36 protein-coding genes and 2 rRNA genes are annotated in these 44,012 nt (G+C 35.7%); 21 read left to right on the top strand and 17 right to left on the bottom strand.

Annotation, left to right across the window (positions count from 1 at the left end):
• The 4 genes from EO244_RS16180 to EO244_RS16165 all read left to right on the top strand — a co-directional run.
• A 23S ribosomal RNA gene (locus tag EO244_RS16180) occupies positions 1-110 on the top strand; the annotation flags it as partial.
• Positions 111-216: 106 nt separating this feature from the next.
• Positions 217-327 (top strand): 5S ribosomal RNA (gene rrf / locus EO244_RS16175).
• A 330-nt stretch (positions 328-657) separates the two neighbouring features.
• Positions 658-2,646, top strand: coding sequence for a putative porin (locus EO244_RS16170; RefSeq protein WP_129255729.1), 1,989 nt, complete (start codon positions 658-660; stop codon positions 2,644-2,646).
• Between the two features lie 89 nt (positions 2,647-2,735).
• Positions 2,736-4,172, top strand: a complete 1,437-nt coding sequence (locus tag EO244_RS16165; RefSeq protein WP_129255728.1) for an MltF family protein — start codon at positions 2,736-2,738, stop codon at positions 4,170-4,172.
• Here the strand turns inward: EO244_RS16165 and EO244_RS16160 are convergent.
• Together EO244_RS16160 and EO244_RS16155 are read right to left on the bottom strand one after the other, a co-directional pair.
• The gene (locus tag EO244_RS16160; RefSeq protein WP_129255727.1) at positions 4,143-4,802 is read right to left on the bottom strand and encodes an NUDIX hydrolase; all 660 of its coding nucleotides are present in this window, start codon (positions 4,800-4,802) and stop codon (positions 4,143-4,145) included. The two genes, EO244_RS16165 and EO244_RS16160, sit on opposite strands and share 30 nt — an antisense overlap.
• Positions 4,803-4,928: 126 nt before the next feature.
• Entirely contained in the window at positions 4,929-6,173 is a 1,245-nt protein-coding gene (locus EO244_RS16155) for an ABC transporter permease (protein ID WP_129255726.1), read from the bottom strand.
• Positions 6,174-6,300: 127 nt separating this feature from the next.
• On the opposite strand from EO244_RS16155, the gene EO244_RS16150 reads away from it, so the two are divergent.
• On the top strand, positions 6,301-7,494 hold the full coding sequence (locus EO244_RS16150; protein WP_129255725.1) for an exo-beta-N-acetylmuramidase NamZ family protein: 1,194 nt from the start codon (positions 6,301-6,303) through the stop codon (positions 7,492-7,494).
• Positions 7,495-7,589: 95 nt separating this feature from the next.
• On the top strand, positions 7,590-8,171 hold the full coding sequence (locus EO244_RS16145) for a thioredoxin family protein (protein ID WP_129255724.1): 582 nt from the start codon (positions 7,590-7,592) through the stop codon (positions 8,169-8,171).
• A 53-nt stretch (positions 8,172-8,224) separates the two neighbouring features.
• Here the strand turns inward: EO244_RS16145 and EO244_RS16140 are convergent, their stop codons facing one another.
• Positions 8,225-9,424: a pyridoxal phosphate-dependent aminotransferase gene (locus EO244_RS16140; RefSeq protein WP_129255723.1), complete on the bottom strand. Its 1,200-nt coding sequence runs from the start codon at positions 9,422-9,424 to the stop codon at positions 8,225-8,227.
• Positions 9,425-9,991: 567 nt separating this feature from the next.
• Between EO244_RS16140 and EO244_RS16135 the strand changes: the two genes are divergently transcribed.
• The gene (locus EO244_RS16135; protein ID WP_129255722.1) at positions 9,992-10,783 is read left to right on the top strand and encodes an SMP-30/gluconolactonase/LRE family protein; all 792 of its coding nucleotides are present in this window, start codon (positions 9,992-9,994) and stop codon (positions 10,781-10,783) included.
• 145 nt (positions 10,784-10,928) lie between these two features.
• Here EO244_RS16135 and glmM read toward each other — a convergent pair whose 3' ends face one another.
• Complete coding sequence (gene glmM / locus EO244_RS16130) at positions 10,929-12,317, bottom strand: phosphoglucosamine mutase (RefSeq protein ID WP_129255721.1); 1,389 nt, start codon at positions 12,315-12,317, stop codon at positions 10,929-10,931.
• Between the two features lie 332 nt (positions 12,318-12,649).
• Here glmM and EO244_RS17130 point away from each other — a divergent pair, with 332 nt between their 5' ends.
• A complete protein-coding gene (locus tag EO244_RS17130; RefSeq protein ID WP_129255720.1) occupies positions 12,650-13,903 on the top strand; it encodes a pseudouridine synthase in 1,254 nt (417 codons plus the stop codon).
• 76 nt (positions 13,904-13,979) lie between these two features.
• On the opposite strand, the gene EO244_RS16120 is transcribed toward EO244_RS17130, so the two are convergent.
• From EO244_RS16120 to EO244_RS16110, 3 genes are all read right to left on the bottom strand, one after another.
• The gene (locus EO244_RS16120; RefSeq protein ID WP_129255719.1) at positions 13,980-14,324 is read right to left on the bottom strand and encodes a DsrE family protein; all 345 of its coding nucleotides are present in this window, start codon (positions 14,322-14,324) and stop codon (positions 13,980-13,982) included.
• 11 nt (positions 14,325-14,335) lie between these two features.
• Positions 14,336-15,376 carry a selenide, water dikinase SelD gene (gene selD / locus EO244_RS16115; protein WP_129255718.1) on the bottom strand — a complete coding sequence of 347 codons (1,041 nt, stop codon included), beginning with the start codon at positions 15,374-15,376 and terminating at the stop codon, positions 14,336-14,338.
• A gap of 149 nt (positions 15,377-15,525) precedes the next feature.
• Positions 15,526-16,809 (bottom strand): S41 family peptidase, encoded by a 1,284-nt coding sequence (locus EO244_RS16110; protein ID WP_129255717.1) that lies wholly within the window; start codon positions 16,807-16,809, stop codon positions 15,526-15,528.
• Positions 16,810-17,126: 317 nt separating this feature from the next.
• Between EO244_RS16110 and gpmI the strand changes: the two genes are divergently transcribed.
• On the top strand, positions 17,127-18,653 hold the full coding sequence (gpmI, locus tag EO244_RS16105) for a 2,3-bisphosphoglycerate-independent phosphoglycerate mutase (protein ID WP_129255716.1): 1,527 nt from the start codon (positions 17,127-17,129) through the stop codon (positions 18,651-18,653).
• A 207-nt stretch (positions 18,654-18,860) separates the two neighbouring features.
• Positions 18,861-19,445 (top strand): DUF3109 family protein, encoded by a 585-nt coding sequence (locus EO244_RS16100; protein WP_129255715.1) that lies wholly within the window; start codon positions 18,861-18,863, stop codon positions 19,443-19,445.
• 389 nt (positions 19,446-19,834) lie between these two features.
• Here EO244_RS16100 and EO244_RS16095 read toward each other — a convergent pair whose 3' ends face one another.
• Positions 19,835-20,779 carry a hypothetical protein gene (locus tag EO244_RS16095; RefSeq protein WP_129255714.1) on the bottom strand — a complete coding sequence of 315 codons (945 nt, stop codon included), beginning with the start codon at positions 20,777-20,779 and terminating at the stop codon, positions 19,835-19,837.
• A 484-nt stretch (positions 20,780-21,263) separates the two neighbouring features.
• On the opposite strand from EO244_RS16095, the gene EO244_RS16090 reads away from it, so the two are divergent.
• From EO244_RS16090 to EO244_RS16065, 6 genes are all read left to right on the top strand, one after another.
• Positions 21,264-22,637 carry a dipeptidase gene (locus EO244_RS16090; RefSeq protein WP_129255713.1) on the top strand — a complete coding sequence of 458 codons (1,374 nt, stop codon included), beginning with the start codon at positions 21,264-21,266 and terminating at the stop codon, positions 22,635-22,637.
• Between the two features lie 442 nt (positions 22,638-23,079).
• Positions 23,080-23,871, top strand: a complete 792-nt coding sequence (locus EO244_RS16085) for a DUF4382 domain-containing protein (protein ID WP_164977524.1) — start codon at positions 23,080-23,082, stop codon at positions 23,869-23,871.
• Between the two features lie 299 nt (positions 23,872-24,170).
• The gene (era, locus tag EO244_RS16080) at positions 24,171-25,064 is read left to right on the top strand and encodes a GTPase Era (RefSeq protein ID WP_129255711.1); all 894 of its coding nucleotides are present in this window, start codon (positions 24,171-24,173) and stop codon (positions 25,062-25,064) included.
• A 133-nt stretch (positions 25,065-25,197) separates the two neighbouring features.
• Positions 25,198-26,505, top strand: coding sequence for a ribosome biogenesis GTPase Der (gene der / locus EO244_RS16075; protein ID WP_129255710.1), 1,308 nt, complete (start codon positions 25,198-25,200; stop codon positions 26,503-26,505).
• A gap of 367 nt (positions 26,506-26,872) precedes the next feature.
• On the top strand, positions 26,873-27,601 hold the full coding sequence (locus tag EO244_RS16070; RefSeq protein ID WP_129255709.1) for a hypothetical protein: 729 nt from the start codon (positions 26,873-26,875) through the stop codon (positions 27,599-27,601).
• A 9-nt stretch (positions 27,602-27,610) separates the two neighbouring features.
• On the top strand, positions 27,611-28,204 hold the full coding sequence (locus EO244_RS16065) for a response regulator transcription factor (protein ID WP_129255708.1): 594 nt from the start codon (positions 27,611-27,613) through the stop codon (positions 28,202-28,204).
• A 4-nt stretch (positions 28,205-28,208) separates the two neighbouring features.
• Here EO244_RS16065 and EO244_RS16060 read toward each other — a convergent pair whose 3' ends face one another.
• Together EO244_RS16060 and rlmH are read right to left on the bottom strand one after the other, a co-directional pair.
• The gene (locus EO244_RS16060) at positions 28,209-31,871 is read right to left on the bottom strand and encodes an ATP-binding protein (protein ID WP_129255707.1); all 3,663 of its coding nucleotides are present in this window, start codon (positions 31,869-31,871) and stop codon (positions 28,209-28,211) included.
• Between the two features lie 139 nt (positions 31,872-32,010).
• The gene (gene rlmH / locus EO244_RS16055; RefSeq protein ID WP_129255706.1) at positions 32,011-32,484 is read right to left on the bottom strand and encodes a 23S rRNA (pseudouridine(1915)-N(3))-methyltransferase RlmH; all 474 of its coding nucleotides are present in this window, start codon (positions 32,482-32,484) and stop codon (positions 32,011-32,013) included.
• 244 nt (positions 32,485-32,728) lie between these two features.
• Between rlmH and EO244_RS16050 the strand changes: the two genes are divergently transcribed.
• On the top strand, positions 32,729-33,127 hold the full coding sequence (locus EO244_RS16050; protein WP_129255705.1) for a DUF4783 domain-containing protein: 399 nt from the start codon (positions 32,729-32,731) through the stop codon (positions 33,125-33,127).
• 55 nt (positions 33,128-33,182) lie between these two features.
• Here EO244_RS16050 and EO244_RS16045 read toward each other — a convergent pair whose 3' ends face one another.
• From EO244_RS16045 to EO244_RS16035, 3 genes are all read right to left on the bottom strand, one after another.
• Complete coding sequence (locus EO244_RS16045; RefSeq protein ID WP_129255704.1) at positions 33,183-33,884, bottom strand: uracil-DNA glycosylase; 702 nt, start codon at positions 33,882-33,884, stop codon at positions 33,183-33,185.
• Between the two features lie 240 nt (positions 33,885-34,124).
• Positions 34,125-35,630, bottom strand: a complete 1,506-nt coding sequence (locus EO244_RS16040; RefSeq protein WP_129255703.1) for a glutamine synthetase family protein — start codon at positions 35,628-35,630, stop codon at positions 34,125-34,127.
• 577 nt (positions 35,631-36,207) lie between these two features.
• The gene (locus tag EO244_RS16035) at positions 36,208-37,173 is read right to left on the bottom strand and encodes a nucleoside recognition protein (protein WP_129255702.1); all 966 of its coding nucleotides are present in this window, start codon (positions 37,171-37,173) and stop codon (positions 36,208-36,210) included.
• Positions 37,174-37,328: 155 nt separating this feature from the next.
• Here EO244_RS16035 and EO244_RS16030 point away from each other — a divergent pair, with 155 nt between their 5' ends.
• Positions 37,329-37,643 carry a panthothenate synthetase gene (locus EO244_RS16030; RefSeq protein WP_129255701.1) on the top strand — a complete coding sequence of 105 codons (315 nt, stop codon included), beginning with the start codon at positions 37,329-37,331 and terminating at the stop codon, positions 37,641-37,643.
• 64 nt (positions 37,644-37,707) lie between these two features.
• On the opposite strand, the gene EO244_RS16025 is transcribed toward EO244_RS16030, so the two are convergent.
• The 3 genes from EO244_RS16025 to EO244_RS16015 all read right to left on the bottom strand — a co-directional run bounded on the left by EO244_RS16025 (position 37,708) and on the right by EO244_RS16015 (position 39,194).
• Complete coding sequence (locus EO244_RS16025) at positions 37,708-38,166, bottom strand: aminoacyl-tRNA deacylase (RefSeq protein ID WP_129255700.1); 459 nt, start codon at positions 38,164-38,166, stop codon at positions 37,708-37,710.
• A 105-nt stretch (positions 38,167-38,271) separates the two neighbouring features.
• Positions 38,272-38,652 (bottom strand): putative signal transducing protein, encoded by a 381-nt coding sequence (locus EO244_RS16020; RefSeq protein WP_129255699.1) that lies wholly within the window; start codon positions 38,650-38,652, stop codon positions 38,272-38,274.
• Positions 38,653-38,747: 95 nt separating this feature from the next.
• Positions 38,748-39,194 carry a DUF2059 domain-containing protein gene (locus EO244_RS16015; protein WP_129255698.1) on the bottom strand — a complete coding sequence of 149 codons (447 nt, stop codon included), beginning with the start codon at positions 39,192-39,194 and terminating at the stop codon, positions 38,748-38,750.
• A 184-nt stretch (positions 39,195-39,378) separates the two neighbouring features.
• Here EO244_RS16015 and EO244_RS16010 point away from each other — a divergent pair, with 184 nt between their 5' ends.
• On the top strand, positions 39,379-39,960 hold the full coding sequence (locus EO244_RS16010) for a DUF2284 domain-containing protein (protein ID WP_129255697.1): 582 nt from the start codon (positions 39,379-39,381) through the stop codon (positions 39,958-39,960).
• Between the two features lie 641 nt (positions 39,961-40,601).
• On the opposite strand, the gene EO244_RS17155 is transcribed toward EO244_RS16010, so the two are convergent.
• The gene (locus tag EO244_RS17155; protein WP_262707924.1) at positions 40,602-41,288 is read right to left on the bottom strand and encodes a response regulator transcription factor; all 687 of its coding nucleotides are present in this window, start codon (positions 41,286-41,288) and stop codon (positions 40,602-40,604) included.
• Positions 41,289-41,514: 226 nt separating this feature from the next.
• On the opposite strand from EO244_RS17155, the gene EO244_RS15995 reads away from it, so the two are divergent.
• Both EO244_RS15995 and EO244_RS15990 read left to right on the top strand, forming a co-directional pair.
• On the top strand, positions 41,515-43,143 hold the full coding sequence (locus EO244_RS15995; RefSeq protein WP_129255695.1) for a hypothetical protein: 1,629 nt from the start codon (positions 41,515-41,517) through the stop codon (positions 43,141-43,143).
• 295 nt (positions 43,144-43,438) lie between these two features.
• A partial coding sequence (locus tag EO244_RS15990) for a helix-turn-helix domain-containing protein (protein WP_164977523.1) occupies positions 43,439-44,012 on the top strand: 574 nt, incomplete at its 3' end.

Raw genomic sequence — 44,012 nt, 5'->3', positions numbered from 1 at the left:
AGATGAGATTTCTTTAAAGGGTCGTTGGAGACGACAACGTTGATAGGCCACAGATGTAAAGGCAGTGATGTCAAAGTCGAGTGGTACTAATTACCCATAAGCTTATGAATGCTGAGGTCCATGGTTGGATTCTTCGCTGAAATTACAACTACTTTTTTTTCAATATGTCTATGATATTTGTTTCAGCTAGTGAACACTGCTGATAACTGAAGATTTTCAGGTATCTATAGCAATGGGGTTCCACCTCTTCCCATCCCGAACAGAGAAGTTAAGCCCATTAGCGCCGATGGTACTGCCAAGTGGTGGGAGAGTAGGTCGATGCCAACTTTTAAGCGTCTTATTCCAAACGGAGTAAGACGCTTTTTTTATGCCCTTAATTTTGGATTACAATGTGATACCTTAATCTAAGAATCAAATAATTCAATCTCCGGAGTTAGTATTTTACATTAATATTAGTAATTTGATTTTGAATTTTTATTAAAGTATCCTGTTTTTAATGTTAAATTAATTTTACGGATAATTATTTGATTTGCAACACAATCTATCCTGTTTACTTCGTCTGTTTATTACGTCTTTTCGTCAAGTATTAATGTTTTTTAACCGATAAATTGTTAAAAAGTAATTTTCTTACTGACACTTTCCTTATATTTGCAGGCTATGAAACAAATTTTCATATTAATCATATTTACCCTGTGCTTGAGCTCGTCTTTGACAGCACAAACTGAAATCAATTCTCTTAAGTTAGGAAACAAAGGAGAACGTGGTTTGAGACCTGATGGAGTAAAGCGTGATGGAGAGAAAAGTGAGATGGATAGTCTAGGCTATAATAGCGTTGAATCCCACATCAATACTTGGCGACTATCAGATTACGGAACTCGTAAATCCATCCTTCATGTGGATACTTTATTGGGGAATATCCATAATTTCAATCCAATTTATCAGAGAAGTATTGCAAATTCCTATCTAGGAAATTTAGGTTCACCTTATCAGAGTAATATTTTTATCGATCGTGTTCGTAATGAATCATTCATGTTCTTCAATACTTTTGAAGCTTACATGAATATGCCCAATGAAATTCTATTTTTTAATACGACGACACCTTTTACTAGTTTCTTTTATGAAACTGCTGGATCGAAGGATAAGGCAGAGAATAAACTTCGAGTTTTACATACCCAAAATATTAATCCGTTTTGGAATGTGGGTATTAGTTTTAATTTGATTTCGAGTGAAGGTCAATATCAAAATCAAAAAACAAAACTTTACGATTTCAATTTGTTTTCGAGTTACGAAAAGGGCCGATATGGTGCTCATTTTGTATTGAATCAGAATAAGATTGATGTTAACGAAAATGGTGGCGTTAGCGACGACAAACAAATTAGCGACACCGTTATCGATCCTGAGAATGTTAGAGTGCAGTTGTCTGAAACGAAGAATAAGTTAGCTAACTTTAATTTTGTTGCCAATCAATATTACAATTTGGGAGTGGCTAAGGAGCTTATCACAGGCGCTGATACCACTCAAATTTATCCTGTTAGAGTGGTTCATGAATTGAATTTCGAATCAGATAATCGAAAGTTTAAGGAATCAGCTGTTAATCCTGATTTCTTTACAAATACCTATTTGAATAATAGTACAAGCGCCGACGAAACATCACTTAAGATGCTGACCAATGGTTTTCATTTAATTTTTAATGAGAATCAGAATAAGAAATTGAGTTTTGGGGCACGTTTAGGTTTATTAAATGAATTATCTACTTATAACCTTCGCTTGCCTGTTGGCGAGAACCAATATTCTCAGAAAGACAAGAATATCCATAATACCCAATTAATGACAAGTATTTTTCGCCAGACGGGTGAAAATTGGAATTGGAAATTTTCGGGAAACTACGTTGCCGAAGGGTATAATCAAAACGACTACCAACTTGATGGTGATATGACTTATCAATTTGGCGATACGGTTAACAGACATCAATTAAAAATTACGTCTCAGATTAAATCTAAGAGACCTGATTTTTTGATGGAACAATATTATGGCAATCATCAGCAATGGTCTTTAAATTTGGGTAAAAGCAATGAATTAGCTCTTGGATTAGAATATCAAATAAAGAAATACGGATTTAAGATAGGTGGCCAGATCAATAATATTGAGAATTACACTTATTTTGGTTACGATACATTAGTTTCTCGGGAAAGCAAGTCTATTCAGGTTGCAACGGCTTATCTTGAGAAAGATTTTAGATTAGGAAAGTTTACACTAAGTCAGAAAATCGTAGGGCAGAAGAGCTCTAACGAAGATATCCTGCCTTTACCGGATCTTTCAGTCTACAGTAATAATTATTATTCAAACACATTTTTTAATGGTGCCTTAGACATACAAGCAGGTTTCTCTGTTTATTACAATACTTCATTTAACGTTCCGAATTACATGCCATCAACTGGACAATTCTTCTTGCAAAAAGAGCGAGAATTAGGTGATTATCCAAAAGTTGATCTGTATTTCAATTTTAGAATTAAGCGTACACGTATATTTATCATGTACGAACACTTAAATGCTAAGATGGGTAGTCAAAACTACTTCAGCTCTCTTCATTATCCAATCAATCCAGGTATGCTTAAATATGGATTGCGATGGACTTTCTACGATTAGGAATAGCATAATATTTTGACCAACGGACATGTCGTTTTTTGGTTAGGTACCCGTTTTTTTTTAATTTAAATAACGGTAAGAAAATTCATATGTTTAAATTTAAATATATAAAGTTAATCATTCCTCTGATACTCATGATCTTCTTGCAGACGTGTAATCACAATCGACAAACGATACGACTACGTCAGCCAGATAAGACTGTGCTTGGACTTAAGCATATTAAACTTCGTGGGAAATTAAGAGTGAGCACTGATTACAATTCGACCAACTATTTCATTTATAAGGGTCGGGCAATGGGATTTCAGTATGAATTATTGAAAGCACTTGCTGAACACTTGGATGTGAAACTGGAATTAAATGTTGAAAATGACCTTTCATCGGCATTTGCAAACTTGGAAAATGGTGATATTGATCTTATTGGTATGAATCTGTCCATTACTCAAGACAGAAAAGAACGCTTTAATTTCACTTTGCCTCATAGTCAATCAAAACAAGTTTTAATTCAGCGTAAAGCCAGTGTGAACGATTCTGTATCCGTTGTAAGAAATCAACTCGAACTTGGTGATAAATTGATTCATGTTCAACAAGCTTCTGCTTATGTGGAAAGGCTGAATAACTTATCTAAGGAGATTGGTCGTTCAATTCATATTGAGAAAGAGGAAAATATTGAAGTAGAAGAATTGATTGAAAAGGTTGCTAATGACGAGATTGATTATACGATTGCCGATCAGAATGTGGCTGTTGTTAATACAAACTATTATCCCAATATCGATATCGAAACGGAGATTAGTTTTCCTCAGGATATGGCCTGGGCTCTGAGAAAAGGGAGTGATGAATTGACGGAAGCGATTAATCAATGGCTAAAGGGTTTTAAAGGGAGTGCAAGGTATAATCAGATTTATCGTAAATATTTCTTAAGTCCACGAATTGAAAAGCGTCATAAAAGTGAATATTTTACCCTAAAATCGGGTAAGATCTCTAAATATGATGAACTCATTAAAAAGGACTCCAAATTGATTGATTGGGACTGGAGATTGTTATCAGCTTTGATTTCTCAGGAGTCTCATTTTAATCCCGATGCCAAGTCGTGGGTTGGAGCCTTTGGTTTAATGCAGCTGATGCCTGAAACGGCTTTCCGTTACAATGTAGATGAAGATTCAAAACCAGAGGAAAACATAAATGCAGGTGTGAAGCATCTTAAATATTTAAGTCGTCGACTGGATAAAATTTTAATTGACAAAAAGGACAAATTAAAATTTATGCTGGCAGCTTATAATGTTGGATTAGGCCACATTCTTGATGCCAGAAGACTAGCTAAAAAAAATGGTCAGGATCCGGATTTATGGAAAGGTAGCGTAGAGTATTATCTTTTAAATAAATCAAAACCGGAATTCTATAAAGATCCGGTTGTGAGATATGGGTATTGTCGTGGTGAAGAGCCGTACAAGTATGTGAATAATGTTTTATCTATTTATGAGCATTATAAAAATACGGTCTCACTCGATGAGATTAGCTCGCTTGAGTAATTCTTCGAGTTCTGAAATAATCATAGCGGTTGCTCCCCAAAGTTTATGACCTTTGACTTCGTAGTAAGGGGCTTTAATTTCAAAGCCATTTTTATGAATTATTTCTTCATGTTTGTTATCATTTCTGAATAATTCCTGAATATCGGTTTCAATTATTTGATGGACTTCAAAATTATCAGCTTTGAATTGGGGTAATCCTTCGTAATACCCGACTATGGGTTGAACTTGAAAATTACTGATTGGTATATACAAGCCGGTAATAGGCCCAATAATATGTATTTTGTCACCGCAAAGACCGAGTTCTTCTTCCGTTTCCCTGATAGCTGTATTAACCAAATTTTTATCACTAAGCTCATATTTACCTCCCGGAAGACTAATTTGCCCACTATGGTTGTGATCGCCATTGCTTCGTTTTATAAGTGGAAAGTATAGTTTATCACCTTTTTGATAAAAAAGAATGAGCACACTACTGTCTCTGGCTAAATTAGGGTCGTTTTTTTTATTGGAATGATTACGTATGGAAGGTGACATTTTTTGTTGTGCTCTGCTTCCTGGTAATCCATTCTGAATTTCTTTGATGAAATCTTCTACAAACTGCTCTATATTATTTATCGAATTGGGATGTATCATATCTAAAGGTATTTTAAACAACCATTAAATATACTGAAAAGCTCAATTCAAACTTCTGTCTGTAAGGAATAATTTATACGTGTGAGACTTGATATTGATTAAAATATTCAATAATTGAATCGTAATTTAGTCAAATCTTATCGCTTTACTTGGAGTAATTCTGGTAATCCAATACGAGGGAACAATCAACATGCTTACGGTCGCAATAAGTGTTCCTATATTTAATAGAAGAAGATGGATAATATTTAGGTTTATAGGGACTGTATCGAGATAATAATTGACAGGATCGAGACTAATTAGCTGAAAGTGATATTGAATCAGGCAAATTCCGATTCCAATCAGATTTCCCAGAATCATCCCTTTTCCTATAATCATTGCTGATTGATACAAAAATATTTTCCGAACCGACCAATTGTCAGTACCCAGAGCTTTTAGAATACCGATCATATTAGTTTTCTCAAGAATAATAATTAGTAAGCCTGAAACCATATTGAAGCCTGCAACCAGAATCATTAAGGCCAGAATAATCCAAACATTCAGATCGAGCATTTCGAGCCAGTTAAAAATTTGAGGGTATTTTTGTTTGACACTTCTGACTTTGAATGTCGACCCATCATCTGTGAATATACCAGCTACATTGTCGCTAATAAGTTCTTTAGTTTCTTCCAAATCTTTAAAATCATCCAAAGTGATTTCAATACCACTTACCTGATTGTCTGTCCAGTTATTTAATTTTTGAATATGACGCATGTCACAAATCACAAAGAGCTTATCGAATTCGTCCATTCCAGAGTTATAGATGCCTTTGATTGTAAAACGACGCGTCCGAACAGGTTGCTGAACAAAGTACAAGGTGAGCTTTTCGCCTAATTTTAAGTGGAGTAGTTTAGCCAGTTTTTCCGAGATAAGGATATCGTTGCTTTTAACTGAAGGAAGCATATCGATTATTTCTCCTTCAACCAACTTGTCTTTAAAAAATGCCCAATCGTAATTTTGAGAAGCTCCACTGAGAACCACACCTTGAATCTCGTTTTCGGTTTTGATTATGCCGGGTTTTGTGGCGTAGGTTTGTATGTGTTTAATGCCTTCAACTTGTTCCAATTGATCTATAGGAATCAGATTTTTATCAATGGGATAGGTTTCAAAGGAGCTATTATTGTCGTAATTACTGATCTGAATGTGAGATCCAAACCCGGTCAGTTTTTCGGTAATACCAGCTTTAAACCCCGTAACAATAGCAATTGCAAGAATCATCACTGATAATCCAAGGGCAATTCCCAGAGTCGCAATGCTAATAATAGGACGAGAAATCTGGCGGTCAGATTTATTCTGGTAGGTGATTTTTCTGGCAATGTGTAGTTCTAAATTCAAATCAATAATTTTTATCAGAGATTATTTTAAAAATCAACTACCCTTAAGTGTTAATAATAATTTAATTGCTAATTGTGTTAGATACAAAAATAGTAATTTCACACTTACTAAATCTAAAATTAGAAGAATGCTACGAAACAAAGCCAAACTCTTAACATTTATTTTATGTTTTTTGATTTTACAAACGGCCTGCTCACAGAATAAAGCCGATAAAATTAGGCCTGCAGCTGAATGTTTTTCGACTTATCAGTCAATATTGAAAGGTAAAAAGGTTGCGCTTGTTGCGAATCAGGCTTCTTTGGTTGGAGGTGATCATCTGGTGGATTTTCTTTTGTCAAAAAATATAAATTTGATAAAAATCTTTAGCCCCGAACATGGCTTTAGAGGAAATGTTGATGCTGGAGAAAAAGTAATGGATGGTATCGATCCGAAAACAAAGCGGCCTATTGTATCGTTGTATGGCAAACACAAAAAACCTTATCCTGACGATTTAAAAGGTGTCGATATGGTTGTTTTCGATTTGCAGGATGTTGGGGTACGATTTTATACCTATCTATCGACCTTGCATTATGTGATGGAGGCTTGTGCTGAGAATCAAGTTCCTTTATTAGTTTTGGATCGACCGAATCCGAATGCACATTATATTGATGGACCCGTTCTGGAATCGGACTGTAAATCGTTTGTTGGTTTGCACTCTGTGCCTATTGTTTATGGAATGACCATTGGAGAATATGCTTTGATGATAAATGGTGAAAAGTGGTTGAAAAATGGAATCCAATGTCAATTGACTGTTGTCCCTTGTGAAAACTGGACAAGAAACTCGAGATATGAATTGCCTGTAAAACCTTCACCAAATTTGCCAAACTATCAAGCGATTCAACTTTATCCTTCGCTCTGCTTTTTTGAAGGGACCGTTATGAGTGCAGGTCGGGGAACCGATTATCCTTTCCAAATTTATGGACACCCGAAAATGAATAAGACTAAATTTGAGTTTAAACCCAGAAGTATTCCCGGTGCGAGTAAAAATCCAAAGTTTAAAGGTCGAGTTTGCCAGGGTGAAGATTTAAGGACGATTAATATTGATAGTTTTCGATTGAAAAAGCAGTTGGATTTATCTTTTCTTTTGAAAGCCTATTCAGAATTGAAAGATTCAACTCAATTTTTTAATACATTTTTTGAAAAATTGGCTGGAACTAAAGGATTACGTCAGCAGATTATTCAGGGACAATCTGAAAATCAGATTCGAAAAAGCTGGCAGGGGAATCTTGATAAATTTAAGATGATAAGACAGAAATATTTACTTTATCCCGAAAATGAATAGAAATATTGGGAAGCTATTTAAATTTGAGTCTCATAATTTAGAATCCTTAAGAATAATATTTAACTTGAATCTTATTTATTCTAAAATTAAAGAAAATGGCATTTACCTTACAATTGTCTGATAAAGCACCAGATTTTAAATTGCCTGCAACCGACGGGATTTTATACAAGCTTTCCGATTTTAAATCGTCGAAATTGCTGGTCGTTTTTTTTACTTGTAATCACTGTCCTTATGTGATCGGTTCTGATGAAGATACGCGTGCAATAGCTGATAAATACATTCCGCATGGGGTTGAGTTCGTGGCTATCAATTCCAATTCTGCTAATACTTACCAGGAGGATGATTACGATCATATGGTCGATAGGATGGAGGAATACGATTTCCCGTGGGTGTATTTGCACGACGAAACGCAAGAGATTGCGAAGGCTTACGGAGCTTTAAGAACGCCACATTTTTATCTTTTTGATGAAGCAAGAAAATTGATTTATACGGGGCGTGCAGTCGATAACCCCAAAGATATATCTAAAGTTCAGGTTAGAGATTTGGAAAGAGCCATTGATGAGTACCTGGCCGGAAAACCGATTTCTGTACCGTTGACAAATCCGATTGGATGTAATGTGAAATGGGATGGAAAGGATAAGCATTGGATGCCTGTAGATGCCTGTGATTTGATATAAAAACAAAAGGCTGTTCAAATGGAACAGCCTTTTGTTTTTAATCGATATTTTATTTAGATCGTTCTTCCTGGGTAAACTTTAAGCGCTTCAGCCAAAGTTTCCATTGCTTTAGCGAGTTCTTCTTTTTTAAGAACGTAAGCAACACGAACTTCGTTTTTACCTAAACCAGGTGTTGCGTAGAATCCCGTAGCAGGTGCAACCATTACAGTCTGGTTGTTGTATTCGAACTCTTCAAGAATCCACTGTGCAAACTTATCTGCATCATCAATCGGAAGTTTTACTACAGTATAGAAAGCACCTTTAGGTGTTGGGCAATATACGCCTTCCATCTTATTCAGGGCTTCTACAGTAAAGTTACGACGATCGATGTATTCGTTATAAACTTCGGTGAAATATTCAGCTGGAGTATCAAGAGATGCTTCAGCAGCAATTTGACCAAAAGCTGGAGGACATAAACGAGCTTGAGCAAATTTCATTGCAGTGCTGATAATGTCTTTATTTTTAGTGATTAATGCACCAATACGTACACCACATTCGCTGTAACGTTTCGATACTGAGTCCATAAGAACAACATTTTGCTCTAAACCTTCAAGGTTCATCGCAGAGAAATGTTCTTCGCCATCGTAACAGAACTCACGATATACTTCATCAGAGAACAAGTACAAATCATGCTTAAGAACAAGCTCGCGTAATTGATCTAATTCTTCTTTTGAGTAAAGGTATCCTGTTGGATTATTAGGGTTACAAATAACGATCCCTTTAGTCTTAGGTGTCATTATTTTTTCAAACTCTTCGATTGAAGGCAAAGCAAAATCGTTCTCGATGCTTGATGTGATTGGCTTAACGACAACACCCGCTGCAATAGCAAAACCGTTGTAGTTCGCATAGAATGGCTCAGGAATGATAATTTCATCACCTGGGTTCATACACGACATCATTGCGAATGTAATTGCTTCAGAACCACCTGTTGTAATCAACATCTCGTTTTCGTCAACATTAATTCCGATGTTCTGGTAATACTTAGCCAATTTTTTGCGATAAGAAATATTACCTGCTGAATGAGAATATTCAATCACTTTTTCAGTGCAATTTCTAATGGCTTCCATTGCAACCTCAGGGGTTTTAATGTCTGGCTGACCAATGTTCAAAGGGTATACAGTTCGACCTGCAGCTCTTGCAGCTTCTGCATAAGGAACCAATTTACGAATTGGCGATTCTGGCATCAAGCGTCCTTTATCCGAAATTTGTGGCATTTGTTATGTGTTTTTTATAGCAGTCAGATCGCTTCTCAATGTTTAAGAACGTCTTAAACGATGACTTGCATCCAAGCACTAGAATTGAGTTTTGTTTAGAACTTCATTTGCGCCAAAAGTAAATAAAAATCCAAGTAAAAAAAATGCTTTTCGACTTGTTTTGGAAAAAGAGTCTAAGGCCTTGAAATTGAAATAAAAACAGGCTCTGTATTCTCAAATCTAAATCGTTTGTAATTTCGCATGGAATCAGAAACATAATACTATTGTAGCAATCGACAGACGTATCAGGTGATGAATAGGTATATCTGTTTTTATTTGTAGTTATTTGGATCGTTTTGTTTGTTTTGGTTTTGAAAGTTTTTTTTTAGCTTGACTGTAAATTGATCTGCCTGGATAATAAATTCAAATTCCAAGTGTAACGACTCTTTAAATCAGGGTATTATAGCCTTTGTTTTTCTAGTTCATTGTATATTTGTTTGACTATTAATTTGATATAACAGATAGGGTAAATCCAGTTTAGATACTCTTGTTAATGTTAACTAACCAAACCCAATTAGATAAATTGTTATGACTAAACACTTCCTTATTCTTAGTTTTTTCCTTCTGGTAAGTGGGATCTCCATGTCGCAATCGTATAATAATCCTGAAAGTATTGTATACGATCAGGCGGTTGATCGGTATTTTATATCGAATAAGGGGGGAAATACCATTGTACAATTAAACTCAGATGATAAGCTGACTAATTTCATAATTTCCGATTTAGATGCTCCCAAAGGATTATTGATTGTTGGGGATACATTGATTTCAGTTAATAATAGATCTGTTCAAGGTTTTTTATTATCCAATGCCAAAAGAGTTTTTAATGTTTTGATAGAAGGTGCAGTTTTTATGAACGATGTCACAACTGATAATAAGGGAAATCTTTATGTGTCGGATACCAATACGGGTGTAATTTTTCAGATATCGCTTAAAACAGGTGAATATTCAAGTTTGGTAAGCAATCTTAAAAATCCGAACGGTCTGCTATTTGATTCGAAAAGCAATGCCATTCTTATTTGTAATTGGGGGCAAAATGCTAAAATACAATCCTTCAACCTTACTGATTCCAGTTTACATGATCTGTTAACTACCCAATTGAATAATTTGGATGGTTTAGCAAAAGATAAAGCTGGAAATCTTTATGTCTCTTCGTGGGGGAGCAATGCTGTGTATCGTTTCGATCCATTATTTAAAAATTCCCCTGTTTTAATTTCGGAAGGACACAATGGACCTGCAGATATATTTATTAGACAGGATAAACAGATATTATGTATTCCCAACTTTAATTCTAATACTATTCAGTTTGTTAATCTTGATTAATCAACGAGAAATAAATACAATATGATTTTAAGTTTTGTGGTTGAAAAGTGGGCGATTAGTTGTCGATACGACTAATTGCCCTAAAATTAAAAACCTGCTGTAATAATACTACAGCAGGTTTTTACTATTTAGTTTACTTTCTTTATTAGGAAATAACCTCTTTAATTTCTGAGATGATTTTCTCAGCTAAAGCATTCGCTTTTGCTTCATCTTTACTTTCAGAGTAGATACGAATGATAGGTTCCGTATTCGATTTACGAAGATGCACCCACTCTTCAGCAAAGTCGATTTTTACACCATCAATATCGTTTACTTTCTCATTTTTATATTTTTCTTTCATGGCTACTAAAACCGCGTCAACATCAATTTCAGGAGTTAATTGAATTTTGTTTTTTGAGATGAAGTAGCTTGGGTACTCAGCGCGAAGTTCCGATACTTTCTTCCCTTTTTTTGCCAAGTGAGTTAGGAATAATGCGATTCCAACCAGTGCATCACGTCCGTAATGCGATTCTGGGTAGATAATACCGCCGTTACCTTCGCCACCAATAATGGCATTCTTAGCTTTCATTTCGGTTACAACATTTACTTCACCTACGGCAGACGCTGTGTATTCACCATTATGAGCATTTGTTACATCAGCCAAAGCTCGAGTCGATGACATATTGGATACGGTGTTTCCAGGTGTGTTTGCTAAAATATAATCTGCTACTGCTACAAGTGTATATTCTTCACCAAACATACTGCCATCTTCACAAACCATTGCCAAACGATCGACATCAGGATCGACTACAAAACCCACATCAGCTTTACCAGCTTTCATTACATTGGCAATTTCAGTCAGATGCTCAGGAAGAGGTTCCGGATTGTGTGGGAAATGACCATTAGGCTCACAATAAAGCTCAATGATATTTTCTACACCCAAAGCTTTTAAAAGTTGTGGGAGTACAACGCCACCAACCGAATTTACAGCATCGATAGCAACAGAGAAATTTGCTTTTTTGATGGCTTCGACATCAACGAGTTTCAGGTTTAGTACTTCCTGAATATGTCTTTCGTTATAATCATTAATATGAGTTACTTGTCCCAAATCGTCAACTTCTGCAAAAAGGAAATCTTCTCTGTCTGCAATTGATAAAACCAATTTACCATCTTCATCGTTAAGAAATTCCCCTTTTTCATTTAGTAATTTTAGGGCATTCCATTGTTTGGGGTTGTGACTTGCTGTCAGGATAATTCCTCCATGAGCTTGTTCCCCAGTTACAGCAATTTCGGTAGTTGGTGTTGTTGCTAATCCAATTTCAACCACATCAATACCTAATCCCATTAGCGTACCGACTACAATTCGATCAACCATTTCACCCGAGATACGAGCATCGCGCCCCACAACAATTTTTACACGCTGACCTTTGTGACGTCTAATTGCCCAAGTGCCATAGGCTGCTGTAAATTTTACAATGTCCAGAGGACTTAATCCGTCGCCAACTTGCCCACCAATGGTCCCTCTAATTCCGGATATCGATTTAATTAATGCCATATTTTATATTTTTTGAGTTACAATTTTGGATGGAGAAGTTTGTAAGTGTAAAACCTTCTCCTGATTTTTTTTCGAAAATCATGTAAAAATAATAAACTATTAGATTGAAAACATAAGAATGGAAGCAGATTATCAATTTTATTACTTTCCATTTTTTTCTACTTCTTTGTGATAGGCTTTCCTGAAATACAATTTGTATGAATTGATTATCTTTTTTCTTTATCCTTATTTCTACTTTATCCTTGTTTATCCTTTTTCATTGATATTGAGTAGATATTTGCTGATATTTGATAACTTTGTAGGCTGAATAATAACGAAAAGTTGTTAAAATAATGGAAGATAAGAAATACGGAAATAAGCAAAGAGGAAAGCAGTCTTTCCGTTCCAAGAGAAATGATGAACCTCGTTCTTCTGAGTCAAGATTCAAGAGAACTTCAAACTCATCTGATAGAAGAGATGGTGAAGGGACTGAATTTTCTAATAAAAATTCTGATAGAGCTGGTCGTTCAGTTTCTGGTGAGGCTAGAGAAAACAGATCACCAAGAACATCGGACAGACTTGAGTCTGCACATAAGAAAAATAAAAAACCTTATAGAGGTAAAAATAAACCAACAACTCAAAGAGAGGAAAAACGTCCTTCTGGTTTGCGTGTTGGAAAATCTGTTGTTCGCGAAGAAAAAGAAGAATTTTCACATAAGGGGACAGAAAGAAGCTATAAGGATAGAAAGAGATTTCAACACAGAGACAAAGCTAACCGCCCGGAAAGAACTTTCGAAAAGTTCGAAGACAGAGCTGAGGGCGAAGAAGGATTTCAGGTTAAGAGTAAATATTCCAAGAAGAAACAATTGGAATATAACCGCTTGAATGGCCCGGCTGATGGAATGATGCGTTTGAATAAGTTTATTGCTAATTCAGGTGTTTGCTCGCGTCGCGAGGCTGATAAACTGATTGCTGACGGACAAATCATGGTGAATGGTATTACGGTTACCGAAGTGGGAACTAAGGTAAGCATGGATGATGATGTTCGTTTAGACGGGGTGCGTTTGATGGCTGAGGCTAAGGTTTACCTTTTGATGAATAAGCCTAAGGACTTTGTAACAACACTGGATGATCCAACAGGTAGAAAAACCGTAATGGATTTGATTGGTGATGCCTGCGAAGAGCGTATTTATCCGGTTGGAAGATTGGATAGAGATACTACGGGGGTTCTGTTATTTACCAATGATGGTAATCTGACTAAAAAACTGACACATCCTAGCTACGAGAGAAAGAAAATTTATCACGTTCATCTGGATCGTAATATTACCAGAGAAGAATTGCTTAAGGTTGTTGATGGTTTAGAGCTTGAAGATGGTTTTATTCAGGCCGATGAAATTAGCTATGTTGATCCTAAGGATAAGTCTCAAGTGGGTATCGAGATTCACTCGGGTAAAAATAGAATTGTTCGTCGTATTTTTGAACATTTAGGTTATAAGGTTGAGAAACTTGACCGTGTTTATTTTGCCGGACTGACCAAGAAGAATTTACCACGAGGAAAATTCAGATTCTTAACTCAAAAAGAGATTAATATCTTAACTCATTACTAGATTTAAGATTTAGATAGAAATTAAGCCCATCCGATTCAATCAGATGGGCTTATTCATTTATAATGAGTTTGTGGACCTAAAGATTAATTACTTTAGAGGCATCAGCTTGCAGAGTAATAATATCCTGCATGGTTCCTTGTATACCAACTTCTACCTTATCTATTAGTTTATAAAAATTCAGGCAGGTTTTGCAGATAATCATTTTTACGCCTGCTTCTTCCATTTCTTTTAATGTATCAAGCACCGGAGAACCTGTACAGGTTAATTGAACACCTGCATTATAAAATGTGATAATTTTAGGTAATTGTCCGTTCGTTAAAGAAAGTTTCAGGTAGTTTGAAATTAAGATCAGGCCTAATTCCTCATTGCCGGTACCCATTCCATTTTTATTGATCTGAACTAAAGTGTTGGAATTGTTCATATAATTTTAGCTTATTTTATATTGATATAGGCTTCATTGTCATTTTTGCGCTCAGAAAGCTCTCCTATTGATTCCAGATTGAAACCTTCTGCTTTCGCGACTTCTTTAAATGCAGCAATGTGCTCATTTTCAACAGCAACAAGTAATCCGCCACTGGTTTGAGGATCGCACAATAGTGATTTTTGCAATTCCGTAATTTCACCGATTAAATGGCCATATGATGCCCAGTTTCGGCGTGTTCCTCCAGGAGTTGATCCCTGTTCAATCAGTGCTTCTACACCTTCCATTTTTGGAACAGCCTGGAAATTAATTGTGGCATTAACATTCGAGCCTTCGCAAATTTCGCTTAGGTGACCTAAAAGACCAAAACCGGTTACATCGGTCATCGACTTTACATAATCCAGCTCACCGAAAACTTGTCCAACTTTATTTAAGCGACACATTAAATCAACTACGGTTTGATTGTTTTCGTGAGCGATCAGTTTCTTTTTCTCAGCTGTTGTAAACACACCTATTCCAAGTGGCTTAGTCAGGAAAAGACTGCAGTTTGGAGTTGCTGTATTATTTTGCTTGACTCTATTGGTTGAGACAATACCATTTACAGATAAGCCAAAAACAGGATCTGAAATATCGATAGAATGACCACCTGCCAATTGAATGCCGGCATCAGCGCAAACATCGCGAGCACCTTCAATAACCTGTTGAGCCAGTTCGGTTGGCAATTTATCCAAAGGCCAGGCTAAAATAGCAAGAGCCATAATTGGTTTGCCCCCCATGGCGTACACATCGCTGATGGCGTTGGTTGCTGCTATTCGTCCAAAATCGTATGGATCATCAACAATTGGCGTAAAAAAATCGGTGGTGCTAATGATAGCTGTCCCGTTTCCCAAATCGAAAACGGCAGCGTCATCTTTGCTATCGTTACCAACCAATAAATTTGGATCTTTTATATGAGGCGCACTCGACTTTAAGATAACTTCTAAATCTTTTGGCGATATTTTACATCCACAACCGGCTCCCGGACTGAATTGTGTTAACTTTTTAGTTTCCATCGAAATGAATCTTATTATATTCGAAATGATAATATTGGAGTGCAAAGGTAGGGCTTTTTTGTTCCTATGGTACTTGTTATATAACAAAATGAAAGAGGTAACCATTCAGGCTACCTCTTAATTCTATTGTATAAATTGGATCGTACTGATTAGAATGCACTGATCAATTCGTCTAAGCCTTTGCGTACAAATTCGCGTTTATGTCCTGTTTTAGCTCTGGCAGTCACTGCGGGGAATGTATTGTTATTGATATAATTCAGTGCTGCTTTTAGGTTTGTTTCATCAACATCACCCCAGTCATGTGTGATATCATCTTCAATTTCATAATCAACATTGATTCCATTAAAATAATACCCCTGATCATCTTTATCAGTAACATGAAAGGTAATAGGTAGAACCGCTAAGTTGAATTCAGGTACTTCGAAAACTCGCATGCCAACAGGTTTTCCGTGTGTTTGGGTTCCGATCAGTACGATATTTTCTTCTCCCATGTAAGGTTTCAGTGAATTAATGACCAATTCGCTGGCAGATGCGGTTCCTGAAGTGGTGATTACAAAGATTCGATTAAAGCCATATGCTGAGGTTTGATCTGAAAATGGCTCAGAAGAATTTACCGAACTTTTAGACTCATTGAAAATGTATTTTGAAAAGACTTCACCTTTATGTGTATTACCCGTTATAAGTGCAGCCAATTGATTGGCAATATCGGTACTCCCCCCTCCATTGTAGCGTAAATCGAGAACCAATTCTTCAGCACCTTCGCTTTTAAAATACTCAAATGCTTCGTTTAATTCGGCTTCTGAACTATCTAAAAAGCTGTCGAACACAAGATAAGCCACTTTTTTCGTCTGATTAGGAATCATGCTTCGTTTAATCACCGTGTTCTGATTCATCTCTTTTTTCGATAGACTCAACGTTTTTTGTTCGCCGGAGTTGTTTTCGAAAACTAAATCTACCTGCTCATTTGAGAGCATTTCTTTGATTTGATCTTCGGACATCTCATTAGTTGCTTGACTGTTAATTTCGACCAATTTCCAGGAACGGGTAATTCCTTCAGCATAAAGATCCGATTCATCGTATACCAGACTTATCCGAGGCACATTCTGCCCCTCTTCGAATTTGAGGTCGAAGCCATAGCCTTTATAGGTTCCATTGGCAAAATAGGCTAAAAGAACATCCAGATTTGCGATAAAACTCCATCTGTCCTGTGAGACTAAAAGATCATCGAAATACTTATTCAAATCCGTGTAGTTGCTGGCATCCAGGTTTGGAAGTTCATCGTTCCACAAATACCATTCTCCCATGATATCATCAATAACTTCAACGATCGTTTTATTACTTTTTTTATCGTCGTTATTATCATCTTTATTACATGCTGTGAAAGTAAAAAGGAGTATTAAAACAAATAGCCAGGTCTTATTAAACTTAAACATATGGGGAATTTTGAGTTAAAATATATTTTTTGCCCGATAAAGTTAATATTTCTATAGTAGAAGATTGTATGGGAAAAAGAAATTTTGGCTTCGTCTTATTATTCTGTTTGTGAGTTGACAAAATGAGATTTGGCAAGAAATGACTAAAGAGAGCTAATTTGAATCAATCATATTTTCAAGTTGTATTTATTTTATTTAAGCAAACGTTTTCGGTGTAAAATAAAGGTATTCAAGATAATAAGTTCTTTTATTATTGAGATTATTAAGGTAGTTTTGCAAGAAGAATATACAAATACAGAATAATCAAAATACGACAAATGGCTGATAATAAGAAAGCTTTATTGATGATCCTTGACGGATGGGGAATAGGGGATAAATCCAACTCGGATGTTATTTCAACAGTTGAAACACCATACATTGATAGTTTGTTAGCACAGTACCCAAACTCTCAGTTGCAGGCAGCAGGAAATTTTGTTGGTTTGCCTGAAGGTCAGATGGGGAACTCAGAAGTGGGGCATCTAAACATTGGTGCCGGACGTGTGGTATATCAAGATTTAGTGAAGATTAATCTTGCTGTAAAAAACAATACACTTAAAGATAACGAGCAGTTGATTAAGGCCTTTTCTACTGCTAAGAAAAATAATACAAAACTTCATCTTATCGGTTTGCTAGGTGATGGAGGTGTACACTCTTTAAGTTCACATGCTGTTGCTGTTTGTAAAGCGGCTAAGGCTTTTGGATTGGAAGATGTTTTTGTACACGGTCTGACAGATGGTCGTGACACAGATCCAAAATCGGGATTAGAATTTGTGAAAGATTTTATTGGCGAGATTGAAGGCTCTGCTAAATTGGCTTCATTGGTTGGTCGTTATTATGGTATGGATCGTGATAATAACTGGGAGCGAATTAAATTGGCTTACGATTTATATACCAAGGCTGAAGGTCAACCTGCAAATGATATGATTGCTGCGGTTGAAGCTTCTTATGCCGAAGGTGTAACGGATGAATTTATCAAGCCAATTGTAGCTGTGGATGCTGAGGGTAAGCCTTTGACAACAATAGAAGAGGGCGATGTGGTGATTTGTTTCAATTACCGTACCGACCGTTTACGTCAGATGACAACTGTTTTCTCACAAGAGAACAAAGCTGAGTTTGGTATGCATACCATGAATGTTGAGTGGTACACTATGACTTGCTACAATGCCAATTTCAAAGGCGTACATGTTATTTACGATAAAGAGAATGTACAGAATACACTGGGTGAAGTGGTATCTAAGGCTGGCAAAAAACAGATTCGTATTGCTGAAACAGAGAAGTTTGCTCACGTAACGTTCTTTTTCTCAGGTGGTCGTGAGGCTGAATTCGAAGGTGAAACCCGTTTGTTAACAGCTTCACCAAAGGTTGCGACCTACGATTTACAACCGGAAATGTCTGCTCCTGAAGTTGCCGATAAAATTACTGCCGAATTGAATGCGCAGTCAGCTGATTTTGTGTGTTTGAATTTTGCCAATGGCGATATGGTTGGACATACCGGCGTTTACGAAGCAATCTCAAAAGCGGTTCAAGCGGTTGATGCTTGCGTTAAACAAGTGGTTGAGGCTGCTAAGGCAAATGATTACGATGTGATTATTATTGCCGATCATGGGAATGCTGATTACGCTGTAAATCCTGATGGATCACCAAACACAGCTCACTCACTAAATCCGGTTCCATGTATTTGGGTGACAGAAAATCCAAAGAAATTGGAGAATGGTATTTTGGCTGATGTGGCTCCAACAATTATCGATATTATGGGACTTGAGCAGCCTGTTGAGATGACAGGTAAGTCGTTAATCGTAAAATAATTTTAGGATATTAGATGTGAGGCCTGAGAATCTGTATATCTCAAAATCAGGCTCAGGCTTTATGTCTAAAAATTCAGATCTTTATAAAAATACAAGAATCCGTATTATCTTTGCCGATAGTACGGATTCTTCCTTTAGGATGTGAGCCTGTTTAAACAAAGTGACTCATCTAAGAATTTGAGTCTTAAACTTTAAATATTTAATAACGTGTTACAGATAGGAAATGCCATAGTAAGTCTCGATGTGATTGAGAAGAAATTTATTTGCGATTTTGGAAAATGCAAAGGGGCATGCTGTGTTGAAGGAGATTCAGGAGCACCTTTGGAAGAGGATGAAAAAGCGATTCTTGATGAAATTTATCCTGTGATAAAAGAATACCTGACTGAAAAAGGAATAGAAGAAATCGAGAAGCAAGGAACTTCCGTTGTTGATGCTGATGGTGATTTGGTTACACCTATTATTAACGATAAAGAATGTGTCTACACCGTTTTTGAAAATGGATTAGCTTTGTGTGGTATCGAAAAAGCTTTTCTGGATGGTAAGATCAGCTATCGTAAGCCAATTTCGTGTTCACTTTACCCTATTCGAATTCAAAAATATCCTGAGTTTGATGCTGTAAACTATAACAAATGGAATATTTGTGCACCAGCGCGTGAGCTTGGATTTAAGATGGGAACACCCGTTTATAAATTCTTAAAAGATCCTCTGATTCGTAAGTACGGCGAAGACTGGTATAAAGAGTTGGAATACGCAGCCGAAAATTTAGAAGAAATATATCAGATAAGACGATAAATTTTTCGTTGGATTAAAAATATGAATAGCCGTAAGTTGGATTAATATCCGGTTTACGGCTATTTTGTTTTTATTTGATAATCGAATTATTAACTGATGAAGAAACTTCCAAAAATAATAATTGAGAGAATCGTTAAGATAATAAAAGACCAGCTTGAAATGTTTTTAAAGGTAAACGTCTTTATATAAACGGATCTCGCTGAAATGACTAAAAGAATTAGTGTTCCCAGTAAAAAGGGGATGGTCAATAATTCCTGAAATACGCCAATTATTGCAGCATTATAATTAAATACATAGCTATTTAGAAATAATAGAGTGAAATAAACCACACAGAGAATACTTAATCGAAATATTATAAAATCATTATTTATTTTATTCATAGTCATGTTTTAGAACTGAAATATTGCATCACTGACCTTATTATCTTGTAGTTCTGAGATTTCAATTGTTTCTTGTAATTGTGCGTCAGGTACACAGCCACTAAAACAGAACCATCTAGGGGTACATGTTATACACATTACATCATGAATATAACATATGGGATGTCCATAATAGCAAGGACCACTATAGTTTCCACAGCAACCATGCGCACTTCCACTTGGCCACCATGATTTAGTTCTACTATTCTCTTCCATAGCTGTAAGTTCTATTTTGTTCATTAAATCTTGAAGTGTGATTTTTTCTTCATCAAAACATCCTAAAACATCACTAAGTATACGTTCTCCAACTTCAGATGAAAAATTAGGGTTGTTATTTATAAATTTGATGAAATTTGGCACATTAATATCAATATCTTCATTAAATATAAATGATGTTTTGTTTAGCAAAAAACCTTGAGATACTGTTGAAATAAGTGGGAGTGTATTTTTCGAACTTTTAAAACTCGATGTAATTTTTCGTTTAGTTGTTTTTAACAGCGAGTAGTACATAATTAACCCCTGATTTTCGATCTTATTAATGTCAACTTTAGACATTGAATTAAGTTCGGAATTAATCGTTCTCATTACTAAGTATGATAATTTATCAATTGTTTGTAAAGAATATTTTTCAGAAAGTTTGATCGCATTCTCTGTGATGATATCAGCAATGAGATTTTCATTTGAGGGATCTATTTTCAAAGATTCATTAAAAAAAAATGATTTTGATCTATTTTCAATAGTCATATTCATGTTAAGTATATTGTTTTCTACATTAGCAATATATGAGATTTGGTTATTTTCTTCATTATGGCTTATTTTTATGGATTCATCATTTAGATGATCTTCATTTCGCATTTTATTGCAAGACAACAATATTACTACGAGTATTAAATAAACGAACAGTGTTTTTTTCATAATTATTCCATGGTTTAGTTAGATTATAAATTTATATATATTTTTTGTAAAATAAAAATTCGCCGTATTATGTTTTTTGTACACCAATGTTAAGTGTTAATATAGAGCCGGGTGAGTGATTTATTTTTTGTGTTATATTTATTCATTAAGTTTTATTAATATGAGTGTTGATTCTTGTTTTTATATCAGTGATAAAAGAGTTTTTTGTTTGTGAATGTACTCATGTAATATTGAGTGGAATATGTATAGAAAATAGAATATGATGCAATCAGAGATATCTTAAAGTTAAGCTATAAGATTGATAATGAAGGTTTGTGAATTAGCGAATCTAAACTATTTTGTTTTATAGATATAGAGTCAGTTTTTTTTGAAAATTTATTTGATAGTTGATAATTGTTAAAACTCACAGCCTGATTGTTAATTGAAAATGGGATTTGTATATTTACCACTCTAAAATTTAAACTCAATTTAAACACATATTTACATGGACAACATTAAAGGCTATATTGACGAGAATAAAGATAGATTTCTGGATGAATTATTTGGTTTGATTCGTATTCCATCGATCAGTTCGATTGAAGCAAACAAACCGGAAATGTATAAGGCTGCTGAATATTGGAAGCAACTGATGTTAGATGCCGGAGCTGATAAAGCTGAAGTTTTTGAAACTGAAGGCAACCCGGTGACTTATGGTGAGAAGATGATTGATCCTGCTCTACCAACCGTTTTGGTTTACGGACATATGGATGTGATGCCGGTAGATCCTATTGAATTATGGGATACAAATCCTTTCGAGCCAGTTGTGAAAAACGGAAAGATCTGGGCACGTGGTGCTGATGATGATAAAGGACAAGCTTTCATGCATGCTAAAGCTTTCGAATACATGGTTAAGACTAATAATCTACCTTGTAATGTAAAGTTTATGATTGAAGGTGAAGAAGAAGTAGGTTCACCTAATTTGCCTAAGTTCTGCGAAGAGCATAAAGACATGTTGAAGGCTGATATTATTTTGGTTTCAGATACAGGAATGATTGCTCCTGATAAGCCATCTATTACTACAGGACTTCGTGGTTTGATGTATTGGGAAGTTGAAGTAACCGGTCCTAATCGCGATCTTCACTCAGGATTGTTTGGTGGAGCTGTGGCCAACCCAATCAATGTATTGGCTAAGATGATCACAGAAATGGTTGACGAGAATGGACATATTACCATTCCTGGATTCTACGATGATGTGATTGAAGTAAGCAAAGAAGAGCGTGCTATGATGGCTGAAGCGCCATTTGATGTAGAAGAATATAAGAAAGCCATTGATGTGAAAGAATTGGCTGGTGAAAAAGGTTATACGCCTTCTGAACATACAGGAATTCGTCCATCATTTGACGTGTGCGGTATTTGGGGTGGTTACATAGGCGAAGGTGCTAAAACGGTATTGCCTTCAAAAGCTTATGCTAAAATCTCTACGCGTTTGGTTCCTAATCAGAATTGGGAGAAAATTTCAGTTCTTTTCAAAGATCATTTTGAGGCCATTGCTCCTGACTGCGTAAAAGTTGAGGTGACGCCTCTTCATGGTGGTCAAGGCTATGTTTGTCCGATTGATATTCCTGCTTATCAGGCAGCAGATAAGGCTTATACCGAGGTTTACGGTAAGCGTCCTGTACCTGTTCGTTCAGGAGGGTCTATTCCAATTATCTCTAGTTTCGAAGAGATTTTAGGTATTAAATCTGTATTGATGGGATTTGGTCTTGAGTCTGACGCAATTCACTCTCCAAACGAGAACTTCCCATTGGAACAATTCTTTAATGGAATCAATACCATTCCATTATTCTATAAGCACTATGCTGAATTGATGAAAAAATAAGTTTCAGAATATATAGTAAAAAGCACTCTCGATTAGGTTCGGGGGTGCTTTTTTTGTGCTTTAGGTAGCTTCTTATTTTAATAGATACTAAATAATGTTTTGATAAAAGTATAATTTTCTATTACGAACGAATAATTATTCATGATTTGAGAGAAAAAACAAATAAAATTTATTTTTTTTAAAAAGCGCTTATGTTAGCTTTGCTTACGTGGAGCGCGGATTAAAATTATACGATATAAAATTGATATGATGAATACATGTTTTATATTGTGTTAACAAACACCATTTTAGAGCTATTGTAGTGTTTCGAATAATTGGAGTGATTTTAAGATCTGCAGATTGCAACACGCTGATTATGTTTGATTTGGTTGGCGTATTGAGTTTGTTAAAAACAGTGAAATGTTGTATACTTGCTTCAGATACACTTAAAAAATATAAGGATATGAGAAAATTATTTCGAATGGTTGGCTACTGCTTGATGGCAGGTTTGATACTTTCATCTTGCGATAATGATGATAGTAAAATGGCTAAGATCAAAGTGAGCCTGGTGGATGCTCCTGCTGATTACGAGTCTGTTTTAGTTGATGTGCTTGATGTTAAGGTGAATACAGGCGAATGGCAGTCACTTGAAAATGTTGAAAAGAAGGTTTATGATTTATTGAAATTGACCAATGGAGAAGAAGCTTTACTTGGTGAGATTGAATTGCCTGAAGGCGAATTACAAGAAGTGAGATTGGTGTTAGGAGCGAACAATAAGCTTGGGGTAAATGGTGAAGAGCTGGATTTGGATACGCCTTCAGCAATGCAGAGTGGCCTTAAGATTAAAATCCATTCACAAATTGTAGCTGGAGTTACTTATAATTTAGTTTTGGATTTTGATGCAGCTAAATCTATCGTTAAAGCGGGTAATTCCGGGAAATATAACTTAAAGCCGGTTATTAGAGCTAAAATGGAAGCGATGACAGGTGCTATCAAAGGTGTTATTGATCCTGTAGAAACAGAATGTACTGTTTATGCTATTGTTGGAACCGATAGTATTTCAACTTATCCAAATGAAGCAGGAGAGTTTTTAATTCGTGCTTTAGAAGCAGATACTTATAAGGTTGTAGTTATCCCAACTCTTGAAAGCGGCTTGGGAGAAGTTGCTAAGGAGAATGTTGAGGTTGTAGTAGGAGAAATAACTGATGCAGGTACTTTTACTTTTGAAACTCCTGCTGAAACTGCGGCTTTTTAAAAGAATTTATTCATATCTTTTTATAAGGTAAGTCTGTGCCTTTATAAAAGAATATAAAAGCACTCTTGATTAGGTTCGAGGGTGCTTTTTGATATTCAAATCTTTCAATCAATTTATATTTGATAAAGGTCGCATGTCAAACACAATTAAATCAAAGACTTGTTCTTTCATTCCAACAAAATAGCTTATATTTGCAAATTCAAAATGTTTCGTGATTTTGGCTGTAAGATTTTGGTTTATTGTTGTTTATGAAAAACAATAAACCAAATTTCAAAATAACGAAACCTCATAATCACGATATGACAGAAAAAGTACCTCATAAATCAGGTTTTGTAAATATCATTGGAAATCCCAATGTTGGTAAATCAACCCTAATGAATAATTTGGTTGGAGAACGTATTTCGATTATTACGTCGAAATCGCAAACTACCCGCCACAGAATCAAAGGGATTGTAAATGGAGATGATTTCCAGATTGTATATTCAGATACACCCGGTGTATTAAAACCGAATTATAAGCTTCAGGAGTCGATGATGAAGTATTCAACTTCAGCTTTGGTTGATGCGGATATTATTCTGTATGTGACTGATGTGGTTGAAACGATTGACAAAAATGAAGACTTTTTAAAGAAAGTACAAGGTGCTACTGTTCCTGTTTTGTTGATTCTGAATAAAATTGATCTGACAGATCAAGCTAAGTTGCTTAAGCTATACGATCGATGGAAAGAGAAAATTCCTCAGGCAGAGATTTTCCCCATGTCCGCTAAGGAAAATTTCAATGTGGAAAATTTATTCAACCGTATTCTGGAATTGCTTCCTGAAGGACCTCCTTATTTCGCAAAGGATGAAGTGACAGACTTACCTTCTCGTTTTTTTGTAACAGAAATTATTCGAGAGAAAGTCCTGATAAATTACGATAAGGAAGTACCTTACAGTGTTGAGGTTGAGGTTGAGGAATATAAGGAAGAGCCAAAGATCATAAGGATTATGGCTGTTATAAATGTTGAGAGAACTTCGCAGAAGGGAATTATTATTGGGCATAAAGGTGCTGCTTTGAAAAAAGTAGGAACTGATGCCCGAAAAGATATTGAAGCATTTTTTGGTAAGAAAGTTTTCTTACAACTCTATGTAAAGGTTGCTAAAGATTGGAGAAGTAAAGATTCTCAGCTTAAGGGCTTTGGTTACCAGCAATAAGAGAATTAAATATAAGTATCCTTTAGGAGATGAGTGATAGAACAGTCTATGAGAGACGACGTATTCGCTCAGATAAATTTGAATGAAAATTCTTGAATTCTCTGTGGAAACAAGAATGATAAATAACTAAGAAATGGGCAATATAGTTGCAATTGTAGGTCGTCCAAATGTTGGAAAATCGACACTTTTTAATCGTTTGACAGGAACACGTAAGGCGATTGTGAATGAAACATCGGGTGTGACTCGTGATAGAAATTATGGTAAGGCTGATTGGAATGGAACTGAGTTTTCATTGATCGATACAGGTGGATTCTCAGTGAATTCAGATGATATCTTTGAAGATGAGATTCGTAAGCAAGTGATGTTGGCTATTGACGAGTCTGATGCAATTTTGTTTGTATTGGATGTTCAGCACGGTATCACAGATTTTGATGAGGCTGTCGCTAAGATTCTTCGCCGCTCTAAGAAAAAAGTTTATGTTGTAGCGAACAAGGCTGATAACAACGACTTGATTTATGCCGCCAATGAATTTTATTCACTGGGAATTGGTGATGTGATTTATCCAATTTCATCGGTTAATGGATCGGGAACGGGTGATATGCTTGATGCTGTTGTTGCTGATTTTATCGAGAAGCCGAAAGAAGAGGATATGGATCTGCCTCGTATAGCTTTTGTTGGTCGACCTAATGTAGGTAAATCTTCAACTGTAAATGCTTTATTGGGTGTTGATCGAAACATTGTAACCGATATTGCGGGTACGACTCGTGATTCAATTCATACACGTTTCCAGGGATTCGGACATGATTTTATCATGGTTGATACGGCTGGTGTTCGTAAGAAACCAAAGGTAAATGAAGATTTAGAGTTCTATTCAGTGATGCGTTCAATTCGTACGATTGAAAGTGCTGATGTTTGTGTTCTGATTTTGGATGCAACGCGTGGGGTTGAAGCTCAGGATTTGTCTATTTACGACTTAATAATTAAGAACCGTAAGGGCTGTGTTGTGATGGTAAATAAGTGGGATCTTTTGACCAAAGAAACCAATACTATGAAAGAGTTCGAGGCCGAGATTCGTAAGCGTTTGGCACCTTTCAATGATGTACCTATTATCTTTACTTCGGCGGTTGAGAAAGTTCGTTTGATCAAAGTTTTGGAATCTGCTATCACTGTGTATGAGAACCGTGTTCGTAAGATTAAAACATCAGAATTGAATAGGGTGATGCTTAAGGCTATTGAGAACTTTAGACCACCTGCAGTAAAAGGGAAATTTATTCAGATTAAGTATGTTGCTCAGTTACCAACATTTGCACCAAGTTTTGCATTTTACTGTAACTTGCCTCAGTATATTCGAGATTCATACAGACGTTATCTCGAGAATCAGATTCGTGATAACTGGGATTTTACGGGTGTACCGATTCAGATCTTTGTAAGAAAAAAATAATATTGATACAGGTAAGATATCCTGTTATTCAATACGATGCAAAACGTGTGTTTATTCCTAATGGGAATGAATACACGTTTTTTTATGCATTATTTATATAAATACCAACATATTGGTATTGCAGCATCATTTCTGTGCGACTATTTTTGTCATAACAAAACAAAGCCAAGAAAGCTGAGATCCAATGAAGATCAAGAAATCTTTTGCCATAATATTTCTTTTTTAGTGTTAATACTTCATTCGATTTCAGTTTTTCTATTTATACACGAGAGCTCTATTCAGACTTTTAGATCTGTTTTTGAGCTCTCGTCTTGCTATCTACAGAATAATGTGTAATTTAAATTATCAAACAATTAAAAAACATCATATGCGCATTACTAAGGATATGAAAATGGCGGATGTCATTCAAATGAATTACATGTTGATTCCTGTGATTTATCGTTTTGGAATCAACTTGGGTTTTGGAGATAAAACTGTAAAAGAGATTTGTGAAGAAACAGATGTTGATTTGAATTTCTTTTTGCAATTGGTTAATACCTATCACGATAAAGATTATTTTCCCAAAGAGGAATTACAATCGATACCTTCAAAAGACATTGTTGCTTATTTAAAAATGACTCACTCGAGCTATTTGAACGAAAAGCTTTCTGAAATTGAGGATTTGATAGAGTCTTTGCAGCATGCCGAAGCCGAAGATGAGAAATATATTTTACTAATTCGAAATTTCTTTGAGGGCTATAAAAATGAATTAACCGAGCATATTTTACACGAGGAGGAAGTCGTATTCCCTTATGTTTTGGCTGTTGAAGATATTTGTGCAAAGGGGTATATTTCTGATCAGAACAGGAAAATTTATGATTCTTTTTCTATTTCCAAATATCAGGATGCACATGATGATGTGGAGGAAAAGCTAATGGATTTGAAAACCATCATGATAAAATACCTGACGCCTCCTTTGAATACAAGTTTGTATCATAAAATCATTCAGTTACTTTTTATGTTGGAACAAGATTTGAATTACCATTCCCGAATTGAGGATAAAGTTCTTGTTCCCAAGATGATTTCGATGGAAAAGACGATTACTGAAATGATTTAACCTGAAGCTATGAATAATATTACAATTGTCGTTGCAGAAGCTTCATATCTGATTCAAAAAGGCCTGGAGGCTGTCCTTAAGAATCTTGGAGATAATCAAGTTGTTCAGAAGATGGATAAGGCTGAAGGTTTGTTTGAAAGCTTAAGCACCCTCAAACCCAATATACTGATTCTTAACCCAGATCTTTTTGAAGGAAATACGGAGTTGATTAAGAAATGTTGTGCCAAATTAAAGGCATGTAAGCTGGTGATTATTTCCAATAAAAAAGGAGATGAAGGGAAATATGATGAGGATGCTTTGCTGCACTATAATGATGGACAAAGCAAAATATTGGCTTGTTTAGAGGGGGTGAAAGATGAACTGGACAGAAAACAGAAAGTTGAGAGATCGGATGAGCCTATCAGTGCACGTGAAAAGAATATCTTAAAGCATATTGCTTTGGGGCTTACCAATAAAGAAATCGCCGATAAACTTTTTATCAGTATTCATACTGTGGTGACACATCGGAAAAATATCACCCAAAAATTGGGCATCAAATCCGTATCAGGCTTAACCGTTTATGCCATTTTAAATAATTTGATTGCGATGGATGAGGTCAAATAAAATATTAGGACTGAATCAGTTTGGGTATTTTGATGTAAAAACAACTTCCTTTGCCTAATTCTGATTCAACCCAAATTTCGCCACCTGCCTGAACCACACTGTTTTTAACAATGGCAAGACCTAGTCCCATTCCACTTGATTTTGTTGTGAAGTTCGGATAGAAAAGTCGCCCTTTAATTTTAGGATCAACACCTTTTCCTGTATCCGAAACCGAGCTAAGCCAATGATCTGGTTCTTCTTTCAATTCCAGGCTTATTTTTCCTTCCTGATCAACAGGAATTGATTCGATGGCATTATTTAAAAGGTTAACATAGATGCGAACAAATTGTTCCCGATCCAGACTTGCCATCGCTTTTTCAATTCCGTTTAGTTTGAGTTCAATTTCATGTGCATCATTTTTATATAGAGAAAGCACATGGATTAGGATATCTACCAGATTTAAATCTTCGGCTTTTGCTTCGGGCATTTTAGCAAAGTTTGAAAAAGCGGTGGCAATAGACGAAAGGGTATCTATCTGATGAATGAGTGTTTCGCTGACTTGTTTGAGATGCTTGCCCCAATCCGGAGATTGATCGTCGTAGCGACGCAATAGAAACTGAATGCTTAGTTTCATTGGAGTTAAAGGATTCTTAATTTCATGAGCGACCTGACGGGCCATCTCTCTCCATGCAGATTCCCGTTCAGATTGTGCCAGAAGTTCAGCTGATTGTTCCAAATCGAGCAGCATCTTGTTGTACACCTTAATCAAACTACCTATCTCATCATTTTTATTGTATTCAATTGCGGCACTGTGTGTTCCGAAACGTGTGCTTTGCAGTTTATTTTCGATGAGTCTTAAGGGTTGAGTGATTTTATTTGAGATAATCACAGAAACAAAAATGGCTATCAAAATCATAAACAAGTGCAGGTTAATACCTGTGAGAATCAAGTTAAACAACTCTGATTTCAGATCCTGACTTTTGATGAAGTAGGGTAAATTGATAAAAGCCAGTCGCTGATTGTTGGCATCAACCAAACTTTCATAAGCTGATAGGTATTCCATATGCCCAATCTTTTCTTTATGAATAAAATGGGTTCTTTCTTTATAGAATAACTGATAAAATGCTGAGAAGTTCATTTGTTGGCCTTGCAGCTTTTTCTCGAATATTTCGTGACGTGATGAGGCAATTAGTTTCCCATTAGTGTTGTAAAGATGTATGTCAGCAAAAATTAGATTTGATATCTGCTGTAACTTCCCGGTTATCACATTTTTATCGGCTTTGAATTCCAAATCCTGAATGATTTCTTGTTTGATAATCTGAAGTTTCTCACTCAGTTCTTTATTGTGTTTCTGGTTGAATTGTTCGATGTTGTAATAAATACTACCCCCTCCCAGCAGAATGAAGAAGAGCATTAAAACTGCGATAATGGAATATTGGATACGGTATTTAAAACTATATTTTAACCTCAATTGCCAGGGGAAACGTTCAATAAAACTAATGATGATGGTGAAAATGTAAAAAAGAATAAAGACGTAAGGTATGGTAATAAATTTCTTTAACCAGGTTATCTCAGGAGAGCTTAATACAATGGAACTCTCTCCAAAACGATAGATAAGATGAGAGTAATGATCGAGTTTTACCCAGGCATGGTTTTCTTTTGATTTACCAAAACCCGCATCGTTTAAGTAATAGTTGAATGTACCCGAAGAGGCAATGAGTTTTCCGTTTCGATATTTGCCATAGGAATAATCTTTACCAGTTGCCAGAACCTGAACTTTTTCATCAAGAAGAAGGTCGGGGTATCCCAAGCCTTGCGATCTGGATTTGGAATCGAGGCGAATATACAGCCGGTGGAGTTGAGCCTTTTCTGATTGAAATTCAAATATTCCAAGGTACGAGATCATACCATCGTATTCGTTTAGGTTGTAAAAGTTACTCCCAGCTATGATTTCTCCGTTTTTCAGAGTCATTTCTTCGAAAAAATCATAGCAGTTCCGAACCTGATTGTCTGGTTCAACATTTAACTCATCTTTTTCTCCACAAACAGTAATTTGTATATGGAATTGCTCCCAATAACCAATAAAGAAACGATTTTCAAGAAGGTTAATGATTTTATTCTCATTGATAATTGGACTTTTACAAAGTCGTTTTAAAAGGGTGTCTGATTTAATTTTCTTTTCAAGCTCGATGAGTAAGGTTTCAGAGGTAGGACTGTATTCAGAAGATAAGTTTAAGCTTTCGATGACACGAATCTGTTTATCTTTTTGTTCTGAAAAGGTATTTATTCTGTTGCTGATGAATATTGAAACGGCTAGTAGCAGACCTATAAAAAAAGTGTGTGAATAACTGAGCTTTGTATACCTTTCGATTAGAATTATAGCCAGTAGTAGTGTAAATTCGAATACAATACCCAATTGGTCGATGGGCATGCCTAATATTTTTTTCGAAAGCGTAAAAACGCCAAAGAAAATGATGATGGCTGCAAGTCTGAGAGGAAGGGATATTTTATCTTTAATACTTTTGTTGGTTAACTTACCCAGAAGGATGAGCCCGTAAAAAAGTTGTATTAGCACAATCAAACCAAATATGGAGTAGATCCAGTTGTTCTTAATCTCAAACATCTGGAAGGATAAACTCGAATCTAAAACCAGATTTTTGAATAAAATACTGATCGTTGCATATAAGAGTGAAAAGAATAACAGGTTGATAAATAAGAAAATATAACTAAAGACCTGAGCTTTGTTTCTAAGTAAAACCTGATGAGGAAAATACTTGGTGTAGGTATAAATGAAACTAAAGATAAAGAAGCTGTTTATGGCAAAATCGCCAAGAGAAGGGAAGTAGAATGAAGATGCAAAAAGCACTGGTGAGAACAGCTCCATACTCGAAAAAACACTGGGAATACCTCTGCTCAGCATGATATACCTTAGCCCAATCATTAATAAGCCAAAGACAAAAATACCAATGCTTCTAAACCAGATCTTCTTTTTAATTCGGATGATTTGTATGGCCAATAAAATTCCTAATAATAAACTTAGAAAGTAGAAATAAACGGCATTATTGTAATCTGCTTGGAATAGGAAATTATCTTTCTCTTTTTCAAGGCTGAAAAGAGCTTTCCCCTTTTTGTTCAGAATTGCATTGGGATCATTATCGTGAAAATGGATGATGTAAGAGTCTGATAAATCGAATGCCTTAGCGAAATGTTTTTTTAAGTATATATTTTCGTAGGCATATTTTTGTTGTATCAGAATAAGACCCAGAAATTGTTTGTTTTTATATTGGGTCTTCTTAATGTAGAACCAAGCGTTATCAATAAACTCAACCTTTGATTCAAACTTTTCGTGAATAATTGATAGAGGAAGGTTGATTGAATTGTTACTCCAATAGATAAGGCTGTCATTTTCGAGAGCAAATAATGAAAGTTCTTTTTCTTTGAGCAGATTCTCTTCTGTATTGATATTATCATTCTCAGGAATAAATTCATCTTGTTTGGACAAGGTTTCTGCTAAGTAGCTTGTGTATTCATCAAGCAAATTTTCCTTTTCAAGAAAAACTTTTTGAAAATGCTTGAGCTTTTTTTTCGCATTTTTCTCAGCATTTGCTTGTGAGTCGATTAGTATCCCGGTAATTAATGAAAGGGATAGAGCAACAAGCAAAAAAATGATGAATTTATTTTTTTTCAAGATTAAGGATATAAGTTACAACACAGTCGTTCAATAAAAATTGTTTCACAAGTATGATGCCAGTTGTATTGAAACATCAATATCTTAGTGGGGACAGATAAAAAATACAGCTCTTAAATTAGCATAATTTACTGAGATATCAAACGTGGTGGTAGGGCTCGTTGCGCAGAATTGTCATGGCTCTGTAAAGCTGCTCAGTAAAAATCATTCGAATCATTTGATGAGAGAAAGTCATTTTTGAAAGTGAAATTTTTCCTTGTGCCTGCTTGTAAACTTCAGGAGAAAAGCCATAGGGACCACCAATAACAAAAATGAGATTCTTAACACCACTTAGCATTTTTTGCTCAATATATTGTGAAAAGTCAGTGGATGAAAATTCTTTACCTCCTTCATCTAAAAGAATGAGCAAATCACCACTTTTTACCTGAGCTAAAATCAGTTCGCCTTCTTTTTGTTTTTGTTGCTGTTCTGAAAGATTCTTGGTGTTTTTGATATCAGGAATAATTTTCATCTCATAAGGCATATAGTGTATCAGTCTTTTCTGATATTCTTCTATTCCTTTTATTACAAAGTCTTTATCAGTTTTTCCAATGACAAGTAATGTGGTTTTCATATATATGGTGTTGTTTATTGAATCATTTTTTAACGCTTAAATTTAAACGTTGTCTTTTTTTAAATTGATCTGTAATTCTGTGACAAAGATAGCTTCAGTCTGTTTGAAATAAAATATAAAGGTGGTGTTAATCATGATAATATGGCGAAAAGGTAAATTTTTGGCACTTTCTTATTACCTTGCGATTTAAAATCAGCATGGTATTTGTTCTGATGAGTTTGAACTTACGATAAACATTCATTTTATGAGATTTTTTAAATACATACTGCTTGTCATTGCCATTCAGGTATTGAGTACTAATGTTTTTGCACAGCAAGAACAAGATTTACCCAAGGGATTGGTGACGTCATTTCAGCAAGGAAATAGCATTAGTCTGGCAAATTTCTTTAGCGATAGAATTGAATTGAAAATTCAAGATAAGGAAGCTATTTACAGTAGATCGCAAGCCAAACAGATTATGGCGAAGTTCTTTGAGAAGTACAAGCCTAAGAGTTTGAAAAAGAAGCATATTGGTGGAAAGCCTGATTCACCCTATTTCATTGGAACTTTGATGACGGATAATGGAAATTTTAGAACCACCTTTTTATTAAAAGGGAGTGGGAACAAAGCTTTAATTCACAGGCTTAGTATCGAGACTGAATAGTATCAACAAAGATAAAAATCAGGGGCTATTGATTATTCAATAGCCCCTGATTCATTTAAAAGTTTAAGCTTCTTTGTGCATTTTCGTGTTTCAGGTCCCAATCAATAGGTTCCAGACCTTGCTTTATTAAGTATTTATTGGCCTGACTAAATGGTTTACTGCCAAAAAAGCCACGATGTGCTGATAGGGGAGAGGGATGAGCAGACTTGATGATGTGATGCTTTTTAGAGTCAATTTGTTCTCCTTTTTTTTGTGCGTAGGATCCCCATAAAATAAAAACCAGTTTTTCTCTTTTTTCAGACAAGACTTTGATGGCAGCATCAGTGAATTCTTCCCAACCTTTTTTCTGATGTGATCCTGCCTCATTGGCTCTGACAGTTAGCGTTGCATTAATCAGAAGAACACCTTGTTTGGCCCAATCGTCTAGGTTTCCTTTGCTCGATATCGGAATGTTCAGGTCCTGATTCATTTCCTTGTAGATGTTTCGCAAGCTGGGCGGGAACCTCATTTCATCATTTACTGAAAATGCTAAGCCGTTAGCCTGATTAGGTCCGTGATAAGGATCCTGACCTAAAATAACGACTTTGATATGATTGAAAGGGCAGGAGTTGAAGGCTCTGAATATGAGATTTTGTGGTGGATAGATCTCATTGTTTTGATATTCATCATCAACAAAACGTTCCAACTTCTTGAAATAGGGTTTTTCAAATTCGCTTTCCAGTTGTGCTTTCCAGCCTTCGCTAATATTTTTATCCATTGTTTCTTTGGTTTTATGCGAAGATACGATTAATTGATGAGATGATTTGATGGTGTGGAGATATGAGGATTGGTCTTCAATAAATTATTTGCACCATCTTTTGTATCAGCTGCAATTTGATATATTTTGAATTTATTCCAATAAAGAAAGGGATTTCAGCCAATGGCTAAAACCCCTTTTTGATTGTTAGTAGGTGTTCATATTTTGAACGGTTTTCTTTTTCAAGAATATTATAATGGATTACATACAGTGAATGTATTTATCCACTATGGCCATGATTTCCTGGTGATGACCTAAAATACGATCGTTAAGACCATTGTCATTATATGCCTTAAGACTAGAAGCAACGGCATCGATACTTCCTGCAGGGAAGATATTGTTGTTTTCAAAAATTTCACGTTTTGCCAATAGAATGTCGGCACTTTCATAACAACAAGTTGGTAATTGCTCTAGTTTCTCAAGTTTTTCTGCGAAGTTAGAACTGAAAATATCCATATCAGCATATAAAGCTTCAGCTTTTTCCAAAGAGTCTTCATTCTCTAAACCGTGTTGTACTGCTACAATTAAACCTGCAACCAGCATGTAGATATCTGCTGACCCATCAGGTACTCGGAATTCGAAAGTCTGTTTGCTTGAGAAGTCGCGCGTATCGGCTTGTTGCTGAGGGTTTACTTCTTTAACCATATCTTTAGATCCTAGCCATCCAAGAGGTACACGTACCAATACAGAACGGTTACGATCACCCCAACATACGTAGGTTGGTGCTTCCTGATGAGGAACCAAACGCAGGTATGAAGTTGGGATTGTATTACCAAATGCTGTTAAAGGACCAGCAAGATCCATAATACCAGCAATCCCTTTCTTAGCAATATCACTAAGTTTACCATTTTCAACACAAAGGTTTTTGCCATCTTTTTCAAGCATCATGTGTATATGAAGACCTGATCCGGCTTTACCTACTGTAATTTTTGGAGCCCAGCTGACCAATGCACCTTCTCGGGCTGCCAACATACGCACGATCCACTTACCAATTAATAATTGATCAACCGCATCTTCAGCTTCAACTGGGGTAAATTCAATTTCGTGTTGTTCGTAACCATCCTCGCGAAGAATAAAGTTACCAACCTCTGAATGACCATATTTGATTTTACCACCACACTGTGCAATGAGTACCATTGCCTCGCGACGTAAGTTTTCCCACTGCGTGAAAGGTTGTGAATCGTGGTAACCTTTTTGATCTTGACCAAGATACATTTCAGCTTTAGCACTTTTAATATAGTATTCCAACTCTCCCATAGCTTTGAAAGTCATGCCTGTTTTTTCTTTAAAACAGTTGTGAGCTTTTTTTAGAATATATTCAGGAGCACTCTCCAAAGGCTCGCCTTGAGCGGTATAGAACGAACAAAGAATGTCTAATGTTGGAACTTCAGAGAATGGGTTAACGAAAGCTGTTTTAAAACGAGGAATCACGTAAAGGTCACTCGATCCTGCTTCGATAAATGGGAACAAGCTTGATCCGTCAACACGTTCACCAGTACTTAAGATATTGTCAAGGTGGTTACGGTCAGTTATAATAAAGTTTAATGTTTTTAATTTACCATCGTTGGCAACGTAACGGAAGTTGATCATCTGAATGCCATTCTCTTCGATATATCGAATTAAATCTTCTTTGGTGAATTCATTAGGCATTTTCTGTAAGTACTGAACCAATTTGTTTGGGTTCAAAGCAACTGAAGCATTTGTCATGACGTGATTATTTATTTAATGTTTGTGTTTTAAGATTTGTCTGATGCAGGCAATTTTCAATAATGACCCATTAAATAATAGGTGTGATTTATAACGATTGCATGTTTGCATCTCAGTCTTGTTTTCAATTGCTAAAATAGAAGAGATCCTCCCTGCTTTCCAAGCAGAATTACGGATTTCGGTAATAAAGGATAATCATCCTGTAAGCCCCTATTTTATTGAGCTTGTATTGGTTTTATGACTACTTGATGATAGGCTGATTTACTGTTGTACAGCATCATGTTATAAGGTGATTTCTTCCTAAAAAAAAGAATTTTTCGGATTGCCCCCCTTCTTAATGGCAGTGAAGTGTGAAAGTAGGACTATTGGCAGCTTATATCCCTATTGGATATAAGGTGATCTTCCGTCTTTGTGTATTTTTCACTAAAAACACCCTTGTTTTGATCAACCCCCATGCAAAACGTCATTTTTTGTGAGTTAATGAGATGAAAGTGCACGATTTTATTCAAAAACATGTCTAAATAAAAACAGACCCCATTATTTTTAAGTTTTATTCAATTAGTGAGATTTAATACTGTTAAATATGGGTGTTTTGGTAGGCTACTTTTACTACTTTATGTTTTTTTTCCTTTAAAGCATTCTCAATTCTTCTCAGCCAAACTACGATAATAGCAAATAAAACGCGAGGAATAATTAAAACGGGAATAGAGTAACCTAATGTGACAAAGAGTAAAGGATCCTCCAATTGAGAATGAGAGATGGACAGGTGATGATTCAAGAGATCACATTCTTTTCGACTAAGCTGGCCTTCTTCAACTTTTTGAAGCATGACAGCTGACCCGTAAGCTAAACCAATGGTATTGCCTACCGCCCATAAAAATGACGCATTGGGAGGAAGCCCCATTAGTTGCATTAGAGGAGTCAAAGGTTTGATTAAGTATTTAAGAATACCGAATTCTTCCAGACAGCGCTGTACAATTAACAGAGCATTAACCAGGATGATAATTTTTAAGAGTGTTGTTCCGATTTGGGGCAGCCATGCTAATAGAGCTTTGCTTAGTTCGGTATATTGTGTTTGATAAACATAGGCCCCCTCCGAAGCCTGGCCTGGTAGTATCATGTTGAGTATGGCCCCGACTATAAAGCTCGAAGTGAGACGAAGAATTAACATGCGCCAAGCCGATGAACCTGTTTTCTTCAGGATAGCTGTTTCGATAAGGAAACCGTGGGATATGAGACACATGACAGCCAGAATGCTACCATCTCGAACGGGTAGAGCCAGAGTGGTGAGTACTGCGACAACCGAATAGATATTGGTGAAAATGCTGGTGATTAAAACAATGGCAGCAACGCCTGGCAGACCAATCAACTGGAAAATGGGACTGGTGTACTCAGCCATTATAACCAATAATCCAAAATAGTCCAACAAGAGCACAGCGAGTGAGACGGGCAGTGTGAGTTTGATGAGCCATAATGAGGTTTTTAAACCTGATGGCAAAGCCTGTTTTACACACATTAGTAATCTGTTGTTGAAATCTTTCATGAGATTCGGTTTGCAAGTTTTAAGCTGCAAATCTAAAAAAGAATTCGGAGATTTGATGTGCTCGATTTTATTGGGCCTTAATTTTGAGAGATTTATGATTGATCTTGACTGCTTTATTTTGTACCTTAATGTCTTATAAATTAAAATTGATAGTCATGAAGATGTTAGTTAATGTCATGTTTCCGGTTGAACCCTTCAATTCAATGGTTCGAAATGGTAAAGCTGGTGATTTAATCGGGCGTATTCTTGAAGAGATCAAGCCGGAAAGTATTTATTTTACAGAACAAGACGGCAACCGTGGAGCTGTTATGATTGCAGAGGTTTCTGATGCATCTGCAATCCCATCTATTGCAGAACCTTGGTTTTTAAACTTTGAAGCTTTCTGTGAATTTAGAATTGCCATGTCGCCTGATGATTTGATGAAGGCGAATCTTTCTATGCTGGGTAAAAAGTGGAATGAAAACCATTAGGAGGTAAAGAAAAGATGAATGAAGAGAATCACGTCATATCATATGAAGTGATTTTTTTTGCAAATTATTTTACAAGATCAGCCGTTTCAGCTCCAATAAGCTGTATTAAATCTGTGGGTTTAAGTTTAACTCTAAACTTTACCTTCCCACCACTTACAATGACTTGTTCCATAAAGCTTGAACCAAGTTCGAGGAAGGTTTTGTACGATTTTTTCATACCGATAGGCGAGCAGCCTCCTTTAATGTAGCCCGTATTGGGCAATAGTTCTTTTTCAGGAAGCATCATAATTTTTTTCTCCCGGGCAGCACTTGCAGCCTTTTTAAGATCCAACTCGTTTGAAAGGGGAATAATAAAGACATATAATTCGTTGCTCACACCACGGGCAACCAGTGTTTTGTGAATGAGTGTGGTATCTGCATCGGGAGTATCCGAATTTCCCAAACCTGAAGAATCTTTAGCCTCGTACTTGATTTTGTTTTTATCCAGAATACGCAGTGCGTTTGTTTTAATTGTTTTGGCCATAATCGTTTGTTTCAATCGATGAGGCGAAGTTAGGAAATTGAAATTATTCCATGCAAAGACAGTTGAGCTTTTCGTGATGTTTCAAAGAGCCTGTGATTGCTGATATTAAAATTCAGTTTTACAATCTTGACACTTGTACACACTTTTTAGATTGTTGAATGGTGTTACAATAAAGAGTGAGAAGAGAATGATAAAGATCTTTTTGATTTTATTTTTGCCCAGACTGAATTTTATTTTTGTCGATTGGCAATTGGGGCAAATGCATTCTTGTTTAGTATTCAGTTCTAAAATTTCACTTGCTTTATTATAATCCAAATCGCTAATCATGATTTGGATGCCGGAATTCATGATGCGATTATAATGTGGCATCAAATTCGCGAAATTTTCATTGGTAATAAAAGCTTCGATGCCTTCATTTTTTAGGCGACCTTTGATGAGGTTAGCTTCAACAGCAGAGTCGCATGTCATTAATCGAACGATACTCATGGTTTTAAGTTTAGATAGTAAGGCGTGATTTGTAACGGAAAAATGCTGCAAAGTAATGAAACGATGCAGCAATCTATACAGAGGCTAGGTATAAATTAATAGCCCTTTTCTTTCATTTTGGCAGCAAAGTTTTGACCAATTTTCATGCCCCATTGTTGCCCCACTTGCATGGCTTCGCGGGTGAGTAGTGGTGTTTTCTCGGCAAATTTTTTCCCGATTGGTGTTTTGTAAAATTTGATAAGCTCTTGCAAATCTTTTTGAGTGAGATGTTTCTGATAAGCAGGGGCTAGCATCACCACAAGTTCATCCATTGACGATTTTAAAAACTCAGACTCCAAACCGTTCCAAATTTCTGCAGATACTTGAGGGTATTGACCTTTGTAGGCTGCCAGCATTTGGTTGATGGCTACTTTAAATGTTTCTTCTGAGCCTGATACCTGAAACATTTCGGACAGGGTGTTTTCATAAACCTTATCATTTTGTGCAAACGAAGTAAAAGTGAATAGTACAAAGAATGCTAAAATTGAGAGTGTTTTTTTCATTTAGTTTATATTGGTTTGTTTTTAACGTGTATTTTATGTGTGGTTAATTGATCATAAATATAATGTTTAAAGATGGGAAACAAAGGAGTTAAATAAAAATTTTAGTTTTAAGATTTCAAATGCAGGCTGTCTGGGTTTATTTGTGAATCGCTACTTTTGCTATTCAGCAAATTAATAAAACAGGATGGTTAAGACGATTTCAAATTACAGTTTGCATATTTCCGAAAATTCCATTCAGGAAGTATTCCAATATTATTTTCCTGATGAGATATTAGGTTATTGCAGTAAGTGTCCAAACTTTGGTGCTTTTTGGTCGTGTCCGCCTCACGATTTTGATATGGCTGAATATTTGAATCGGTACAAATTTGTGAATGTTATCGGAATCAAGCTTTCTTTAGATAAGAATCTGGGTTTTGATAAATCTCTTGAGGCTTATCATGCACAGAAGAAACGCTTCAATCAGAGTTTGTTGTTAATTGAGTCTGATTTTCCGGATTGTGAAATTTTAATTTCGGGGCATTGCTGGCATTGTAAATCATGCTCCAGAGATAAAGGAAACCCGTGTAATTTTCCGGATAAAAAAAGACATTCTTTGGAATCTTTTGGGATAAAAATATCGGAAATTATAAAAGATAAATTCAACGATTCATTGCAGTGGAAGAAAGGGGAGATGCCTGAAAGTTTGTATATCGTTCAGGCTATTTTATCTGATCAGAGAATTGATAAGGGTAAATTGCAGCAGAGACTAGTTAAGGCTTTCGGGTAATTCATTCATCAAATAATTCAGGCAATGGACCCGGTTTTTTTGTAAATTGGCTGGATAGCTGGATATAATGAATAACTCTAACCGACCAATTGTATATCCGAAGTGTAGATGTAAAGAGGGGCTAGAATCAGACTGGGAACACTTAAACGAAACATGTATCGGCATCCGACCTGTTATAAGGAAAAGTTTTGGCATTATTCTATTGATTTTAGCCATGACTAGTCTTTACGAAGCTCTTTCAACGATTATCTATATTGACGATGAATTATTTTTCTGGGGCATGTCTGTCTCGGCCTTTATTTTTGCGGGCCTGTCTTACTACCTTTTAAGAATTTGTTCGATTAAGGAGATGACCATCCGTTGTAAAAATTGCGGTTTTGAAACCACGATTAATTTTAAGGATAAGTGAAAAAATAATGTTTTTGTTATTCTTCAAAATTTAAGGGGCTTTAGTTTCTTTTGATTTCTCTTGACTTGTTTTTGAATTAGATTTTTTCGGAATAACACAATTTCCTTGTAGTTCTAATTTCAAACAGAGATGTTAACGTATAAAAAAATCCAATTATAGAGTTAAAGCTTTTTTACCCAAAGAGGTGCAGAGTTAAGATAAAGTTTTAAACCTGAATTAGGCATCATTTGTACTATTTGTGTTTGCCATTACAAAAAAACCTGCAGTTGGGGCATAAAGGAATATTGTTTTCTTTTAATATGTTTTTATTACAGGCATATCTCATTAACTGTATCTCATTTTTATCACCACATTTCTGACGAATGTTTTTGAGGTGTGTTCTAACAGTTGTCTGACTAATGTTCAATTTTTCTGCAATTTCCGAATTGTGTTTTGTGGTATATAGCAATGACAGAACTTCTTTTTCCCGTGAAGAGAGATCTATTTTGAAGTCATTCTCGTGATTATCTTCTAAAAGGATTGGAATTAATTGAGAGCATAAATATTTTCGACCTTCAAAGATTTCATGAATTGCTAAAACTAATTTTTTTGAAGAGCAAGTTCTTAACAGATACCCATCAACGGCTTTAATTAAGGGGCATAAGAGTTCACTGGTGATCATACCTGATATAATAAGCAAATTCACACTCGGTAGCGATTTATGTAAGTGGCTTATGTATGTAATATTCTCTTTGGTTATGTCTGAAAATTCGATGATTAACAAATCTATTTCGGTCGATTTTATTTTAGTAAGAATATCAGTGTTATTTTCTATTAAATTAGAAATATGAAATTGTTGTTGATCAGATAATATAGCTTTATAACCTTCAGCGACTAAAAGCTGATCATAGCAGATTGATATGTTGGTTGGTTTTATCATCCTTATGATGTTACCTTTTCAAGGTACACGTTAAATTTCTAATATTATTGTTTTTTTTTACCATCTGTTTAGATTCAGTTGTGAATCTGTTGATTTGTAGTGATCAGAATACTCGAAGGAAATGCACAAAATGAGGATTGTTTGAAAAATGAACTATATCTAACTTTAATGTACCTAGTTACACGTTATTCTGTAGTTCATAATAAACAATTAAAACTGATATGCTATGAAAAAACGTTTAATTTCATTCTATGTTTTACTATTCATCATCGGGATAGTTTTCACACCTGCTTGCCAGGATGATTCTATCGATATTGAAGAGAATGTTGAGACTATAAGTCATGAACTGAAAAGAGGTGGTAAGCAGGCCGATGTCGATCAAGCTGATCTGTATGGTGATTTATGGCAAATGGAACGCGATAATCGGGGTGTCCCAATTCTGTATGAATTGAAATATCGTACCGATTATCAGGATAATTTGATTGAAGGGGTAATTGATGTTGTGAATCCCCGACTTAATTCTTCTTTCCCCCTGGAGGTTCTAGTTCGTGACGATGAAGGATATGTTGTTTATCAATCATCTCCAATTCCTGATGATGACCCGGTTCCAGTGACTGAATTGATAACTGTTGAACCTGTAGATGGTTTTGTTGTAGGAGATGAGAATGTTATCGCACTTTATGATGCTGAAGGGGAAATATTACCTGAAGTTGCAGCTTATATTGTACCTATTGAATTTGGTCGTTTGGATATTATTCGATCACCAACTGCTGTTATCGAAAAACGGCTGGCTGAGGTTATCAAGAATTTTGGAGATGGTACAGTTGCTAATGTGACTCGCGATTTTTGCGGTCGTATTATGATGTTCCGAACTGATGCTGCTATAGCTCTGGGGGAAGAAGATAAACCGATTGATTCACCTCTTGAGAACTTGGCTATTTATAAGGAACTTTTGCTGCATGGTTTTACGAAATCAGCAGAGGATAATGGTTTGAAATTCCTAATCGAGGAGGAATTGGGTTTGGGTGGTTTCAATTTTCAATTTAGATTTGATCACGATTGGGATGCAGGAGCACAGCCCTATTCCTACCTGTCGGTTTATGGAGATGAATGTCAACTGCTCATGAATTTGGCAGCAGCTTGTATTTCTGCTGGATCTGATAAATCAAATACACTGAATATTGATGAGATCGTTTTTGTTAATTTATTTATGGGAATTCCGGAAGTTATCGGAACGGGAATTGATATGCCTGCCTCACAGGTTAATTGCTTTTTGCCTACGGTAGAACAGGAGATTCGAATGATGGACAAAACAGATAAGCATCAATATTCAAGATATAGATATTACGTAGATTATTCCAGTTTTGAGTATGATAGAAGAAAATTTCAGGAAACTCTTTTGGATTATGTCAGCATTGTTGGAGATTACGATCCGGATACTGGAGATTTAATCGGTTCACACATAGAAGTTCTTAAGGATAATATGATTTTGCACAATATCTTAATGGGACTTGAACCATTAACTCAGGATGCAATTGATATATACAGGTATACTGATAAGGAAGACCAGCTTACAACCGGAGCGCTTGGATTTGCATGTCAGGCTGATGATTATGTGCAGGCTCTTGAAGTTGTACACAATAACGAAGAGTTTTTGGTTTGGGAAAAATTAACGCCTACCTGGGTATATAATATGCCTATTACCTGGGGAAGTTTCTCTCCTTTTCATTTTGTGCCTGAGGAAGCAACTCACGGTAACAAACCAGATGGGAAAGGTGATGACACAGTTTCTGATGACGATGATGGAGGTTCAACAGGTGGAGGAAAAGGTCGAGGTGGAAATGGAAGAATATAAGAATGAAATTCTATATTTCTTGTATAACTAGATCCTAATTGACTGTCTTTTAGTGTTAAATAATGGATCTCATATACTAAATCTCACTTGTTAGAAGAAAGAGGGTGTCTGAAATAAGACACTCTTTCTTTTAAGTGAAAAATCGCTTAGATAAGTCGGTTTTTTAAATCTTTTTTTGATTCTGTATATATTACGACCTTAAATAAATCTGTTTAAAAAAAACTAGTAGAAATAAGATTAATTCCTTATCTGATTTAAATGCCTTAAATTTAATACTATAATTAAGTCTTTTCTCATGCGTAACTTACTACTCAATAGTGATAATCTGCATACGGAGACCATTTATATTAAAAATATGGTTTGTAATTGTTGTGTGCGAGTTTTAAGCAGGGTTTTTGAGGAGAATGGTATCCGTATTGATCAAGTCAAAATTGGAATGGCAACTATTAGTTACAATCCGGAGCAAGTAGGTTTAGAAAAAATCAATAAGATTCTTCAGGACAATGGAATGGAGATAATAGTTGGTTATGAACAGCAAATAGTAGAGCAGATCAAAACCGCTGTAATTGAATTGATTCATCAGATGAATAATGTGGATTCAATTGTGCAGAAGTCAGAATATTTAGTCGGTAAATTAGGGCTTAGTTATCAGCAATTATCTAAAATGTTTTCCAAACACGAAGCCATTACGCTTGAGCGATATATTATTCTCAATAAGATTGAACGTATAAAAGAATTGGTTGATCAGGATGAGTTGACCCTTAGCGAAATTGCTTATCTGATGGATTATAGTAGTGTGCAGTATCTTTCTGCACAGTTTCATAAGATGACTGGAGAGTCTGTATCCGAATATAAAAAAAGTAGGCTGA

The sequence above is a fragment of the Ancylomarina salipaludis genome (assembly GCF_004122035.1).
In the GTDB taxonomy this organism is placed as follows: Bacteria; Bacteroidota; Bacteroidia; order Bacteroidales; family Marinifilaceae; genus Ancylomarina; species Ancylomarina salipaludis.
This window is presented reverse-complemented; position numbering and strand designations above follow the sequence as displayed.

What these genes read in the sequence shown, in the direction of transcription:
- EO244_RS16160 (WP_129255727.1), bottom strand. Translation starts at nt 4,802, where the DNA reads ATGATACATCCCAATTCGATAAATAATATAGAGCAGTTTGTAGAAGAT.
- EO244_RS16110 (WP_129255717.1), bottom strand. Translation starts at nt 16,809, where the DNA reads ATGTTTAAGTTTAATAAGACCTGGCTATTTGTTTTAATACTCCTTTTT.
- EO244_RS16090 (WP_129255713.1), top strand. Translation starts at nt 21,264, where the DNA reads ATGGACAACATTAAAGGCTATATTGACGAGAATAAAGATAGATTTCTG.
- EO244_RS16045 (WP_129255704.1), bottom strand. Translation starts at nt 33,884, where the DNA reads ATGGATAAAAATATTAGCGAAGGCTGGAAAGCACAACTGGAAAGCGAA.
- EO244_RS16145 (WP_129255724.1), top strand. Translation starts at nt 7,590, where the DNA reads ATGGCATTTACCTTACAATTGTCTGATAAAGCACCAGATTTTAAATTG.
- EO244_RS16025 (WP_129255700.1), bottom strand. Translation starts at nt 38,166, where the DNA reads ATGGCCAAAACAATTAAAACAAACGCACTGCGTATTCTGGATAAAAAC.
- selD (WP_129255718.1), bottom strand. Translation starts at nt 15,376, where the DNA reads ATGGAAACTAAAAAGTTAACACAATTCAGTCCGGGAGCCGGTTGTGGA.
- EO244_RS15995 (WP_129255695.1), top strand. Translation starts at nt 41,515, where the DNA reads ATGAAAAAACGTTTAATTTCATTCTATGTTTTACTATTCATCATCGGG.
- EO244_RS16030 (WP_129255701.1), top strand. Translation starts at nt 37,329, where the DNA reads ATGAAGATGTTAGTTAATGTCATGTTTCCGGTTGAACCCTTCAATTCA.
- EO244_RS16070 (WP_129255709.1), top strand. Translation starts at nt 26,873, where the DNA reads ATGCGCATTACTAAGGATATGAAAATGGCGGATGTCATTCAAATGAAT.
- EO244_RS17130 (WP_129255720.1), top strand. Translation starts at nt 12,650, where the DNA reads ATGGAAGATAAGAAATACGGAAATAAGCAAAGAGGAAAGCAGTCTTTC.
- EO244_RS17155 (WP_262707924.1), bottom strand. Translation starts at nt 41,288, where the DNA reads ATGATAAAACCAACCAACATATCAATCTGCTATGATCAGCTTTTAGTC.
- EO244_RS16020 (WP_129255699.1), bottom strand. Translation starts at nt 38,652, where the DNA reads ATGAGTATCGTTCGATTAATGACATGCGACTCTGCTGTTGAAGCTAAC.
- EO244_RS16165 (WP_129255728.1), top strand. Translation starts at nt 2,736, where the DNA reads ATGTTTAAATTTAAATATATAAAGTTAATCATTCCTCTGATACTCATG.
- EO244_RS16120 (WP_129255719.1), bottom strand. Translation starts at nt 14,324, where the DNA reads ATGAACAATTCCAACACTTTAGTTCAGATCAATAAAAATGGAATGGGT.
- EO244_RS16085 (WP_164977524.1), top strand. Translation starts at nt 23,080, where the DNA reads ATGAGAAAATTATTTCGAATGGTTGGCTACTGCTTGATGGCAGGTTTG.
- EO244_RS16150 (WP_129255725.1), top strand. Translation starts at nt 6,301, where the DNA reads ATGCTACGAAACAAAGCCAAACTCTTAACATTTATTTTATGTTTTTTG.
- EO244_RS16035 (WP_129255702.1), bottom strand. Translation starts at nt 37,173, where the DNA reads ATGAAAGATTTCAACAACAGATTACTAATGTGTGTAAAACAGGCTTTG.
- gpmI (WP_129255716.1), top strand. Translation starts at nt 17,127, where the DNA reads ATGGCTGATAATAAGAAAGCTTTATTGATGATCCTTGACGGATGGGGA.
- EO244_RS16015 (WP_129255698.1), bottom strand. Translation starts at nt 39,194, where the DNA reads ATGAAAAAAACACTCTCAATTTTAGCATTCTTTGTACTATTCACTTTT.
- EO244_RS16040 (WP_129255703.1), bottom strand. Translation starts at nt 35,630, where the DNA reads ATGACAAATGCTTCAGTTGCTTTGAACCCAAACAAATTGGTTCAGTAC.
- EO244_RS16010 (WP_129255697.1), top strand. Translation starts at nt 39,379, where the DNA reads ATGGTTAAGACGATTTCAAATTACAGTTTGCATATTTCCGAAAATTCC.
- EO244_RS16170 (WP_129255729.1), top strand. Translation starts at nt 658, where the DNA reads ATGAAACAAATTTTCATATTAATCATATTTACCCTGTGCTTGAGCTCG.
- glmM (WP_129255721.1), bottom strand. Translation starts at nt 12,317, where the DNA reads ATGGCATTAATTAAATCGATATCCGGAATTAGAGGGACCATTGGTGGG.
- der (WP_129255710.1), top strand. Translation starts at nt 25,198, where the DNA reads ATGGGCAATATAGTTGCAATTGTAGGTCGTCCAAATGTTGGAAAATCG.
- EO244_RS16140 (WP_129255723.1), bottom strand. Translation starts at nt 9,424, where the DNA reads ATGCCACAAATTTCGGATAAAGGACGCTTGATGCCAGAATCGCCAATT.
- rlmH (WP_129255706.1), bottom strand. Translation starts at nt 32,484, where the DNA reads ATGAAAACCACATTACTTGTCATTGGAAAAACTGATAAAGACTTTGTA.
- EO244_RS16050 (WP_129255705.1), top strand. Translation starts at nt 32,729, where the DNA reads ATGAGATTTTTTAAATACATACTGCTTGTCATTGCCATTCAGGTATTG.
- EO244_RS16065 (WP_129255708.1), top strand. Translation starts at nt 27,611, where the DNA reads ATGAATAATATTACAATTGTCGTTGCAGAAGCTTCATATCTGATTCAA.
- EO244_RS16095 (WP_129255714.1), bottom strand. Translation starts at nt 20,779, where the DNA reads ATGAAAAAAACACTGTTCGTTTATTTAATACTCGTAGTAATATTGTTG.
- EO244_RS16135 (WP_129255722.1), top strand. Translation starts at nt 9,992, where the DNA reads ATGACTAAACACTTCCTTATTCTTAGTTTTTTCCTTCTGGTAAGTGGG.
- era (WP_129255711.1), top strand. Translation starts at nt 24,171, where the DNA reads ATGACAGAAAAAGTACCTCATAAATCAGGTTTTGTAAATATCATTGGA.